Genomic DNA, 54,644 nt, shown 5'->3' with positions numbered 1-54,644 from the left:
CACGGCGGGAAGTCCGATCAGCGACAACGCTTCGGTGGCGGCGCGCAGCCGTTCTAGCCGCCAACGCGCCGCCAGAAGTCCAGCGCGGGCGAGATGCGGGCGAAAGGAGTCGAGGCGCGCGATGGCGTCCGGCTCGAAGCGCGGCCGGCCGGCGTGGCGCGCCAGATGGACCACCACGAAATCGTCGGTCGGCATGGGCATGGCCATCGCCGCGGCATGGTGCAGGCCATTGGGAGCTCCCCAATGCGTCATCACCGGATCGGCGAGCCATTCCTCCGCCGTGAAGACTTCGGCGGCGTCGACGAAGCCGGCCCGATTCGCCGCGAGCAGCCGCGCGGGCGCCTCGCTGCGCGCGACCTCCGGCGATCGGAGATATTCGTCGACCCCGACCATTCCGGCGGAAAAGCGCCAGCCGGCCCAGGCGTCGCTGCGTCGCGTGAGGATGACGCCGCCCGCGGCGTCGGCCGAGGCGGCGAGATCATGCATCACCTGCGGCCACAGATCGGGATCGGTGGCGGCGCGATAGATGTCTGCGATGAGGCGGTCGGAAGCGGTCATGGCGGAACTCGACAGCGAATATAACGTTTCGAGGCGAGAAACTACACTCTTGGTAAACTGTTGGACCAGCTTCCGAGCCGATCTCGGTCGGGGCTCGGCCGAGTTCGATCTGGTTTTCGTCGATCGGCTCGTCGTCTTGCGGGGAACGGCGCGCTCGACTAGTTTGCGCGCCGCGTTCGGCGAAAGGCGCCGGCCGCACGACGCGGGTCTTTTTCCTTGGCGTTCTTTTCATTTCCGGAACTCGGCGCGCTGGCGGTCGGCTATCTGCTCGGCTCGATCCCGTTCGGCCTGCTGCTGACGCGGCTCGCCGGGACGACGGATATTCGCTCCATCGGCTCGGGCAATATCGGCGCGACCAATGTGCTGCGCACAGGGCGCAAGGATCTCGCCGCCGCGACCTTGCTGCTCGACGCATTGAAAGGCGCGGCCGCCGCGCTGGTCGGCGGGATGATCGCGCCCGACGGCGCCGTAATCGCCGCCGCGGCGGCCTTCGTCGGCCATATCGCTCCCGTCTGGCTGCGCTTTCGCGGCGGCAAGGGCGTTGCGACATTTCTCGGCGCGCTGTTCGGCCTCTCCTGGCCGGCGGGCCTCGCCTTCGCCGGCGTGTGGCTGTCGATGGCGGCGCTGTTCCGTTACTCGTCGCTCTCGGCGCTCGCGGCGAGCCTGGCTTCGCCGCTCGTTCTCGCAGCCGGCGGCCGTCACCGCGAGGCGATCGTCTTCGCCGCAATGGCGGCGATGCTGTGGTGGAAGCATCGCGACAATATCCGCCGCCTGCTCGCCGGCAGCGAGAGCCGCATCGGGCAGAAGGCATGAGCGAGCCGTCCTCCGCTTCGCGATTGACGGAGGAGCAGCTCTTTCATTGGCTGCGGCTGATACGTTCCGAGAACGTCGGGCCGCGCACATTTCGTCAGCTCGTCAATAAATTCGGCGGCGCGCAGGCGGCGCTGGAGGCGCTTCCCGCTCTTCTCGCGCGCTCCGCCCATGGACGAATGATCCGCATCGCCGAGCCGGACGACGTGCGCGCGGAGATGGAGCGCGCGAAGCAGCTCGGCGTTCGTTTCGTGTCGCTCGGCGACGCCGATTATCCCGCGCCGTTGCGCGCGATCGAGGCGGCGCCGCCGCTGCTCGCGCTGCGTGGCTCGGCGGAGATTTTGTCGCGTCCCTGCGTCGCCATCGTCGGCTCGCGCAACGCCTCGGCCGCGGGACTGACTTTTGCCGAACGTCTCGCGCAGGGCCTCGCGCGCGAAAATTATGTCATCGTCTCCGGCCTCGCGCGCGGCGTCGATCTCTCCGCCCATCGCGCGAGCCTCGCCGCGGGAACCATCGCCGTGCTCGCGGGCGGCCATTCGCGGCCATACCCTTCCGAGCATCGGCCGCTGATCGAGGAGATCATCGCGCGTGGCGGCGCCGTGGTGACGGAAATGCCGCTCGAATGGGAGCCGCGCGGCCGCGATTTTCCGCGTCGCAACCGCATCGTCTCGGGCCTGTCGCGCGGCGTCGTCGTGGTGGAGGCGGCGCGTCGCTCCGGCTCGCTCATCACCGCGCGCTTCGCCATGGAGCAGGGCCGCGAAATCTTCGCCGTTCCCGGCTCGCCGCTCGATCCGCGCGCCGAGGGGACCAATGATCTCCTGCGCCAGGGCGCCACTCTCTGCATCGGGCCGGACGATGTCACGCGCGCGCTCGCCGCCGGCGCCGGGCGCCAGGGCGATCTCTTCGGCGAAGGGGACGCGCCCGCCGAGGAGCCGTTCTGGGAAGAGATGGACGATCTCTTCTCGCTGCAGGAGCGAACGAGCGCCTTCGCGCATGATCGCGCTGCGCCCGTGGCTCTCGTGTCCGTGGCTCCAGAGCCCGCCGAGAGCGCATCGCGAAACGGAGAGCCGGCCACGGACGACGAGACGACAGACACAGTCGATCCGGTGACGCGCGTCACGGCGTTGCTCGGCCCGGCGCCTGTCGCGATCGACGATCTCGTGCACGCGGCGGGGCTTCCCGCGCGCGAGGTCAACGCCGCGTTGCTGGAGCTCGATCTCGCGGGACGTCTCGTGCGACACGGCTCCAATCTCGTCTCGTTGGCGTGAGCGCGCGTCGCGCCGATCGCGTCAGCGCCCGTCGCCGACGGCGGCCGCCTCGCGCGATTTCGTCTCCGCCTCGACACGCGCCAGATTGAGGAAATAGGCGAGCATCGTCAGCTCGGACCGATTCGCCATCGTCGCCAGCTCGCCCGCCATTTCGGCAATGTAATTGGCGAGAGACGCGATCGTCGCTTCCGACTGTGTGGGGATGACGTCTCGACTGTCGGACATATTTTCCTCGCCTCGGCGCGAGGCGCGCGCCGGCAATTCGAATTTTCAACCTATAGTCGTAAAATGCCTCGCTGACGATGCATTGTCAACGAGGCCCGAGCCGCGTTTCGTCGCGCCGTCGGGCTCGCTGTCAAGCCTTCGTGGAGGGTCGTCGCCGTGGCGGCGGCCGAAGAAATTCGGCGAGATACAACTCAAAGTTTTCATATTTCGGGCGCGCTCAGGCGACACCAGCGTTAACGGGGCGTTTTTTTTGACGCTCGACGGTCTGGACGGAAAGTAAGCGCGCCTTAGTTCCCCTTCACCTGGACCGCTGTTCTTCCATCGGAACGGCGGCGTAATTGGAATTTTTCTCGAGGCGCGACTTGAGCGACCGATGCGTTGGGGGACTGATATGTGCGTTGGCTTGTCTTCACCGACCGCGCTCCTCCCGGCGCATCCGGTCGTCCGCGCCATCGTGACCGCCGTTACATGATGAAACGTCTGCGCCGGTGCTCGCGCGCCGCGACGAAAGGTTCCGGCCGCCTGGTTCGGGCGGCGGGAAAGGGGGGCGAGAGCCACGAGGAGGCTTGGGTCATGAGCAAGGTTGTGAAGTTGTCTCTGCTCGGCGCTGCTGGCGCCGTGATCGGCTTCGCCGCGCCCGGCGCGGCGGTGGCCGGACCGGTCGGCATGGCGAATGTCGCGTCCGTGTCGCTTCCGGCGTCGACGGACGAGGTTCATTACCGTCGTCATCGCGAGGGCCGTTCCGCCCATTACTGCCCACCGCGTCGCATCGAGCATCGCACGGTCTATGTGCGCCGCATCATCGAGCGCCGCACCGCCTACTATCCGTTGTATGAGCGCCGCACGGCCTATGTCGCGGCTCCGGTGGCGACTGCGGTCGCCGTGCCGGTCGTTGCGGCGACCTACGCGTATCCGTCCTATGGGTATGGGTATGGCTATGGCGCCGGACCCGGCATCATCGGCGCCGGCGCCGGTCTTCTCGGCGGCGCGCTGAACATCGGCTTCGGCGGCGGCGGCTGGGGCGGCGGCTGGGGTGGCGGCTGGGGTGGCTGGGGGCGTCGCGGCTGGTGGTGAGCCAGTCGTCCTAGCCTCCCGTAGCGAGGCGCCCCAGCCTGTCTAGGGCGCCTTGCAGAATATAGGCCGCGGCCATGCGATCCACGACCTCGGCCCTTTTGGCGCGCGACACGTCCTGCGCCAGCAGCTCTCTGGTGACGGCGGCGGTGGAAAGCCGTTCGTCCCAGAAGGCGTAGGGCGTTCGGCGCATCGCGTCGAAATTGCGCATGAAGGCCCGCGTCGCTTGCGCGCGCGGGCCTTCAGAGCCGTCCATGTTGAGCGGCAGGCCGACGATCAGCGCGGCGATCTCATGCTGCGCGATCAAGGCGACGAGCCGCTCGGCGTCCTTGGTGAATTTCACGCGGCGGATCGTCTCGAGCGGCGTCGCGAGGCGGCGCTCGACGTCCGACAGCGCGAGCCCTACGGTCTTCGTGCCGACATCGAGCCCGATCAGCCTGCTTTTTTGTGGCAGCAGAGCGGCGAGCTCCTCGAGCGTCTTTTGTCCGGCGGTCATGCCTATTCGCCTAGCACGTCGCGCGGTTTTCTGGAAATCCGGCGCGCTCGTTGCATCACGGGCGGACGCGCGCATTGCGCCCTCGAAGCCGCGAGTGGTATAGCGCGCGGGACGAAGTCGGAACGGAGCTCCATAAAATGTCCGTCGATCAGGCGACTGTCCGCCGCATCGCCCATCTCGCGCGCATCGCCGTCGAGGACCAAGAGGTCGAGCGCCTCGGCGCGGAGCTCAACGCCATATTGGATTTCGTCGCCGAGCTGTCGAGCGTCGATGTCGCGGGCGTCGAGGCTTTGACCTCCGTTCTGCCCATGCAAATGAAGAAACGGCAGGACGTCGTCACCGACGGCGGCTTCGCCGACGCCATTCTGGCCAATGCGCCGGAAAAGGACGACCATTATTTCGTCGTGCCCAAGGTCGTGGAATAAACGCCTTCCGCAAAGACGAGCGACGCCCGCCAGACGCGGGCCTTTGAATAAGACACGAACGAGCGAAACGCATTCATGTCCGATCCTACGCATTTGTCCCTCGCCGAGGCGCGCGACGCGCTCGTTGCGAAGAAGCTGTCGGCGACGGAGCTGACCAAGGCCCATATAGAGGCGATAGAGAAAGCGCGCGCGCTCAATGCTTTTCTCACCGAGACGCCAGAGCTCGCGCTCGAAGCCGCGCGCGACAGCGACGCGCGCATCGCGCGCGGCGAGGCGCGCCCGCTCGAGGGCCTGCCGCTCGGCATTAAGGACCTCTATTGCACCAAAGGCGTGCGCACCACGGCGGCGAGCCGCATCCTCGACGATTTCACGCCCACTTATGAATCGACCGTCTCCGCCAATCTGTGGCGCGACGGCGCGCTGATGCTGGGCAAGCTCAATCTCGACGAATTCGCCATGGGCTCCTCCAATGAGACCAGCGCCTTCGGCCCCGTCGTCTCGCCCTGGCGGCGCAAGAAGGGCGATGGCTTCGACGACGCCAAGATCGTTCCCGGCGGCTCCTCGGGCGGCTCCTCCGCCGCGGTCGCCGCGCGACTGGCGCTCGGCGCCACGGCGACGGACACCGGCGGCTCCATTCGCCAGCCGGCGGCTTTCACCGGCACTGTCGGCATAAAGCCGACCTATGGCCGCTGCTCGCGTTGGGGCATTGTCGCTTTCGCCTCCTCGCTCGATCAGGCGGGGCCGATCACGCGCACTGTGCGCGACGCGGCGATCATGCTGCGCTCCATGGCGGGCCATGATCCCAAGGACACGACCAGCGTCGATGCGCCGGTTCCCGATTATGAGGCGGCGATCGGCGCCTCGGTGAAGGGCCGCCGCATCGGCATCCCGAAGGAATATCGTATCGGCGGCGGCGCCGAGATCAATGCGCTCTGGGACCAGGGCGTCGCCTGGCTGCGCGACGCGGGCGCCGAGATCGTCGAGATTTCCCTGCCGCATACGCGTTTCGCGCTGCCGGCCTATTACATCATCGCGCCGGCGGAGGCCTCCTCCAATCTCGCGCGCTATGACGGCGTGCGCTATGGCCTGCGCGAGAAGGGCCGCGACATCGCCGACATGTATGAGAAGACGCGCGCCAAAGGCTTCGGGGCCGAGGTGCGCCGTCGCGTGATGATCGGCGCCTATGTGCTCTCGCACGGCTATTACGACGCCTATTATGTGCGGGCGCAGAAGATCCGCAGCCTCATCAAGCGCGACTTCGACGAGGCTTTCGCGGCCGGCGTCGACGCCGTGCTGACGCCGGCGACGCCCTCGACCGCTTTCGCGCAAGGCGAGAAGGGCGCGGCCGATCCGGTTGAAATGTATTTGAACGACATTTTCACCGTGACGGTGAACATGGCCGGCCTGCCGGGCATTGCGGTGCCGGGCGGTCTCGGCGCCGACGGATTGCCGCTCGGCCTGCAGCTCATCGGCCGCCCCTTCGACGAGGCGACCTTGTTCTCGCTCGCCGCGGCGCTGGAGAGCGCGGCGCCGAAGATCGATTTCCCGCAGCCCTGGTGGACGAAGGCGATATGACGCGCAGAGCAGAGGCCGCAAAGCTCGAACCGCGCGACGAAATGTCGGACGTGCGCGCCACCATAGACGCGCTCGACGACGAGCTCGTCGCTCTACTGGCGCGCCGCCAGCGCCACATCGAGCGCGCCGCGGCGGTGAAACCCTCGCTCGGCATTCCCGCGCGCGTGCCGGAGCGGGTGGATGAAGTGCTGGCGCGCGTCGCCGCGGCGTCGCAGCGCGAGGGGCTCGATGTCGAACTGGGGCAAGCGCTTTGGCGCGCGCTGATCGAATGGTCGATCGGCTATGAAGAGCGGCTGATGGGCGATCGCGAGCAGGGAACAACCGGACGGAATGCCGAGTAGCGCCGGCGCAGGAGTCCGATACTATCGGCGACATTCGTCCCGTTGGCCGGCGCTGAGGATCAAGCAATGTCGCAGCCGATGCAGATCGAGTCGCTGGAGATAAAAAACTATCGTCTTTTCAAAGATGTGAAGTTCTCCGATCTTGCTCGTTTGACCGTCGTCGTCGGCGCGAACGGATCCGGCAAGTCGACCCTGTTCGATGTATTCAGCTTCTTGAAGGAGGCGCTCACTCAGAACGTCGCGACCGCCGTCACGCGACGAGGCGGCTTCAACGAGTTGGTGAGCAGAGGAGAGAAGGGTCCTATCGCGATTACCGTGAAGTTTCGGGAAAGCGGTGGACGGCTCGCCACCTATGATTTGCATATTGCAGTCGACGGCGGTCGCGCAGTCGTCGAACGCGAAATTTTGAAGTTTCGCCGCGGCCAATATGGGCAACCGTGGCATTTTGTCGATTTTTCCCGAGGGCGCGGAGCTGCGATCACAAATGAGTCGGCATATGGCGAGGCTGGCGCACAGGAAGTCCGTAAATATTACGAGTTGGATGATCCGAGCGTCCTCGCCATCAAAGGGCTGGGCCAGTTTCGTGAGTTTCGGGTCGTCTCAGAATTCCGCAGCCTGATCGAGAGCTGGTATGTTTCCGACTTCCACATCGCGGACGCGCGACCGAGCATGGAGGCCGGCGAGGCGGAGCATTTGTCCACGCGCGGCGAGAATGTCGCTCAGGTGGCCCAATATCTCTACGAGCATCATCGTGACCGTTTCGACAAGGTGCTCGACGCAATGAAGCGGCGCGTGCCGGGCGTCGCCGGCGTCGAGGCGCGTCCGACCGAGGACGGTCGTCTCGTCCTGCGTTTCAAGGACGGCAGCTTCAAGGACCCTTTCATCGCCAGATATGTGTCGGACGGCACGATCAAAATGTTCGCCTATCTGGTGCTGCTCTACGACCCGAAGCCATTTCCGCTGCTCGCGGTCGAGGAGCCGGAGAACCAGCTCTACCCGGAGCTGATGATCGAGTTGATCGAAGAATTCAGGGTCTATGCCGAACGAGGCGGACAGGTTTTCGTCTCCACGCACTCGCCGGACTTCCTGAACGGCGCTCGTCTCGAGGAGATATTTTGGCTCGTGAAGAACGATGGCTTCACGAACGTCCGGAGGGCGTCCGACGACTCGCAGCTCGTCAGGCTCGTCGAGGAGGGGGATCTGCCGGGAGCGCTGTGGAAGCAAGGGCTTTTCGAGGGGGCTCACCCTCGATGAGCCGACTTGTTTTCCTTTTGGAGGAGCCTTCGATCAAAGTTCTGCTCGAAGGTCTTCTTCCGAGACTGTTTCCCACGCTCGACATTCTCTGTATCAAGCATGAAGGAAAGAGCGATCTGGAAAAAAGCCTGCCGAGAAAGCTGCGAGCATGGAACCGTCCAGACGACCATTTCGTCGTCCTCCGCGACGGCGATGGCAAGGACTGCAAAGCCTTGAAGGCGTCGCTCTCGAAGATGTGCGCGGAGGCTGGACGCGAAGACACCTTGGTTCGTATCGTGTGCCAGGAGTTGGAAGCTTGGTATTTCGGCGATCTGGAAGCCTTCGCGGATGTCTTCAGCGCGCCGGCTCTGCGTCGGCAGGCGGCGCGAGTAGGCTACCGTGATCCAGACGCGATTGCGAAACCGTCGAAAGAACTCATCCGGCTCTATCCCGCTTTCCAGAAGACTGACGGAGCGCGCAGGATGGCGGAGCGGCTTTCCTATGGGAGCAATCGGTCCCCCAGCTTTCGAGCTCTGGTAGAAGGGATCGCGCGAATCTCGTCTCTACCGCTGCCAGGTTGAACGAGCATGGCGGCCCGGTAGCCTATGCTTAACCGTGTCTCGGCCGACGCATCTGTCGAGACGCCTTATCGCGGCGCACGGCTTTTGCTTATATAACACGCAGGAGCCGGGGAGCTGGCGCAGGCCAGCGCAGTTCGATTTCGAGGAAGTAGGATGACGACTACAAACGCCACTCCGTCCAAACTCATCAAAGGCGCGACCGGCGACTGGGAAGTCGTCGTCGGCATGGAGATTCACGCCCAGGTGACGAGCAAGGCCAAGCTCTTCTCCGGCGCTTCCGCGGAATATGGCGGCGAGCCCAACGACCATGTCTCGCTCGTCGACGCCGCCATGCCGGGAATGCTGCCGGTCATCAATGAGGAATGCGTCAAGCAGGCCATTCGCACCGGCCTCGGCCTTCAGGCGCAGATCAATCTGCGTTCCGTGTTCGATCGGAAAAATTATTTCTATCCCGACTTGCCGCAGGGCTATCAGATTTCCCAGTACAAGCATCCGATCGTCGGCGAGGGCGAGGTCATCGTCGATGTGACGCCCAGCGAGCGCATCACCGTCGGCATAGAGCGTCTGCATCTCGAGCAGGACGCCGGCAAGTCCATCCACGACCTTTCCGCCACCGAGAGCCATGTCGACCTCAACCGCTCCGGCGTCGCGCTGATGGAGATCGTCTCCAAGCCGGACATTCGCTCGGCGGAGGAGGCGCGCGCCTATGTCTCCAAGCTGCGCACCATTCTGCGCTATATCGGCTCCTGCGACGGCAATATGGAGCAGGGCTCGCTGCGCGCCGACGTGAACGTCTCCGTGCGCAAGCCCGGCGCGCCCTTCGGCACGCGCTGCGAGATCAAGAACGTCAACTCCATCCGCTTCATCGGCCAGGCGGTGGAGGTGGAGGCGCGCCGCCAGATCGGCATTCTCGAGGACGGCGGCGTCATCGCTCAGGAGACGCGCCTCTTCGATCCCGGCAAGGGCGAGACGCGCTCCATGCGCTCCAAGGAGGAGGCGCACGACTATCGCTATTTCCCGGACCCCGATCTGCTGCCGCTGGAATTCGATCAGGCCTATGTCGACGCGCTGAAGGTCGAACTGCCGGAGCTGCCGGACGAGAAGCGCGCGCGCTTCGTCGCCGATTACGGCCTGCCGCCCTATGACGCCGGCGTGCTCGTCGCCGAGCGCGCGAGCGCGGACTTCTTCGAGGAGGCGGCGAAAGGCCGCGACGCCAAGCTCGTCGCCAATTGGGTGATCAACGAGCTGTTCGGCCGCCTCAACAAGGAGGGGCTCGACATTACGCGTTCGCCCGTGTCCGCGCAGGCGATCGGCGCGATCGTCGATCTCATCTCCACCAGCGTCATCTCGGGCAAGATCGGCAAGGATCTGTTCGAGATCGTCTGGCAGGAAGGCGGCGATCCGCGCGAGATCGTCGAGACGCGCGGCTTGAAGCAGGTGACGGACACCGGCGCGATCGAGAAGGCGATCGACGAGATCATCGCCGCCAATCCGGACAAGGTCGCGCAAGCCAAGGCGAAGCCGACCATGCTCGGCTGGTTCGTCGGCCAGGTGATGAAAGCGACGGGCGGCAAAGCCAATCCGCAAGCCGTCAATGATCTGCTGAAGAGCCGTCTCGGCGTCTGAGACGCTTCCGATATAGCCGAAACTCGAATCACGACGGAGTCGATTCGATCGAATCGACTCCGCGCGAAGGCCGCAGCGAGGCTTTCGCGAAGGCCATCGCGCGCGCTGCGCACAATTTTTTTTCATGCGTTCCGCGACGCCGCCGGAGCGTGCGCGACGGCTGCGCGAAGCGCGGCGCCGAGGTCCTCGCACATGCGTCGAGACTCGCGATCGGATCGACGAGAGAGCGTCGGCGACAGCATGAAACGAATGCGCGAAATCTCCTTCGGTCACGCGGGCGTTGTCGCGCGCATGTCGGTATCGAGATCGCACGCGTCCTAGTTTTTGAAGAAAAACAATAGATTGAATGGTTTCCTCATGGGCCGCGCGCGGCGTGTCGCGGCGACGAAGATGCAGCTTCGCCATTGCACGACGCGCTTTTCGGATATGGCCGGGATCATTGTCTTCACGCCGCGAATGCGCGGCGTCGCGCGCTTCGTCGATGCGCGCTTCGACGTCGCGCGCATGGCGCATTCGCGCTTGTTTCGCGATTTGCGACATCGTTTTCGCGAGCAATTCGTGAAAGCGCCACTTGAACGACTATTTAACCACGTTACGCTATTGCCGCCTATTGTCGGTCATAGCGACATTCCGACGATATGGATCAAGGGGACTGAAGATGGCGAAACCAACGACGAAGCGTAAGCCTGCGAAAAAGGCGGCCGCGAAGAAGGGTGCTCGTAAGACTGCGACCAAGAAAGCGGCGACCAAGAAAGCCGCGACCAAGAAGGCCGCCGCCAAGAAGGCCACGCGGAAGGTCGCGCGCAAGGCCGCTTCGAAGAAGGTCGCTCGCAAGACCACGCGCAAGACGGCGACGAAGAAGCGCGTTGCGACGAAGAAGCGCGTCGCCACGAAGAAGCGCACCGCTACGAAGAAGACCGCGACGAAGAAGGCTGTGCGCAAGGCGCCAGTCAAGCGTCGCGCTCCGCGCAAGCCCAAGGAGACTCCTCCGGCGCCGGAAAGCTCGGAAGCGGTCTGACGAAAGACCCGCGGACGAAACGCGTTCGCCATGCGCAGTCGAACTCTCGCATCGTGAACGCGTTTCGCAGCCATTCTGTCGCCCGGGCCGGCTCGGCCCGCGCTTCTCTCGACCCTCGGCGCGCGATCTCTCTCCGGCGCGCTCTGCTAGTCGGCGCCCACTGTTTCCGGCGCGCTGTTTCGGCGGGAGATGCGGCTTCAGGCCGTCAACGGGTCAGGCAACGCGTCGCGAATTCGCGCCAGCTCGTTCCCGCCGTTCGACCTTCCTGCCTGATCTTCATCCATTGCGTCGCGCATTGGCGCATACGCTCGCGCGAGGCGCGCGGCAGCGATGGCGGCGGCGTCGATGTGTCGAGTGGCGGCAATTCCTGCGGCATGGCCGGCGGCGCCTCCATCGCCGGCGGCTGCGGCGCGCGCTGCTCGGGCGGACGCTTCGGGGGCGTGGGCGCGCGCGGCGCGCGGCGCGCCGCCTGTTGCGGACGATCGGCGGATGGCATCGGCCGAGGCGCGGCCACGGCCAGGGTCGCGAATGCGCATAGCGAGGCGAGGATCGCCGCATAGGCGCTCCGCCGCCGAGAGGAAGCGCCGGGCTCTCTTGCGATCACTCGTTCAGCCATCGGCTCCCATCGATGCGTCGCGTGTGACGACGGCTCTGGGAGTCTTTCCGTGTTTCATTGAAACGCGGAAAGACTCTAGGCCTTTTGTTTTGACGCGTTTCCAACGCCGAACCGGTGTCCACTTCGGCTGGAAACGCTCTAGACCGGAACGCTGCGGGGCGTCAATGTTGGGCGATTTCGCGGCTTGTTTCGCGGTCTTCCCATTGTTGCGAGCAGCGTGTTACAGCGTTGTTCGATCCAATTGGATCGAACAACGCTCTCGTTTCCGTTCGGTGCAGAGCGCTCTCGCCGCGGTTTCGGCTCCCACGGGCCGCGCTGGAGGTCGATATGGATTCTCCTGAAAACAAGCTCGCCGCCTCTTCCGCTCGGCTCGCGCTCGCCGCGCGCCCGCGCCGCAATCGCAAGAGCGAATGGGCGCGCCGTCTCGTGCGCGAGACGCGACTCTCCGCCGACGATCTCATCTGGCCGCTGTTTCTGCTCGATGGGGCAGGGCGCTGCGAGCCGATCGCATCCATGCCCGGCGTCTATCGCTATTCGATCGACACGGCGCTGGAGGCGATCGAGGAGGCGGCCTCGCTCGGCGTGCCGGCGGTGGCGCTCTTTCCCAACACCGATCCGGCGTTGCGCGATCCGCATGGCTCGGCCGCGCTCGATCCGGAAAATCTCGTCTGCCTCGCCTGCTGCGCGATCAAACGAGCGGTTCCGGGCATAGGCGTCATCACCGATGTCGCGCTCGACCCCTATACGAGCCACGGTCATGACGGGCTGCTGGTCGGCGATGAGATCGTCAATGACGAGACCGTCGCCGTGCTGGCGGCGCAGGCGGTCAATCAGGCGCGCGCCGGCGCCGATATCATCGCGCCCTCGGACATGATGGACGGCCGCATCGGCGCGATCCGCGCCGCTCTCGACGCCGAAGGCTTCGAGAGCGTCCAGATCATGAGCTACGCCGCCAAATACGCCTCCGCCTTCTATGGGCCGTTCCGCGACGCCATCGGCACCAATAAGACTCTGCGCGGCGACAAGCGGACCTATCAGATGGACCCCGCCAACAGCGACGAGGCGCTGCGCGAAGTGGCGCTCGATCTCGAGCAGGGCGCCGATATGGTGATGGTCAAGCCGGGAATGCCTTATCTCGACATTGTGCGCCGCGTCGTCGACGCCTTTCATGCGCCGACCTTCGCCTATCAGGTGTCGGGCGAATATTCGATGATCGAGGCCGCCGTCGCCAATGGCTGGCTCGACGGCGAGCGCGCGATGATGGAGAGCCTCACCGCCTTCAAGCGCGCGGGCGCGGCCGGCGTTCTCACTTATTACGCGCCGCGCGCCGCCGCTCTGCTGCGCCGCGGCTGACGCCGCGGCCGCCCGTCACCACTCGGCCTTCACCATTCGGCCTTCACCAGCGGCAGCTTCTGCTTCAGCCGCGTGATGAGATCCTTCAGGCTCTGACGATTGGTCTTGTCGCAGAGCTGCGCGTCGAGATCGGCCTGCACCGATTGCGACAGCCACCAGCTCATCGAGACCTTGGACATGGACAAGGTCTGGCCCTTGAAGCGCGCGCATGTCTTGTCGAGCAGCGGATCGTCGCCGCCGTCGGCGACCAGCACGGGCTGCACGCGTACGCCGATCTGGAAGAAGCTCGCGGTCATGTCGCCGGCGTAGCGGTCGGTGTCGGCGTTCATCTCGACGAGGCTGCGCTGCGCCAGCGCGGCCTGTTCCGCTGCATGGCCGGCGCGCGTCGCCAGCAGAGCGTCGACCGGCGCGGCGACGAGGCCGAAGAGATCCGAAACGAAGCCGACTCCCGTCGCGCCGAGCCGCGGCGTCCCCGCCGCGCGGGGCGGCAGCGTGTTGTCGGTCAGCGCGCCCACAGGATCGTTCTGCACCCAGAGGATCAGCGGTGTGATCCCCTCATTCTTGAGCGCGCGCGCCACATCGAGCGCCGAGGCGAGGCCGGCGTTGTCGAAATAGCCGCCGTCGACGATGCGGTCGCCATGCGTCGCATCATTCTTGGCGCGCAGCGTTCCCGCCGGCGAGATGACGGGGAAGCGCGCGCTGAGCAGCGCCGCGGTGGAGAGAAGAATGTCGGGGCCGTCGCGCAGCGCCGCGACGTCCTTGTCGCCCTGCGCGGCCGCGGGGCACATATCGCCCCGCGGCGATTTGCAGGGCGTCGAGATCATCTCGAAGAAATCATAGGCGGCGGGATAGAGCGGCGCGCGCGAATTGGTCGCCGGGGCGGGGCGCGTCGAAACGAGATCGGTTCCGATGATGCGCGCTCCGCTGTCCACCGACGTGCCGTTGAGCAGCAGCAGCGGCGCCCATTTGCCGGCCGGCGTCGCCCGCGCATAGCCCAATTTGCGGCACATGCCAGTCGCGGCGCCATTGGCGCAGGGCTCGCCGGTCTGGATCAGTTCGCCGGTCCAATAGTCGTTTTTATAGGCGGGGTTGGTCACGAAATCATAGTGACGCTCCCAGGATTTCTCGAGCAGAGCGGCGCGATCCTCCATCCAGCTCTCCTCGCCCACGAAAAATTTGCGCGGCGAGAAATTGTCGCGAAAGCCGAGGCCGACGAAAGCCGGCGAGAGATAATCGCCGGCGACCAGCAATTGCAGACAATTGCGCCAGCTCACCGTCGGATCGCGGCCCTCATGGGCGCCGACCCAGACGCGCGCCGTATTGACGCAGGGCGGCGTCGCCACGCCTTTTTCCGCGACGTCGGCGAGAGCGGCGCGGAAAATCGCCGAGCCGAAGGCGCCGCCGGAGACGCCGGAGAAAGCGAAGACGCGACGTCCGGGCGAGGTCAGCGTTGGCGCGTCGTGGAGATCGCCGTCGCGATCGATCAAATGGCCGATGACTGTCGCCGCCATATAGGCGGCGCGGCTCGCGCCGCCTTCCGCCGCGACGATGAGCGCTGGCGGGCATTCCGTCTCGGTGCAGCCATTGGCGGCTTTCCAATTTTTCACCGCCGCGGCGATGTCGATCTGCCGCTCCTCCTTGGCCGGCGCGCCGGCTGTCACGGGCAGGGGCTCGGGCAGGGTGCGCACATCGTCGAGACGTGTGTTCGCGGCCGTGATCGCGGCGGCGAACAGGACCGCGATCAGCAGCAGTGGGCGGCCTGTCTCATAGCCCTTGCGCACCAGCCAGCTCGCGCCCAGCACCAGGCTGCCGAGCAGAAAGGGAACCAGCAGCGCGCGCGGCGCATGATCGGACAAGAAGAACGGCCAGATCAGCGCCGAGACGAAAACCGCCATGGTGGCGTGCAGAGAGACGGAGGTCAGCAGGCGCAAATCCATGTTGGCGCCGATGAATTTGGCGATATGCCGGCGTTTGACGACAAAAAGGACGAAAGCGGCGGCGGCAGCCGCGTCGAGCGCCAGCAGCGCATTGATCTGATCGCGCGTCGCCGTCGCCTCTTGCAGAATGGCGGCGTTCTCGATCGAGGCCTGCGCGCCCATGAGGCCGAGCGCCACGGCGATGAACGGTATGAGCCCGAGAAGTCGCGGCGTCCAGGAAATGACGCGGCCGAAGCGTCGATGAACATGGTCGCGCACCGAACGAATGTCGTTGTCGCGCATCTCGACGCGCAGCAGATAGGGGATCATCCATGCCGAATCGGCGTCGTCGAGCACGCGGCGCGCGCCGTAATGGACCGGAAAAGCCCAGACCAGGAATATCGCGGCGAAGACCGAGAGCCAATAATGCGCGCCGTAGAACAAGGCGTCGAAGGAGCGGTCGGCGAAGAGATTTTGCGCCTGATCGACGAGGCCGAAGAGCAGCAGGCCGGCCAGCGCGCTGGCGACGCTCACCCGGCAGGCCCAGAGAATGCGCATTATCCAGTAGAAGTCCGTCTTCCATTGCGGGGCCGGCGGCGCGACCTCCTGGTGAAGCTCTGTTTTCGTCTCGAGCAATTGCGACATGATGCGCTCCATCGAAAAAATCTTGTCGGAACCACGACGGTTCCGCAGGAAATCCTGTCTCGAAGTTTACGCTAGGCCGCGACGGTGACAAGACGGTCACGCCCGCGGCGCGCGGCGCGGCGGGGCTCGGTCCGCCGGTTCGGCTCGGCTCGGGCGGTTCGTCGGGCGGTTCGGTCGGGCGGCTAGGTCGGGGTAGACAAAGCGGCCGTCCCGTGGTTTGGCTGTGTGAGCGCCGGGCCGCCGGCCCGCGTCGCCGCTCTTCGATCTCTCTCGCGACTGTCTTTTCCTATGTCCGGCCGCACGACTCGCCTTGTGATCATTTCGTGTTGTCTTTGCGCTATATCCGCGGCGAGGGCGGATTTTCGCCTGTGCAACAACACGACCAGCAGGGTGAGCGTGGCCTTGGCCTATACGGATGGACGCAATTGGCTGTCGGAAGGGTGGTGGAATTTGCACGCCTCCGCCTGCGAGACTTTGTTGCGCGGACCACTCGCGGCGCAGTACTACTACGTATATGCGATGGACGAGCGCGGCGGAGAGTGGAAGGGCAAGGCGTTCATGTGCACGCGCGATCACGAGTTTCGCATCGATGGGCGGGACGATTGTTTCGCGCGCGGCTTCGACCGCACGGGATTCTTCGAGATAGACACAGGGCGCGACGCCAAGAACTGGACGGTGCAGCTCACCGATCCGACGCCGTCCTCGACGCAATGACGAGGATGGCCGCGCGGCTCTGACAAAAGAGGATTGGGCGAGAAAATGAGAAGGTTGCGGCGCGTGAAGATCATCGCGACGCTCGGTCCGGCGAGCGTCGAGAAGACCGTCGTGGCTGGCCTGTCGACGGCCGGCGCCGATGTGTTTCGGATCAATATGAGCCACACCGATCATGCCGGGCTCGCCGCCTATGTGCGCATGATCCGCGAGATCGAGGCCGAGACCGGCCGCGCCATCGGCATATTGGTCGATTTGCAGGGACCCAAGCTGCGCATCGGCGCCTTCGCAGACGGGCCGGTGCATTTGCGCAAGGGCGATCATTTCCTGCTCGACGCCGATCCGACGCCGGGCGACGCGACCCGCGTGCAGCTTCCGCATCCCGAGATTCTGCAGGCGCTGAAGGTCGGCGACGCCATTCTGATCGACGACGGCAAGGTGCGGCTGCATGTGGTCGAGACGTCGGACGTCATGGCCCGCGCCGTCGTCGACATCGGCGGCCGCGTCTCCAATCGCAAGGGCGTGAGCCTGCCGGACACGGATATTCCGATCACCTCGATGACGCCCAAGGACCGCGCCGATCTTGACGCGGCGCTGATCGAGGGCGTCGATTGGGTGGCGATCTCCTTCGTGCAGCGCGCCGAGGATGTGCTCGAGGTCAAGCGCGTCGTCGGCTCGCGCGCGCTGGTCATGGCCAAGATCGAGAAGCCGCAGGCCATCGCGCGGCTCGACGAAATCATCGAGCACGCCGATGCGCTGATGGTGGCGCGCGGCGATCTCGGCGTCGAAGTGCCGCTCGAGAAAGTGCCGAGCCTGCAGAAGCGAATCACTCGCGCGGCGCGCCGTCTCGGCAAGCCCGTCGTGGTGGCGACTCAGATGCTGGAATCGATGATTTTGGCTCCGCTGCCGACCCGCGCCGAGGTCTCCGACGTCGCCACCGCCGTCTATGAGGGCGCCGACGCCGTCATGCTCTCGGCCGAGAGCGCCGCCGGCCAATATCCGATCGAGGCCGTGGCCACGATGAGCCGCATCGCGGAAGAGGTCGAGACCGACGGGGTCTATCGCTCCATCCTCAACGCCCAGCGCAATGCGCCGCCCAATCCGACCGCCGCCGACGCAATCGCCGTCGCCGCCCGCGATGTGGCCGAGACGCTCGACTCCATGGCTATTTGCGCCTGGACCGCCTCCGGCGCGACGGCGCTGCGCATCGCCCGCGAGCGGCCGCGGCCGCCGATTCTGGCGCTGACGCCCAATCGTGACACCGCGCGCCGGCTGGCGCTGGTGTGGGGCGTCCATGCGCTCGAGACTCAGGACGCCCGCGACGTCGAGGATATGGTCGACCGCGCCTGCGTCAATTCCCTCCGCGAGGGCTTCGCCTCGCCGGGCGATCGCGTCATCATTGTCGCGGGAATGCCCTTCGGCTCGCCGGGCGCCACCAATATGGTGCGGCTCGCGCTGGTCGGCGAGGAGGGCGGGGTCTGAGCCCGCTCAGGACTTCGGCGCGCCGTCCGTTGTCCATTCCATGATCGAGGTGGGCCGGCCCGAGAGGCTCGGCCCGCCTTCGGCGATGCGCATGAAGCCCTCGCGCTCGTAGAAGGCGACGGCGCGTCTATTGTCCTGATTGACGTCGAGCCGCAGCCGCGCGGGCGAGAGGCTGCGCGCCGCCTCGATCAGCGCCTCCGCGGCGCCGGAGCCGAAACGGTCCGGGCGCACGCAGAGCTGGTCGAGCCAATGCGTTCGCGGATCGACAGTGACGAAGCCGATGAGCGCGCGCCCGGCGCCTTCGAGCAGCAGCAGCGTTTGCGCGCCGCCGCGCTCGAGCTGGACGAGGCGATCCCGCAGCCAGTCGCGGCGCGCCTCGAAATCAATGTCCGCATAGGTCGTCCGCCAGGCGGCGACCCAGAGATCGAGAAGCGCCGGCCAGTCCGAATCCCGACGCGCGACGATGCGCGGGGCGATGATCGGTCCGCCGCCGCTCATGCTCAGGCCTTGCGCACAGTGTCGAGCAAGAGGCGGTGGATCGCCTCATTGCCGGCGCAGATCGCGCCCTTGGGCAGCATGTCGGAGCCGCCGTCGAGATCGCTGACGAAGCCGCCGGCCTCGCGCACCAGCACGATTCCCGCGGCTATGTCCCAGGGCTTGATGCCGCGCTCCCAATAGCCGTCGCAGCGGCCGGCGGCGACCGAGGCGAGATCGAGCGCGGCCGCGCCCATGCGGCGAATATTTCCGGTCTTGGCCATGACGGCGGCGAGCTCCGTCTGGAAACGGGCGTGGCGGGCGACCGCGGCGAGGGGTGGGATGCCGCAGGCGACGAGCGAGTCGCTCAGCCCCTTGCGCGAGGCGACCCTCATGCGCCGATTGTTGAAATAGGCGCCCTGACCCTTCTCTGCGACGAACATGTCGTCGGTCGCCGGATTATAGACGACGCCGGCGACGAGCTGGCCCTCCCGCTCGAGCCCGATCGACACTGCGAAAACGGGAATGCCGTGGAGGAAGTTGGAGGTGCCGTCCAGAGGATCGATATGCCAGGTGTGGGTCTTGTCGCTGCCCTCGACGGCGCCGCTCTCCTCCATGAGAAAGCTGTAGCCCGGACGGGCGCGCGACAATTCCTCGAAGACGATCTTCTCGGCGCGGCGGTCGGCGGCCGAGACGAAATCGCCGGGGCCCTTCACGGACACCTGCAGATTCTCGACCTCGCCGAAGTCGCGCTTCAGGCTGCGCCCCGCCTTTATGGCTGCGGCAGTCATGACGTTCATCAAAGCGGAGCGGATCATGGAGTCCTGAGGAAAATCGCGTGGGGGGAGGAGGGGCGAGGCCTCAAATGACAGGCCGGCGGCGGGCGCGTCAAGCATCATGCGCATTCGTCGTCCCGGCTTTAACCAGCGATAAACCCTGCCGGCGACGCCTGTCGTGGCCTTCACCGTTTCGAAAGCGCTGTTTTGCCAGAGTGAGGCCTTCGGCCGCGTCGATGGAGATTATGCCCATGCCGTTCGAAACTGTGGACATCGTCGAGACGAAAGGCGGCGCGCGGAGCGGCCGACCGACTCCCTCGAAAGGCCAATTGCTGCGCGTCGGTCTGATGTTGGCGATCGCCGCGCTCTGCGTCGCCTCCCTCGAGGCCGGCCTCGGACGAAGGGTCGCCGGGGCCGAGCGCGCAGCCGCGCCACAGACCTCCGGCAAAACTGTGAGAACTTGAGCTGAGCGACGAACATATGACGGCTTTTCAACTGTGCTTCGCCTCGGAACGGCGGAGTGTTCGAGCGACGGTTAAAGCAGGTCGATAAAGCTGGATATTTCATTTATTTAAACAGCTGATCTAATATTCTGCATCAGCATTGGCGGCCTTGCAGCGAGCGGGCCGCGGCGGCCGCGCGAGCGCGCCGCTCACCGTGAACCGAGGTATATTACGTACGGACTCGAAGATTAAGGTTAAGCAAAACCTAATAAGGCGCGCCCCGCATTTTTGCGTTACATAGGGATCCATTGGAGCGGCGCGTATCGATCGCCGCCGTTCGAGCGTTCGAGAGCGTCGTATGATGGGGCAAGCGTCGGATTCGGTGGGAAGCGTTCAGACGACGGTCTCCTTCGTGGAGAAGCTGGCCGGGTCTGAGGCCTTTGGGGCCATGTTTCGCGAGGGCATGGCGCTGGTCGAGGAGGCGGCCGGCTATCTCGACGGCGCCGGCCGGGACGACGCCAAATCGCTGCCGCGCCCGGAGGCGCTCGCTTATGCGGCCGAAAGCATGAGGCTGACGACGCGGCTGATGCAGATCGCCTCCTGGCTGCTGCTGCAGCGGGCGGTCAATCAGGGCGAAATCACGAGAGCCCAGGCCGCGAGCGACAAGCACAAGGTGCGGCTGTCGCAGCAGGAGCTGGCGTCGAACCCGGACGTCTTCGCCCATCTGCCGCAGAAGTTGCGCGACCTCGCCATTCACTCGCTGCGCCTGCAGGCGCGCGTGATCCATCTCGATCAGCTGATCTACGGGTCCGAGGCGGGCTATCAGCCAAATCGCGCGGAGAGTCCGGTCGAGGCGCAGCTCCGGCGCCTGCGCAACGCCTTCGCTCCAGGCCTTTGAGGGCTCGGAATCGTCCAACCGGCGTCCGCTTCGGCTGGAGACGCTTTCAAACGAAAAAAGCCGCGCTCGAAGCGCGGCTTTTTTTATGGCGCCGGCGTCGGCCGGGCGCTCACTTCTTGCCGAAAGACATATTGCCGAAGCGCGAGTTGAAGCGCGACAGGCGGCCGCCGCGGTCGAGCAACTGCGCGGAGCCGCCGGTCCAGGCCGGATGCGTCTTGGGGTCGATGTCGAGATTGAGCGTGTCGCCCTCGGAGCCCCAGGTCGAGCGGGTGAAATATTCCGACCCGTCGGTCATCACGACCCTGATCGTGTGATAGTCGGGATGGATTTCCTTTTTCATCGTCATTCCTCGAAATGAGAGCCGCGCCGACGCCGGCGTTTGGCGGCGCTCATAGCGCATGGCGCGCAAAGGAGCAAGCGCGCGGCGCGTGGATCTGTCAGGCGGCGAGCAGGCGCTGCACCTCGTTGACGAGGTCCTTGAGGTGGAAAGGCTTGGAGAGGATTTTCGCCTGGCGCGGGGCCTGATTGTCGGGATTGAGAGCGACGGCCGCAAAGCCCGTGATGAACATCACCTTTATGTCGGGGTCGAGCTCGGTGGCGCGGCGCGCGAGCTCTATGCCGTCCATCTCCGGCATGACGATATCGGTGAGCAGCAGCTCGAACGGCTCCACGCGGAGCTGGTCATAGGCGGAGAGCCCATTGTCGAAGGACGTCACCGAGAAGCCGGCCGTCTGCAGCGCGCGCACAAGAAAGCGGCGCATATCGGTGTCATCCTCCGCCAGCAGGATTTTTGCGGCAATCTTGTCGGTCATATCGCTCCTCGCATGTTCTATGACATAAGGGCGCATCTGGGTAAAAATCGGGTGAAAATAAGGACCCGCTCACGCCCTGCCGGGAAATTCTGGCCCTTGTTTCGCATGAACCGAAATTTTCGGGAATATGCGCGCCGAAAAGTCTATGCTGCTCGACCTCGATAGGTGCGTGGGCGGAGGGCGACGAGAGTGAGAGCGATGAGGCGCCGACGATGAGCAATGACGAGCGGGCCGCGAGCCCCACGCCCGCCGATCCCGAGTTCCATGTTCCGTTCGAGCTGGTCGAGCCCGCCGAGCTCTCCTCGCCGCTGGTGTTCTCCTCGCCGCATTCCGGCGACATCTATCCGGCGAGCTTCCTCGCCAGCTCGCGGCTCGACATTTCGAGCCTGCGCCGCTCGGAAGACGCGCATGTGCACGAGCTCTTCGCCCTCGCGCCGACGCTCGGGGCGCCGCTGCTCAAAGCCAATTTCCCGCGCGCCTTTCTCGATCTGAACCGCGAGCCCTATGAGCTCGACCCGCGCATGTTCGAGGATGCGCTGCCCGAATTCGCCAATACGCGGTCGCTGCGCGTGGCGGCGGGCCTCGGCGCCATTCCTCGCGTCGTCGCCGACGCCCGCGAGATCTATTCCGGCCGCCTGCGCGTGGCCGAGGCGCTGCATCGCATCGAGAGCCTGCACAAGCCCTACCACGCGGCTCTGCGCTCGCTGATGGAGCGCGCCCGCGACAAATTCGGCGCGGCGCTGCTCGTCGACTGCCACTCCATGCCCTCCAGCGTCGCCAAGGAGAGCGCCGCCGGCCGCGGCGAGAAGCGCAAGCCGGATTTCGTGCTCGGCGATCGTTTCGGCGCGAGCTGCTCGGGGGACATCGTCGAAGCCCTGGAGGCGCGTTTGCGGCAATGGGGCTATCATGTGCAGCGCAATCGGCCCTATGCCGGCGGCTATATCACCGAGCATTACGGCAAGCCGGGCGCCGGCTGGCACGCGGTGCAGATCGAAATTTCGCGCAATCTCTACATGAACGAGGCCGATCTGCGCCGCAATCTCGATTTCGATCTGCTGGCCTCCCGGCTCGGCGAGATCGTCCGGCTGCTGACGCAGACCTTCGGCCCGCGCGAGCAGCGCGCCGCCGCCGAATAATCTCACCGCCCGGAGAGGCAATGACCGCCGTCGATTTCGAGAAATTCGTCGAACGCCTCGCCGACGCCTCCGGCGAGGCGATCCTGCCCTTTTTTCGCACCAGCCTCGCGGCGGAGGACAAAGCCCCCGGCGGCGCCTTCGATCCGGTGACGGAGGCCGATCGCGCCGCCGAGATCGCCATGCGACGGCTCATCGAGTCGACCTTTCCGAGCCATGGAATCATCGGCGAGGAATTCGGCGATCTCCGCGCCGACGCCGAATATGTCTGGGTGCTCGATCCCATAGACGGCACCAAGAGCTTCATCTGCGGCCTGCCGCTGTGGGGCACGCTCATCGGCCTCCAGCATCGCGGCCGGCCCTGCTACGGGCTTATGCACCAGCCCTTCACGCGCGAACGCTTCTCCGGCGATGGCGAGGCCGCCTATTGGCGCGGGCCGGCGCGACATCACCATGTCGAGCCCAGCTGGAAGGCGCAGCCGCCCGCGCCGACCGAGGAGCGTCGCAAGCTGCAGACGCGCCCCTGCGCCACGCTCGCCGAGGCGACATTGATGACCACCTCGCCGAGGCTCATCGACGAGCGCCTCCGCGATGATTTTTTCCGAGTGGAGGCGCAAACTCGGCTCTCGCGCTATGGCGGCGATTGCTACGCCTATTGCGCGCTGGCCGCCGGACATGTGGATTTGGTCATCGAGACCAATCTCAACCCTTACGACATTGTCGCGCTGATCCCGATCGTCGAAGGCGCGGGTGGCGTCGTCACCACTTGGGACGGCGGCCCGGCCGCGCAGGGCGGCGCGATCATCGCCGCGGGCGACAGACGCGTGCATGAGGCCGCGATGCGGGCGCTCTCTGCGGGATGACCGCAGCCGCCGCCTCTCGACCGCGCCTCGACGAGACGCTACCCTCTCGGCGTCCTTATTCGAGGTATCGTCATGCGGAATATTTTGCGCCTTTGCCTTCTCGTCCTCCTCTCGACCTTCGCCGCCGCCGCGCTGGCGCAGGCGCCTGCGACCTCTATCGCCAAAGCGGGCAAGAGCGCGCCCGCCAAGCAGCAGCCCGCGACGCCGGCCCCCGAGCCCGCCAAAGAGCCGCCGGCCAAAGAAGCCGCTCCCAAGCCGGCGGAGCTTCTCGACATCAACTCCGCGACGAAAGAGGAGCTGGATGCGCTGCCGGGCATAGGCGAGGCGCGCTCCGTGGCGATCATCAAGGGGAGGCCCTATAAGGGCAAGGACGAGCTCTATCAGAAGAACATCCTCCCCAAAGGCGTCTATGAGAAGATCAAGGACAAGATCATCGCCAAGCAGAAGTGAGCGCGCCCCGCGCGGTTGCGGTTTGCAGCGAATTCTGATCGCTCGAATGGTCCGTTCGAGCGGCAAGCGCTGTGACGCGCGGACGCTTCCTTGATCGCCTTTACCGACAAGCTGCCGATCGACGAGGTTCTGCCGCGCGTGACGGCGGCGCTCGCTCAAGGGCGCAATCTCGTCGTTGTCGCGCCGCCCGGCGCCGGCAAGACGACGCGCATTCCGCTCGCTCTGCTGGACGCCGATTGGGCGAAAGGCGGCAAGATCATTCTGCTGGAGCCGCGCCGTCTCGCCGCGCGCGCCGCCGCCGCGCGCATGGCCGCGAGCCTGCGCGAATCCGTCGGCGAGACCATCGGCCTGCGGATGCGGCTCGAGTCGAAAATCTCCGTGAAGACGCGCGTGGAGGTCGTCACCGAAGGCGTTTTCGCGCGCATGATCCTCGATGATCCCATGCTCGAGGGCGTCGTCGCCGTGCTCTTCGACGAGTTTCACGAGCGCTCGCTCGACGCCGATGTCGGCCTCGCTCTGGCGCTCGACGCGCAAGCGGGGCTGCGCGACGATCTGCGCATCATCGCAATGTCGGCGACGCTCGACGGCGCGCGCGTCGCGGGGTTGATGGGCGGCGCGGAAATCGTCGAGAGCGAGGGCCGCGCCTTTCCGGTGGAGACGCGCTATCTCGGCCGCGACTCCCATGAGCGCCTGGAAGAGGCTGTGATCCGCGCCGTGACGCGCGCGCTGGCGGAGGAGAAGGGCTCGATCCTGGTTTTCCTGCCGGGGCAGGGCGAGATTCAGCGCGTCGCCAATTTTCTCGGCGAGCGGCGCCTTCCTGCAGATGTCGATATAGCGCCGCTGTTCGGCGCGATGGATCGCAAGGAGCAGGACCTCGCCGTCGCGCCCGCCGCGCCGGGGCGCCGCAAGGTGACGCTCGCCACCTCCATCGCCGAGACCTCGCTGACCATAGAAGGCGTCCGCGTCGTCATCGACAGCGGGCTCTCGCGCGTCGCCGTCTTCGAGCCCGATCTCGGCCTCACGCGGCTCGAGACGGTGCGCGCCGCGCGCGCCAGCGTCGATCAGCGGCGGGGCAGGGCGGGGCGCACGGAAGCGGGCGTCTGCTATCGCCTGTGGGACGAGGCGGCGACCGTTTCGCTGCCCGCTTTCGCCGCGCCGGAAATCCTCGCCGCCGATCTCTCCGGCCTCGCCCTCGATCTGCGCTCCTGGGGCCTCGACGATCCGAATAAGCTCGCCTGGCTCGATCCGCCGCCGGCGCCGGCCTGGAAGGAGGCTGTCGCTCTGCTGCGCGCGCTCGGCGCTCTCGATGAAGCAGGCGCGCTCACCGCGACCGGCCGCGCGATCCGCTCGCTGCCGCTGGCGCCGCGCCTCGCGCGCATGATCTTGGAGGCGGCGCGCCATGGCGAGGCCGAACGCGCCGCCGATCTCGCTCTGCTGCTGTCCGAGCGCGGGCTCGGTGGGACATCCAGCGATCTCTCGGACCGGCTCGATCGTTTCCGCTCCGACGGCTCTCGCCGCGCTCGCGACGCGCAGCGGCTTTCGGCGAGCTGGGCCAAGCAGGCGAAAGCCGCCGTCCGGCGTGAGGCGGAAGCCGATCTCTCCGATGGCGCGCTCATTTCCATGGCCTATCCCGATCGCATCGCCAAAGCGCGTGGCGCGGCCGGCGAGTTTTTGATGGCCAATGGCCGCGCCGCCGCCACGCCGCCGCATGACGTTCTCGCCAAGGCGCCTTTTCTCGCGATCGCCGAGATCACCGGCCGCGCCGCGCAGGCGCGCATTCTCGCCGCTTGCGCGCTCTCGGCCGAAGAGGTGGAGCGCATCGCCGCCGATCGCATCGAGACGCGCGACGAAACGATTTTCGACGCCCAGAGCGCGAGCCTGCGGCGACGGCGTTTCCGCAGGCTCGGGGCGATCCGCCTCGCCGAGCAGAATCTCTCCGTCGAGGCCAGCGAGGAGAATGCGCGCATTCTCGCGTGCGGCGTCGCCGGCCTCGGCGTAGCGCGTCTGCCTTGGAGCAAGGCGCAGGAGCAATTGCGCGACCGCATCGCCTTTCTGCGCCGCGCCGAAGGCGACGATTGGCCGGACGTCAGCGACGAGGGCCTCGCGCAGAGTGTCGAAGATTGGCTCGCGCCTTTCATTCTCGGCCGCGCCAGCGTCGCCGCCATAACGGCCGACGATCTCGGCGCCGCGCTTTCGGCGCTGCTTCCCTATGAGCTGACGCGGCGGCTCGACCTCGAGGCGCCCGCCTTTTTCGAGACGCCGGCCGGCTCGCGCCATGCGCTCGATTATTCGGCAGCCAATGGGCCGCTCTTATCGGTGCGCGTGCAGGAGCTGTTCGGCCTCTCTGCGCATCCGACGCTCGCCAAGGGCCGCGTTCCCTTGACGCTGGAACTCTTGTCGCCGGCGTATCGGCCCATTCAGACGACGCGCGATCTGCCGGGATTCTGGGCCGGCTCCTGGGGCGAGGTGAAGCGCGAGATGAAGGGCCGCTATCCGCGCCATCCTTGGCCCGACGATCCCGCCGGCGCAGCGCCGACGACGCGGGCGAAGCCGCGAGGGACGTGAGCGAAGACGGCTTGATACTGCCGGCGGGCGCGACAGATACGACGGCCTGCAAGGAATCTCGCCAATGACCGAGGTTCAGACGCTCGCGGAATTCGTCGATCGGGCGCAGCTCGAGGAGATGAGCGAGGCCGCGCTGCGGCAATTGAAAATCCGCGTTCTCGACACGATCGGCGTCGCCTTGGGCGCGCTCGACGCGGCGCCGATAAAGGCGATCCGCGAGATGACGCTGGCGCTCGGCGGCGCGCCGATTTCGACGCTCATCGGCGGCGGCAAGACCGCGCCCGATCGCGCCGCCTTCTACAATGGCGCGCTGTCGCGCTATCTCGATTTCATGGACAGCTATCTCGCGCCGGGCGAGACCTGTCACCCTTCCGATAATCTCGGCGCCGTTCTCGCGGCGGCGGAAATGCGCGACGCCAGCGGCGCGGAATTTTTAGCGGCGCTCGCCGTCGCCTATCAGGTGCATACGCGCTTGAGCGATGTCGCGCCGGTGCGGGCGCGCGGCTTCGACCATACGACACAAGGCGCTTATGCCGCCGCCGCGGGCGTCGCTAAGGCGCTGCGTCTCTCGCCCGAAAAAATCGCCAATGCCATCGCCATCAGCGGCACGGCGAACAACGCCTTGCGCGTGACGCGCACCGGCGCGCTCTCGCATTGGAAGGGCCTCGCCTATCCCAATACGGCGATGGCGGCGACCCATGCGGCGCTGCTCGCCGCGCATGGGATCACCGGGCCGGCGGAAGTTTTCGAAGGCAATAAGGGCTTTGAGGAAACGATCGCCGGGCCTTTCGAAATCGACTGGCTGCGCGAGGATTTGGAGAGCGTGACGCGCACGATTCTCAAGAAGCACAATGCCGAGATTCACTCGCAATCGGCGATCGACGCGGCGCTCGACATTCGCGCGCGGCCGGGGTTTTCGGCGGCTTCTGTGCGTGAGGCGCGGCTCGAGACTTTCGCGGTGGCCTTTCAGATCATCGGCGGCGGCGAAGAAGGCGACAAGCGCCTGGTGCGCAATAAGGAGGAGGCCGATCACAGCCTTCCCTATATGCTCGCCGTCGCGCTCATCGACGGCGAGGTGCAGCCGGAACAATATGCGCCGCAGCGCATTCTCGCCGAGGATGCGCAGACGCTGCTGCGCAAGGTGAAGATCGCCCCTTCGCCGGAGCTTACCGCTCTGTTTCCGAAATTTCTGCCGGCGCGGCTCGCGATCGAGCTCGAGGATGGGCGCCTGCTCGCCTGCGCACGCGACGATTATCACGGCTTCTATACCGACCCCTTCGATTGGGAGACGGCGCGGCGCAAATTCGATCGCGTCACGCGCGAGAAGACCAGCGAGATCGAGCGCGACGCCATCGCCAATGTGATCGAGACGCTCGAGCGGCGGCGCGTCGCGGAGCTGACGGGACTGCTCGGACGCATCGGCGGATCGGCGCAGGGAGAGCGACGAATGCGAGCCTGAAGGCTCGCGCTCCAGCACGCGAGGTGAACGCCATGGCCGAGACCACATTCTCCTTCATTCCCCGCGCCGCGCGCACGGGCAAGCCACGCCAGCGCGGGCTCACCGAAATTCGCGGACCTTATTACAGCGCCTATGGAAAACGCCATCTCGCCGATCTCTTCGAGACCATGGGCGCCTGGATCGACGGCGTGAAATATGCCGGCGGCTCCTTCGCGCTGATGCCGCCAGAGGCGGTGAGGAGCTTCAACAAGACCGCGCATGACCATGGCGCCTATATCTCGACCGGCGGCTGGCTCGAGAATGTGATGCGCTTCGGCCCTGAGGCGATCGGCCGGTATATCGAGGAAGCGAAATCGCTCGGCTTCGATGTGGTGGAAATTTCGGCGGGCTTCGTCAGCCTGCCGGTCGACAGCCTGCTGCGGCTGGTGCGCATGGTGAAGAAGGCGGGGCTGAAGGCCAAGCCCGAGGTCGGCATTCAATTCGGCGCCGGCGGCGATACTTCGGCGGCGGAATTGGAGGCGGAGGGAACGCGCGACGTCTCCTGGCTCATCGCGCAGGCCGAGCGCGCGCTCGACGCCGGCGCCGACATCATCATGATCGAGAGCGAAGGGATCACCGAAAATGTGAAGCGCTGGCGCACCGATGTGGCGGCGCGCGTGATCGACAGTCTCGGGCTCGAGAAAGTGATGTTCGAGGCCGCCGATCCGCCGGTCTTCGAATGGTACGTCAAGAATTACGGCAATGAGGTCAATCTCTTCGTCGACCACTCGCAAATCGTGCAATTGGAGGCGCTGCGCCAGGGCATTTGGGGCACGAAGAGCACTTGGGGACGCATTCAGAACGTCGGCGGGTGAGGAGGCCGCGACGCGACGTACGAGTTGCAACGGATTGATAGATTGCAACTTGTGGTTTATAAATAGACTCAAATCAAGCTTTATTTCTATTATCGGATTTAATTCGAGGTTTCGGTCGAGATAAACGTCTCCCATTCTTCTGGATTTTAGTCTTCTCTATAGTGTTGGTATGGTGATCAAGATGGGCACTTCTACAGTAAATTATACGATTCCCGCCAATGTGGCGGAGGGAACTCCCGGCATCGACGTCACGCTCAATCTGACTTACGCCGATGCGGTCAATTCCGACGGCTCGCACACCGTGACGAGCGCGACCGGGACCTACACCGTCAACGGAACGGTCTATAATGTCGTCGGCGTCGTCGACCCGAGCGGATCGCCCGAGGGCGCCGACAATCATTTCTGGCCGGGCGGCGACGGGCCGAATGGCGCCTATGTCGATTACAGCGGCGTCAATTTCATTACCGACTATCCCGCCGCCAATGGCAATCAGACCGGCGGAAACGGCAGCTATGTCGGGCCCAATGTCGATCTCTACTATGATCCGCGTCAGCAAGCCTATCTTCAGGACACGGGCGTTCAGAAGAGTCCGCTCGCCGCGACCAATTTCAGCGCGACCGTGACCTGCTTCGTCACCGGCACACGCATTCGAACAACGCGCGGCGAAATCGCCGTCGAGAATCTTCGCGTCGGCGATCTCGTCGTGACGACGGAAGGACGCGAACGCCCGATCGTTTGGATCGGCCATCGCAAGATCGATTGCACGGGGCGCGCGCAGCCGCGCGACGCCTGGCCGGTGCGCATCGCGGCGGGCGCTTTCGGCGAAAATCGCCCGGCGCGCGATCTCTATGTGTCGCCCGGCCATGGGCTCTGCGTCGAATGCGTCGGCGAGGCGCTGATTCACGCGCAAAGCCTCGTCAATGGCGCGACGATCACCCGCGTCCCGGTCGAGACGGTCGATTATTGGCATGTCGAACTGGAGAGCCATGATATTCTGATCGCCGAAAATCTGCCCTCCGAGAGTTATAGCGCCACCGGCGAGCGTGGATTCTTTCTCCATATCCAAGGCTCGCCGGCGTCGGAGCGGCGCCTCGACTCCGACTTCTGCCGTCCCTTCGCTTCACCGGCGATGATCGCGGCCGTGCGCGAGCGGCTCGTGGCTCGCGCCGAGCGCTCGGGCTATTCGCGCGAATTCGATCCCGACGTGCGGCTTCTGGTCGATGGCGCGGAGATCGCTCCGATCCGCGCCAATGGCTCTGCGATCTTCTCGTTTCCGCGTGCGGCGCAGGACATTCGGCTCGTCTCGACGAGCTTCGTTCCGGCCGATGATTCAGGGCTCGGAGGCGACACGCGCCGGCTCGGCGTCTCGCTGAGCGGCCTCGTGGCGACCGACGGTCGCGAGATCGCGCGCATTCCGTTCGATGATCCGCAGCTCGCCGCTTTCTTCCATCCCGAGGAGGCGAGCGAGCAACGCCCCTGGCGCTGGACTCGCGAAGAGGGGCTCGCGCTGCCGCCGTCGCTCTTCGCGCAATTGAGCGGCGCGCAGATCGCGCTGATCGTCGCTTATAATTGCGATGAGATGCGCGGCTGGGCGCCGCCTCTGTCGCGAAGCGAGGCGGAGGAGCGCGCGCTTCGCGGCGTCGACGTCTTGATCGCCGAGGGCCGTGAGGCGGCCTGACGATCATGGCGCAGGATCGGCCGCTCAGGCCGGCCCTGCGCGGAAGGTCCACAGGCGGTTGCCGAGATAGGACCAGAAGAAGACGATCCCCGTGGTGACGATCTGCGCCGGAAGATAGGGAGCGCCCATGCGTTCGATGAAGAGATTCATGAATCCATAGGTGAGGCAGAAGCCGACGAAGGCGACGAGGGCGAAACGCCATGTCGTTTCTTCATGCGGGCGGTCGCTCTCGAATGTGTGACGGCGATTGAGGATGTAGGAGACGATTCCGCCGGAGAGATAGCCGGCGAGCGCGCCCGGAACCGGCGGCCAGGCCAAAAGCTCGACGAGCCCGACGAGCACGCCATAATGGAGCGCGGTCGCGACGACGCCCACCAGAGCGAAGACGGAGAGCTGGCGGGGGAGCGACATGCGCGGACAATCGCATGTTTTCCGCTCCCGCGCGAGAGGCCGGGTCCGCCGATGAGACCGGGGGCGCTCCGCGCCTACTGACGCAGAACCAGCTTTCCGTTTCCCGCCTCGATACGGGACAGGCGCGACAGAAAGGTCATGCCGAGCAGGCTGGCACCGAGGGCGCCGCGCTCGGCCACATAGGCGTCGACGTCGCGCAGCGCGACCTGACCGAGACGGGCCTCGCGCAGCTTCACCCGCGCCATATGGGCGACGCCATTTGCGGTCTGGGCGGGATATTTGAAATCTGCGGGCGCCGGCAGACAGCCGATCGCGGCGGCGTCCTCATAGGACAGCACGACCGTGCTCGCGCCCGTGTCCACCAGCATTCGGACGCGCTGGCCTTCGATTTCGACATTGGCGGAATATTGGCCGAGACGATCGGCGGGAATGATCGCCTCGCCGATCGCGGCGTTCGGCGCCGCCGTCGCGACGGGCGCATAGGCGCGCATCGGGGCGGCATATTCCGCCTGAGGGCGGTAGGGCGCCGTTTTGGCCTGCACCTGGGTGAGAATGTGAACGAGCGATTGAGAGGCGACGAGCGTGAAAAACGCCCCGCCGATGGCGGTGCGGAGGATAGAGCTGGACATCGGCATGGTCCCTGAACGCCGGCGACACACCGCCGGCCACGGAGGGCAAACTAGCCGAGGGACCCTGATCAATACTTAAGGCGTTTTCTCAAACTCGGGCGTGTCGGAGGATTTTGGTCAGCGCTTTTTGGAGATGGCGCGCTGCTCCTGGGCGACCTCCTGATCGGGCGCCGGCTCGCGGAACATCGGCGCGGAGCCGAAGCCTGCGCTCACCACATGCACCAGCGCGGTCCGCACGTCCCAGCCATGATCGGTCAGCGTGATGTCGTAGCAGGCGCGCGGCTCGCCTATGCCGGGTTTCCTGCCCGCCTTCGCCAGTTCGGCGATCACTCTCGCCTTGATCTGCGGGTTGTCGACGAGAGAGGCGAGGCCGCGATCCTGCAGATGATGATCGGTGCTGAAATCGTCGATCATAGAGGTCGTCGGCCTCTCGAACTCGCAGAGATTGGCCAGCAGGCCGACCTGCAGCAGCCGCAGCGCCATGCGCGGCTCGAGCGTGTTCAAATCGCGGGCGACGCGCCGGCGGTCCTTGGCGTCGAGCCGCTCGAACAGCGTGGGCGGCACGCGCTGCTCGATCGTCGCCTCGCCGAAATCCAGCTTGACGCCGGCGATCTCGGCTCCGCGCAGCCCGCCGAAGCGATCGGCGAGAGCCGCGAGTCCGTCGCCGATCGCATTGGCGTTGACGATGGCGAAGCCGATCGCCAGAACGAGGCCCAAAGTCGCGATCAGGCTCTTCAGAGCCGCGAGCGCCTCCTGCATTCCCTTGATATCCATTTCGCCTCCGAAACAGCACGCAATATGTCGCGATGATAGCGGAGGAGGACGCGCTTCGCCATTCGGGGCCGGCGTGAATTCGCCCGCCGCAGCCGAATGGCGATCGTCGTGCTCGAGCAAATCATCGGGATCGAGGTTTCTGCAACGGCTCTCAACGCATGTAGAGGCGCGGCGCTCCACGAGAAGCTCATGTCGCGGATTATTGACACTGCCTCGCCGGCTATTTATTAATTACTCGTTTCATGGAAATAGGAATGAGGCGCCGCCTCATAGATTGATGAATTCGGAGGCTATTCATGGGAACGGCGACGATTTCCTACACTATTCCGCCAGCGTCCGACGGTGTGCCGCCGAACACGAGAGTCGATGTGACGCTCAATCTGACGTACAGCGACACGCTCAACGCGGATGGATCATATACCGTCACCAATGCGACCGGGACCTATAAGGTCGGCAGCACGACCTACAATATCATCGGCGTCGTCGACCCGGCCAGCGCGGCCGGCTTGGCGGAAGGCTCCGACAATCATTTCTGGCCCGCGGGAAACGGGCCGAGCGGCGCTTATGTCAATTTCAACGGGATCAATTTCGTCACCGACAATCCGACAGCGAACGGCAATCAAGCCGTCAGCGGCTACTCGGGCCCGAATGTCGATTTCTATTACGACGCAGGCCGCAGCAGCTATTTTCAGGACACCAGAACCGGGGGCAACTTCAACGCGGCGCAGAGCGTCTCGATCACCATCACCTGCTTTGCCGCCGGGACGCTGATCCGCACGCCGCGCGGCGATGTCGCCATAGAGACGCTGCGCGCCGGCGACGTCGTGCTGACGGCGGAGGGCGAGGAGCGTCCGATCGCCTGGATCGGTCACCGGATCGTCGATTGCGCTCCGCGCGCGCGCCCGCGCGACGCCTGGCCGGTGCGCATCGCGGCGGGCGCCTTTGCGGAGAACCGCCCCGAGCGCGATCTCTATGTCTCGCCCGCCCACGCCCTCTGTGTCGATTTTCTCGGCGAGGTGCTGGTCTATGCCGATGAGCTGGTCAATGGCGCGACGATCGCCCGCGTTCCGACCGACGTCGTCGATTATTGGCATATCGAGCTCGAGAGCCATGACATTCTGATCGCCAATGGAATGCCGGCCGAAAGCTACAGCGCGACCGGCGAGCGCGGCTCATTTTCGGAGAGCTTCGGCGCGGTGCGCGTCGAACGCCTCGCGGCGTCGGATTTCTGCCGGCCTTTTGCGTCGAATGTCGTCGTCGCGGCGATGCGTTTGCAGCTCGAGCGGCGCGCCGAGCAGCTCGGCTACGCCCGCGACTTCGACGCCGATCTGCGGCTCGTCGCCGATGGCGTCGAATATCTGCCGCTGTTGGCCGGCGATTCGGCAGTGTTTCTGTTTCCTAAGGCCGCGCAGGACATTCGCCTGCGATGCGCGAGCTTCACGCCCGCGGATATTCGCTTCGATCGTGACGCTCGGCCGCTCGGCCTGTCGATCCTCGGCCTCTCCGTTTCGGACGGACGCAGCGCCTTTCCGATCGCTCTCGACGATGCGCGTCTGGCTCCCTGCCTCCATCCCGTGGAAGCGAGCGACGCCGCGGACCGGCGCTGGACCATCGGCGAGGAAACGGGGTTGCCGTCGTCGCTCTTCGATACGCTCGCCGGCGCCCATGTCGCGCTCACCATCTCCTTCGACGCCTCGGCGCAGCGTGGATGGAAAGCTCCGGCGGAAACGAACGCTCCGGCGCGGCCTCGGCTCTATGCGGTGCGTTCCGAGGCTCTGGATTCGCGCGCGGCCTGAGCGCGCTCCCTCTCGTCCCGCGCGCTCGTCTCACGGACGCGCGGGCGCGCGGCCTTCGGGGGGAGAGAGCGGCTCGTCGCCGCTGCGCGATTCCCACACGATCTGCAGCTCCGTGCGGGCGACCGGGATGAAGCCGAGGCGCTGAAAGAGCCGGTTTCCATCCTCATTGAGCAGGAAGGAGCGGAAGCGAGCCGGCATATGCGCGATGCGCGCCTCGTCGGCGAGCTCTCGAAGCAGGCGCGCGCCGATTCCGCGGCTGCGCCATTGCGGCATGATCGCCAGATCGACGATATGCAGAGCCTCTACGCCGCGCTCGACGACGAGGCGGCCGACCGGCTCTTCGCCTATTTCCAATATCTCATGGCGAGCCTGTGGAAACTGCGCGTGATAGCCGGCGATCTGCGCCAGGAATTGCTGGCGCAGCAGCATGTCCCGAAGCGACGGGTCGAGAGCTCCGAACTCCTCGCCCGGCGGACGCGACCGACAGAAGAGCTCGAAACGAAACGCCGCATCCGCGGGCGTCTCGTTTCGGCGGCCGAGGCGCATTTCCGCAGTGGGGTCGCTCTCGTCCATCGGCGCGCACGCCGTCTCTCAGGCGGGAGACGGGAAAACGCCTTCCAGAGCGATGATATAATTGATTACCGTGAAGGGGCTCAGCACGGAGACGGGCTGATTGCCGCCGGTCGGTGAGATCATCGACGGCGCCATGGCAACGGCTGTCGCCGGGGTCGGCGGGCCGTAGAGGTTGGTGGCGTTCTTTCCGGCTCCCAGCTCGGCGGGGACGGCGCCCGCGGGGCTGGGCGTGCTCGCGGCGGTCGCTTGCGCGCTGACCAGATGCGTATGCGCCGGCATCTGGCTGGTCGTCAGCGTCGTGCTTTCGACGCCGGCGATCTCGCCGAGCGCATAGAAGCCCAGCCCGGGACCTTGGCCCTGGCCGACAATGGCGCGGCCGCGCAAATCGGGCAGCGCGAAGTTGGTCTGACCATTGCCGCCATAGGTGGTGCCGAGTATGGAGAAGAGCGCGGTGTGCTGCGCAATGCTGAGAAGCTGCCCTTGGCAGAGCGCCCATCCTCTCGGCGCGAAGTTTCCGGCGAATGCGACGATCATTCCGATAAATGGCTCGGACATATTTTGCTCCCGAACTGAAAAACTCCGATAAAGCTCGTCTTGCTACCTCGAGGCGAGAAGCGAGTCCACTGCAACGGTAGCGTCGAATGCGTCGCGCCCGAGACGCCGCTCGAAGCCATGGCGCCCGGCGCACATGCGCTTGCGCCGCGCCGTCGGTTCGGCTAAGGGGCTGTGCTTCATGCACTCGAGCCCGCCGGAAGAGCCGTGGCGCAGTCCAAGAAGCCTGTCGCGATCATCATGGGGTCCCAATCCGATTGGGCCACCATGCGGCATGGCGCCGAGACGCTCGATGCGCTCGGCGTCGGCTATGAGGCGCGCATCATATCCGCCCACCGCACGCCGGACCGGCTCAGCGCCTTCGCCAAAGGCGCCGAGGCGGAGGGGTTCGAGGTGATCGTCGCCGGGGCCGGCGGCGCGGCGCATCTGCCCGGCATGACGGCGGCGCATACGACGCTTCCCGTGCTCGGCGTGCCGATCGAGAGCGCCGCGCTCTCCGGCATGGATTCGCTGCTCTCCATCGTGCAGATGCCGGGCGGGGTGCCGGTCGGCACTCTGGCCATCGGCAAGGCCGGCGCGATCAACGCCGCTCTGCTCGCCGCCGCCATTCTCGCGCGCGGCGACGCGGGGCTCGACGCGCGGCTGAAGGATTGGCGTCGCCGCCAGACCGAGCAGGTCGCCGAGACGCCGAGCGACGATGCGGGAACGAAATGACCAGCCTGCGCCCCGGCGCCACCATCGGAATATTGGGCGGCGGCCAGCTCGCCCGCATGTTGGCCAAGGCCGGCGCGCGGCTCGGCCTGCGCGCTCATGTCTATTCGCCCGTGGCCGATGATCCGGCTTTCGATGTCTGCGCCGCGCGCGCCATCGCCGCTTTCGAGGACGAGACGGCGCTCGCCGAATTCGCCGCGGCCGTCGATGTCGTGACTTATGAATTCGAGAATGTGCCGTCGCAGACGGCGGCTTTTCTCGAGGCGCATTCGCTCGTGCGGCCCAATCCGCGCGTGCTGGCGCTGACGCAAGACCGGCTCACCGAGAAGAATTTCGTCCGCGGCCTGGGCATAGAGACGGCGCCTTTCGAGAATGTCGAAAGCGTCGACATGCTGGCCGCCGCCGTGTCGCGTCTCGGCCTACCCGCCATATTGAAGACGCGGCGCTTCGGCTATGACGGCAAGGGCCAGATCATGCTGCGCGAGGGCGGCGATCTTTCCGCCGCGTTCGAGCAGCTCGGCCGCGCGCCTTGCGTCCTCGAGGGCTTCGTGCCCTTCGCGCGCGAGGTCTCTGTGGTGGCGGCGCGCGGCGCGGACGGCGCCTTTCGCGCCTATGACGTCTGCGAGAATGTCCATGAGCACCATATTCTCGCGCTGACCGTCGCGCCGGCGCGGATTTCGCCGCAGACGGCGGCGGCCGCCGTCGAAATGGCCCGCAAAATCGCCGAGGCGGCCGATTATGTCGGCGTGATCGCAGTGGAGATGTTCGTGGTCGAGACGGCGGGCGGCGAGCTTCTCGTCGTCAATGAGATCGCGCCGCGCGTGCATAATTCCGGTCATTGGACGCTGGACGGCGCCGTGACCTCGCAATTCGAGCAGCATATGCGCGCCGTCGCCGGCTGGCCGCTCGGTTCGACGCGCCGCCATGGCGCGCGCGTGGAGATGCGCAATCTGATCGGCGAGCAAGTCGACGAATGGCCGGATCTTCTGGCGGAGGAGGGGGCCTGCCTCCACCTCTACGGCAAGAAGGAGACGCGCCCCGGCCGCAAGATGGGGCATGTGACGCGGGTGTTCGCGGATCGAGACTGATTTTCGTTTTGTCTCGATTCTCTTCTGCGAAGGATGACGAGACGTGCCCACGATTTTGCATATTGGGTCTTTTCGATTCTTCTTTTACAGTTCCGAAAGGGGTGAGCCGCCCCATATCCATGTCGAGAGCAATGGCGGCTCCGCCAAATTCTGGCTCGATCCGGTCGAGTTGGCGCGCTCTCAGGGATTTCGATCGCAGGAGCTTCAACGACTGCGGCTGACAGTGATCGAGTATAGAAAGACATTCGATGAGGCGTGGAATGCCCGGCACGGCCGCCAGACTTGATCCCGCTGCAGTCGACCTCGAGATCGACGACGCTACGCTGCGCGTTTTTCTCGCGGACGGGCGGGAAATTGCTGCGCCTCTCGAATGGTTTCCTCTCCTGCGTGACGCGGAGCCCGAGCAGCGACGCAATTGGCGGCTCGTCGGTCGAGGCGAAGGCATTCATTGGCCAGATATAGACGAGGATATCTCCGTCTATAATCTTCTCGGCTTGCCGAGTTGACGCTCCGCCTCACGGCGCCTCCGCCACTCTGCGCCGGCCCGCCGCCGCGTCGAGATTGCGCTCCACCAGCGGCGCTATGCCGGCGACGATGCGAGCGACGCCCGCCGCATTGGGATGGATGTGGTCGTCCTGCATCAGCGCCGGATGGCCGAAGACGCCCGCGAGAAAGAAGGGATAGAGCGAGGCGCCCCAGCGCGCGGCGAGCTTCGGATAGATCTGATCGAAGGTCACATTATAGACGAAGCCGAGCTCGGGCTTGGACAGCATCCCGCCGATGACGATTCGAGTTCCGCGCTTCTTATAGCCGTCGAGAATCCAATCGAGATTGCGTGCGACGACGGCCGGCTCGGTCTGCGTGAGCATATCATTGCCGCCGAGCTCGACGATGACGACGTCGGCGTCATATTGCTGCGGCGTCGAGGCGAGGCGCGTGGCCGCGTCAGCAGTGGTGTCGCCGGCCATGGAGCCATTGACCACCTCGACATTGCGATAGCCGTCGGCGCGCAGACGCGCGGCCAGCGCCGGGCCGAAACCATAGCCTTCCGGCACGCCGAGGCTGGTGCTGAGACTATCGCCCAATATCAGCAGCTTCAGCGGGGCGGAGGGCTGGCTCCGCGCGGGCGAGCCATGGGTCGACGCGGAGAGCGCAATGGCGGCGCCGAGAGCGGCGCCGAAGCGGAAAATTTGACGGGCCATTTGGTCACCTCGAACGCCTGAAATGAAATCGAGCGGACGGTAGCGGCGGCGCGTTGACCGACCATGAAAAAAGCCCGGCGCATTCGCCGGGCTCTCGAATCTTTTCAATGCTTTGGCTCGGCCGTTACTCGGCGAACTCCATGATGACCGCATCGACGGCGAGGCTGTCGCCCGGCTTGGCGACGATCTTCTTGATCGTCACGTCGCGCTCGGCGCGCAGCACATTCTCCATCTTCATGGCTTCCACCATGCAGAGCGGCTCGCCGGCCTTCACCTCCTGGCCCTCGACGACATCGACCGTCTTGACGAGGCCGGGCATGGGGCAGAGCAGATGCTTGGAGACGCCGGCGCTCTTCTTCTTCGGCATCAGCGCATTGAGCTCGGCCTCGCGCTGGGTGAAGACGCGGGCGTCCACGGCGACGCCCTGGTGCGAGAGCTGGAAGCCGTTGAGGATCGGCCGCACCTGCACATAGATGGAGGCGCCGTCTATGGCTCCCTCGAAGACGGGATCGCCCGGCCGCCAGGAGGAGGAGATGCGCCGCGTGCGGCCGTCCTCCTCCTCGAAATGGACAATCAGCGCCTCGCCCTGCGTGTCCAGAGTCACATGGAACAGCTGCTCGCCGAGCGCGCAGACGCGCTTGCGCTCGAATTCGAGCGGCCGGCCATGGGCGAGCTGGCCGCTGATCAATCGCTTGCGTTCATTGCCGATGTGGTCGACCAGGGCGGCGACGGTCGCCAGCACGTGGGCGACCTCGCCATCCGGCTGCGGGGCGGCGAAGCCGCCTGCATATTCCTCCGCGATGAAGCCGGTGGAGAGCTGGCCCGAGCGCCAGCGCTCATGCTGCATCAGCGAGGCGAGGAAGGGGATGTTGTGGCGAATGCCGTCGATCACGAAGCGATCCAGCGCATTGCCCTGGGCGTCGATCGCCGCGAGGCGGTCGGGGCCATGGGTGACGAGCTTGGCGATCATCGGATCGTAATGGATAGAGATCTCGCGGCCTTCCGCGACGCCCGTGTCGTTGCGGACGGTGATCGCGCCCTCGCGTTTCTCCGCCGGCGGGCGGTATTTCACCAGACGGCCGATGGAGGGCAGGAAGTTGCGGGTCGGATCCTCGGCGTAGATGCGGCTTTCCACCGCCCAGCCGTTGATCGTCACCTTCTCCTGGCGCAGCGACAGCGGCTCGCCGGCGGCGACGCGAATCATCTGCTCGACGAGATCGACGCCGGTGATGAGCTCGGTGACCGGATGCTCCACCTGTAGGCGGGTGTTCATCTCGAGGAAGTAGAAGCTCTTGTCCTGGCCGGCGACGAATTCCACCGTGCCGGCGGAATCGTAATCCACCGCCTTGGCGAGGGCGACGGCCTGCGCGCCCATGGCGGCGCGGGTCTCCTCATCGAGGAGCGGCGAAGGGGCTTCCTCTATCACCTTCTGGTTGCGTCGCTGGATGGAGCACTCGCGCTCATTGAGGTGGATCACATTGCCGTGCTTGTCGCCCAGCACCTGAATTTCGATGTGGCGCGGATTGACGATGAATTTCTCGATGAAGACGCGGTCGTCGCCGAAGGAGGAGGCGGCTTCGGAACGGGCGCGGTTGAAGCCCTCGACCACTTCCTCTGCCTTGAAGGCGACGCGCATTCCTTTGCCGCCGCCGCCGGCCGAGGCCTTCAGCATGACCGGATAGCCGATCTCATTGGCGATGCGGACCGCTTCCTCGCCGTCCTGGATAACGCCGAGATAGCCGGGAACGACATTCACCTTGGCGGCGGAGGCGAATTTCTTCGACTCGATCTTATCGCCCATCGCCTCGATCGCGCGTGGATTGGGGCCGATGAAGACGATGCCCGCCTCTGCCAGCGCCGTGGCGAAGGCGGCGCGCTCGGAGAGAAAGCCGTACCCCGGATGCACGGCCTCGGCGCCGGTCTCCTTGCAGGCCGCGACGATCTTGTCGATGAGCAGATAGGATTGCGCAGCAGGGGGCGGGCCGAGATGAATGGCCTCGTCGGCCATTTCGACATGAAGCGCGTCGGCGTCGGCGTCGGAATAGACTGCGACCGTCTTTATGCCCATGCGGCGGGCGGTCTTGATGATGCGGCAAGCGATCTCGCCACGATTGGCGATCAGGATTTTACGAAACATGCGCGCCCCGATACATGCGGAACGGCGCGCCTGCCTTTCTCGACCAGCGAGAAAAGTGGGCGCGCCGGGATTTGGTCTTCCTCAGGCCTTGGTCTCGGTCGGATCGTCCGGATGGTTGATCTCCACCCGGTCGACGATGCCGAATTCCTTGGCCTCTTCGGCGGACATGAAGTGATCGCGATCGAGCGTCTGCTCGATCGTGTCATAGTCCCGGCCGGTGTGCTTGACGTAGATTTCGTTGAGACGCCGCTTGATCTTCATAATATCCTCCGCATGGCGGAGGATATCCGAGGCCTGGCCCTGGAAGCCGCCCGAAGGCTGATGGACCATGATGCGGGCGTTGGGCAGAGCGATGCGGTTGCCGGCCTCGCCGGCGCAGAGCAGCAGCGAGCCCATGGAGGCCGCTTGGCCAATGCAGAGCGTCGCCACTTTGGGCTTGATGTATTGCATCGTGTCGTAGATGGCGAGACCGGAGGTCACCACGCCGCCCGGCGAGTTGATGTAGAGAAAAATCTCGCGCTTGGGATTTTCCGCCTCGAGGAAGAGGAGCTGGGCGATGATGACCGAGGCCATATGGTCCTCGACCTGGCCGGTCAAAAAGATGATTCGCTCGCGCAGCAGGCGCGAATAGATATCGAAGCCGCGTTCGCCGCGGCTCGTGTTCTCGATCACCTGGGGGATCAGATATTGGTTGTAGACGTCGATCGGATCACGCATCTGTTTGCGCCTTTTTTAGATTTGACTGGCCTGCGAACCGGGCCCCGCGCGGCGGGGGCATGGCGCTCCCGGCCTCGCGGCGGCCTCTTCGACCCGCCGTCTTTCTCCCGATTTGGAGCGAAAGCCACGAGCCAGCTTTTGACTCGTTGGTAGCATATTGCGGCAGGCCGTCCAGACACAAACCGCAAAAGGGGCGGGCGGAAACCCCGGGGCCACCCTTAAGGGCCCCGGGTCGGCGGGCCGGATCAGACGGCGGGCTGGGCCAGATCGTCGTCTTCTTCGGCGGCCAGCAGCTCTTCCTTGGTCACGGTCTTGTCGGTGACGCTGATCTTGGCGACCAGATGGTCGACGACGCGCTCCTCATAGAGGGGGGCGCGAATCTGGGCGAGCGCCTGCGGGTTGTTGCGGTAATAGTCCCACACCTGCTTCTCGCGGCCGGGGAAGGCGCGCACGCGCTCGACCAGCGCATCGGTGACGTCCTTGTCCTCGACGGTGACGCCGGCGCCCTGGCCGATCTCGGCCAGCACCAGGCCGAGACGCACGCGGCGCTCGGCGATCTTGCGATATTCCTCGCGCGCCGCCTCTTCCGTCGTGTTCTCGTCCTCGAAGCTCTTGCCGGAGCGCTTGCGCTCTGCCTCGAGCTGGTTCCAGATCGTGTCGAACTCCTGGGCGACGAGGCCATCGGGCAGCTCGAAGCTGTATTTCTTGTCGAGAGCGTCGAGCAGCGAGCGCTTCAGCTTGGCGCGCGAGGCCTTGGCGTAATCCGCCTCGAGATTGCCGCGCACGGCGAAGGTCAGCTCGGCGAGCGATTCGAAGCCGTATTTGCTGGCGAAAGCGTCGTCGATCGGCAGCTCCTTCGGGCCGGCGACGGCCTTGACGGTCACGTCGAACTCGGCGTCGCGGCCGGCGAGCGTCGATACGCCGTAATCCTCCGGGAACTTCACCTTGACGACGCGCTGCTCGTCCTTGGCCGCGCCCTCGAGCTGCTCCTCGAAGCCGGGGATGAAGGAGCCCGAGCCGAGCACCAAATTCACATCGCCGCCCGTGCCGCCCTCGAAGGGCTCGCCGTCGAGCTTGCCGGTGAAGTCTATGGTGACGCGGTCGCCCTTGGCGGCGGCGCCTTCCTTATCCTCATATTCGCGGATGCGGTCGGCGAGATCGGAGATCGCCTTCTGGACCTCCTCCTCCGAGACCTCGGCGATGGGACGCTCGATGGCGATGTCGTCGAAGCCGCCGAGCTCGATCGCCGGCAGCACCTCGAAGGCGACGGAATAGGAGAAATCGCCCTCGGCCTCGAGCGCCTTCTCGACCTCGGCCTGATCGGTGGGGAAATCGAGCCGCGGCTCCATGGCGACGCGCAGGCTATTGTCCTCGACGATCTTGCGATTGGCCTCGTTGACGGCCTCCTGCAGGACCTCGCTCATTATGCCTTTGCCGTAGATCTTCTTGAGATAGGAGATCGGCGCCTTGCCGGGGCGGAAGCCCTTGATCTGCGCCTTGCCGCGCAGCTCGACAAGCTGCGACTCGAGCTTGGCGGCGAGGTCGCCGGCCGGAAGCACCACTTTGAACTCGTGTTTCAAGCCCTGCGACAGGGTCTGCGTCACCTGCATGTCGTTTTCGCCTTCTCGAATCTCGACCAGTCCGGCGTGCGCCGGGAAAATATCTCTGCCGCCGGCGCGCGTCGGATGGTGCGGGCGGAGGGAGTCGAACCCCCACGACTTGCATCACCGGAACCTAAATCCGGCGCGTCTACCAGTTCCGCCACGCCCGCGCCCCGACGCGCAAACGCCCGACGAGCCGCCGGCTCGCGGGCGCAACGCCAAAGGACCGAAGCCACGAGCCAAACGGCGTCGAAACGTCGCGGCGACAATCGAACGCCGGCTTCGAAACGTCGGCGTCGACGCGCGAACGCCGCCACGCGCCGGCTCAGGCGGTGGGCTCTATAGCACGACGCGCCGCCGGCGCTAAAGAAAATGTCATCGGATGGATGCTAACCGCTTCTCGGTTGAAAGCCGCGCGCCGGTCTGGCCATATGCGGCGGCGAGAATCGGAGCCCCCATGCCGTTCAATTGTTCACGCCGCGCATTTTTGGGCTCGGTCGCCGCGACCCTCGTCTCGCTCGACGCCCGCGCCGAGCCGCCCGTCGCCGGGACCAAGATGGCCGGGCTCACGACGCTGGAGGCGCGCAAGGGGACGGCGCGCCTGCTGCCGGACCACGCCCATGCGACGGAAATATGGGGTTTCGAGGGGAAGACGCCCGGCCCTGTGCTGCGCCTTTCGCAGGGAGAGGAGCTCGCGGTCGGCCTCGTCAACCGCCTCGACGCGCCGCTCTCCATTCATTGGCACGGGATGCGCGGCGACAACGCCATGGACGGCGTCGCGCCGCTGACACAGGCCGAGGTCGCGCCCGGCGCGCGATTCGACTATCGCCGGCGGGCGCTCGACGCCGGGCTCTTTTGCTACCGCCCCTCGGTTTTCGGCGCGACGCCGGAACTCTGCGGCCGCGGACTGAAGGGGCTTCTCGTGGTCGATGAGCCCAAGTCATCGCTGAAGCCGCTCGAATCCGGCGCCGATCTGCTGCTCGCGCTCGACGATTGGCGACTCGACAAAAATGGCGTGATCGAGGGCGATTTCGGCGCGGCCGCCGCGGCGGGCGGGGCCGGGCGCATCGGAACTCTGGTCGCCGTAGACGGCGCTCCGGCGCCGGCGCGCCGCGATTTTTCGCCCGGCGCGCGCATCCGTCTGCGCTTGGCCAATCTCGCCAATGCGCGAATCATGTTCGTCGGCTTCGAGAATATTCAGCCTTTCGTCGTCGCCGTGGACAGCCAGCCCTGCGACGCTTTCGAGCCAGTGCGGCGCACGATCCCCGCCGCGCCGGGCGCGCGCTTCGAGCTGATGTTCGATCTACCGCGGGCCGAGAACGCAGTCGCCAAGCTCGTCTTGCGCGGGGTCGACGAGGCCGATCGCGATCTCGCGATCTTCACCACGCGCGGCGCCGCGGCGCCGGCTCGCCCGCCAATAGCGGCGGCGCCGCAAAATCCGCTGCTGCCCACAGAGATCAAGCTGCAAGCGGCCAAGAAGGTCGATCTGCTGATTGAGCCGCCGGCGTCGCCGGGGTCCGGCTGGCGCATCAATGGCGCGGCGAGCAAGGCCTATGGCGGGCCGCCCTTGTTCCAGGTGAAGCGCGGGAGCCCGGTGACGCTCGGCTTCGTCAATCGCGCCGCGGTCCCGGTCGTCATGCATGTGCACGGCCATTGCGTGCGCCTTCTGCATGACCTCGACGATGGATGGGAGCCTTATTGGCGCAATGGCGTCGTCGTGCCGCCGGGCAAGACCAAGCATGTCGCCTTCGTCGCCGACAGTCCCGGCAAATGGGCGGTCCATGACGATATTCTCGAGCATGAGGCGGCCGGGCTCGCCGCTTGGTTCGAGGTCAAGTGAGCGCGAGCCTTGTCGGTTGCGCGTCGCCGCGGCCCCATGCAATATCGCGGAATAATGTCGTCGCGCTCCGAAAAGCGAGCAGATCGAGGACTTTCGCGATGATCGGGGTAACTCTACGATAACCCGTCTCGATTAATAGCATATAATGGCAGTGAGATCGGGCTGGTCGAAAAGGATGAGCTCCCGGCGGGGCGCGATAGACGTCGACTTGCGAAATCAATCCCGGAAAAGGCCATGACGGCAGCCTTCGAGCATGAACGCCGAAATCCGCGCGAGTTCCCAGATTGGGAGTTCGAGACTCTCGACGTCGGCTACGAGGTCGAGAGCCGATCCGTTTGGATGAGCTATAAAGAAACTGCTCCGCATTGCTATACGCTGAAGATGCTTCTGGAAGCAGTCGCTCTGCGCGAATCGCTGAAGGAGCTCGTCAATGCGCCCTGCGGCGCGCAGTGGCCGATCCGCTATTTCGTGATGAGCTCGAACAAGCCGGCGGTTTTCAGCCTGGGCGGCGATCTCGCCACCTTTGCGGCCGCCGTCCGCAAGCGCGACAGAGATAGTCTGCGGACCTACGCCTATGTCTGCATCGACGTGATGTATGGGCTGACCTCCGCGCTCGGATTGCCGATCGTGACCCTCGCCGCCGTCCGCGGCCAATGCTTCGGAGGCGGATTCGAGGGCGCGATGGCGACCGACTTCCTGATCGCCGAGGAGAGCGCCAAGCTCGGCGTTCCGGAGGTCGCCTTCAATACTTTTCCCGGCATGGGGGCCGTGAGCTTCTTGAAGCGTCGGCTAGGGGTGGCGCTGGGCGAGCAGATCATCGCGACCGGCGCCGCTCACACTGCGGTAAAAATGCACGAGCTCGGCGTCGTCGACGTGCTGGCGCCGGACGGGGGCCTGCGGGAGACCACGCTCGCTTGGATGTGCGAGGGCGGCGAGGAGCGTTGGCTGCGGCGCCGGGCGCTCGCAGACCTGCGTCGTTCGTGTTTTCCGATCACGCGCGAAGAGCTTTTGCGCGTCGTCGACTTGTGGGTGGATTGCTCGTTTTCGATCGGAGAGCCGGATTTGCGTCATATGGAGAGATTGGTCGCCGCCCAGGGGCGCCTCTCTGGCCAGAAGACGAAATCGGCATAATTGCGCGCCGCCGTTCGGAGTCCGTCCGCGGCGCTCAACTCGAAAGACGGTTTCATGCGGGCGTCGAACGTAAATGCGAACGACACAGAGGCTTGCGAAGCGCGCGAGGAGATTTATCGCGACCTCGTGGACACGCTTTTCGGAACGCCCGGCTCATTCGCGGCTGGCCTGGTCGGGGGACTGATCGCGCCGGTGAGCGCCTGGCTGATGACCGGGCGCGAGGTCTATGTCGTTCTGACGATCGTCATGATGTGTTTTGCCGCATACCGGCTCTACGTCCTTTATTCCCACACGATGACGCCGCGCGATATCCGCCGTCGCGACGCGCAGCTCTGGGAGATCCGCTACGGGATCGGCGGCGTCGGCTTCATGACCGCCGTCGGCGTCAGCGTCGCGATTCTATTTTCGGAGCACCATGACGAGATCGGCGGCTATTACGGCATAGTGATCATGATGAGCGGCGTCGGAATGCTGGCTGGACGCAACGCCGGCAGTCCGAGGATCGTCTATGCGCAGATGATCGGTCTCTGCACGCCGCTGACGGTTGCGGCCCTCATGCACGACGATCTGCGTTATTGGGGGCTCGCCTCTATCTTCGTCCTCGTCATGGTCTCGCTGCGCTCGACGACGAAATTCCTTCACGGGAATCTCGAATCGGCTCTGCGCAACGGACGCGACGCCGATACGCAGCGGCGCCGCTTCAAATCCGCCTTGAACAGCATGACGCATGGTCTGTGCATGGGCCGCGCGGACAAGTCGCTCACTGTCGTCAATCGGCGCATGTACGATTTCTTCGGCCTCGACCCGCAGAATATGCCGAAGGACCTCGCAGCGCTGACGGACATGATCGGCGACAGCACGAAAATGTCGCGCGAGGATGCGCGAATTTTCCTGGAGCAATGGACGTCGCGCACGTCGCTTTCGCGCACCGACGTCTTCTCGCGCGAGATCGGCGCGCGAATCTTCGATTTCCGCTGCGAGCCGGCCGACAATGGGGCTTTCGTCACAGTGGTCGAGGATGTGACCGAGCAAAGACGCGCCGCGCGCGAGATCGAGCGGATCGCCCATTTCGACACGCTGACCGGATTGGCCAATCGCTTCCAGTTTCAGCAGCGGCTGGAGCGGGATCTTCGGCACATTCGCAAACGCGGATTGAGCCTCGCGCTCTTGTGCATCGACCTCGATCAGTTCAAGGAGGTCAATGACACGCTCGGCCACACGATCGGCGATCGGCTCTTGTGCGCGGTCGCCGAACGTCTGCGCGAATGCGTTCGGTCCGTCGATATGGTGGCGCGCTTCGGCGGCGACGAATTCTGCATTCTCATGCATCCCACCATAGAGACGCCGCCTGCGGACGCGTTGGCGCGCCGCGCCATAGAGGCGATCGGCCGCCCCTATGTCGTCGAAGGACATACGATCGTGATCGGCGCGAGCGTCGGCCTCTGCGTCGCGCCGCGGGACGCGAGCACGGCCGAGGGCCTTTTGAAATGCGGCGATCTCGCAATGTATAATTCCAAGGCGGCCGGACGACGGCAGGCGCTCTGGTTCGATACGGCGATGGAGGATGCGCTGGTTAGCAAGCGGCGCATCGAGCGCGAATTGCGCGAGGCGCTGCGGACCGAGGCGCTCGAGGTTCATTATCAGCCGATCTTCGACGCCCGCGATCAATCGGTGTCCACCTGCGAGGCCCTGACGCGCTGGCGCCATCCGCAATTGGGTTATGTGTCGCCCTCCGCCTTCATTCCGATCGCCGAGGAGACCGGCATGATCGTCGAGCTCGGCGAATGGGTGCTGCGCCGGGCCTGTCGGGACGCGCATCTGTGGCCGTCCGAGGCGCGCGTCGCGGTGAATTTCTCGTCGCGGCAGTTTCAGCAGCCCGATTTGATCGACAAGGTCCGCAACGCGCTCGACGTCGCTGGATTGGAGCCGAGCCGGCTCGAGATCGAAATCACCGAATCCACGCTCATGCAGGATACGGAGGACGCCGCCGACAAGATCGCGGGTCTGCGCGCGCTCGGCGTCCGCTTGTCGCTCGACGATTTTGGAACGGGTTTCAGCAGCCTCGGCTATCTAAATCGTTTTCCGGTCGACAAGGTGAAGCTCGACCGCAGCTTCGTCTCGGATCTGAGCGCTTCGAGCAAGACGCAGGCGATCATCGGCGCGGTCTCGCTGCTGACCGCCGAGCTCGGGATCGACCTCGTGGCGGAGGGAGTCGAGACGAATGAGCAGAGGGCGCTCCTTCTCGCGAAGAACGTCCATCTGATGCAGGGGTTTTTGTTCAGTATGGCGAAGCCGCAGGCGGAGCTGGCTCTGCTCTTCGCCGGCGTTTCGCGCGGCGGCAAATTGAAGGTCGTCGCCTGACCGAGGTTAGGCCGCAGGCGCCCCACGAAATGCGGGCGCCTGCCGTTTGTCTGGTCGTCGTCTCAGACGCGCCGGCTCGCCGCCGTCGTCGTCTGCCGACGCACTGGCGGCGCGCTGATGCGCTGCGCGCGAAACATGCTGTAGGAGGAATTGTAGCGGCGCCCGCATTGCCGCACATAGCTCTCCGCTCCCATGAGGCCCTCGCCATTTTCGACGATGTGCTTGACGAGGCAGAGCTCCTGCATCTGCTCGGCGGTCAGTATCTCGCTATTTTCCATGAGCCGCTCCGCTTTCACGAAGCCGAGCTTCTGCGCCAGCGCGCCATAGACGCCGACCGCCGAGGCGAGATCGGCCTCGAAGCAGAAGCGCGCGTAGCGATCGGCCACCAGCATCGAGCAGGAGAGGGCAAAGTCGAGATCCGCTCCGTTCAGATAGGTTCTTGCCCATGCGATTGAGATCACCGGAGCGTCGAGGATGAGGCGCGCCGTCGCCGACGCCAGCTCGTCGAAGCCGTCCGCCGCGACAGCGCGAGCGTCGTCGCAATGCGCAAAGTCGAAAACCAGATATTTCAGGCCCGGCAGATGGCCCTCCGAAATTCTCCGGAGCAACAAGGCCAGCCCGTCGATGCTGTCGCGATCGAAACCGCAAGCGAGTTTGCTCACGAGGATCGTATCGAGCTCATCCATGCGATGGATTTCCAGCGACGAGCGCTGGCGGATGAAATCCAGCGGATCCGAAAAGTCGGAAGGTGAAACATAAGTCTCGGCAGCGACAGCGGAGGTGATGTCGTTCTTCGAAACAACCGCATTCATGTTTCGTCTCCTATCTCGAAAGGTTTCATAATTCTTACCGGATTACTTAAATTTTTAAAGAAATTTCGGCTGCGTCTTCGGTTATGGTTAACGCTTCGGTCCGAAATTTACGTACGTACTCCAAGGATTCGCGCCGACTGAGCAGGCTGCGACTTTTTGCCGCTAGACGGGTGCTCGACCGTTGGAAGTCCCGCCCGAAAGAGCGGATTACGCGCGAACGGCGACGAAAAAGGGCGAAGCCGGACGCCTCATCGGCGTCGGCTGTCGCGGCGTGGCCGCGGCATTTTCCCGCGCTCGGGTTCGCAGACGAAAACTTCGTCCCTATCTCGATGACAGTGTGTGCTAAAAGCCGGGAGCGACATTCGGCCGCCCGGGCCGAGTCGCAGCGCGGTCATCGACGCCACTCTCGGCGAGAGTGCTGCAGCCGCTCGCAGAAGCGGCGAAAACGAAGGAGAGGGAGAGAAAAGATGAATCTTCGACTTCTGGTCGCTCTTGCCCTGGCGACGGCCGGACTGGTCGGCGAGGCCCATGCGCATGGCGGCGTGAGCTCCGACACTGGCCAATGCATCATGAAGATCGGCCCCGATACGATGAACTTCACCGGCTATCAGCCGCTGAAGTCACGCGAGGTGTTTTGCGACGACATTCCCGATGTCGGCCCGACCATCATCGTGCTGGACGCCGTGCAGGACGAGCTGCGCGACATGGAGCTGGAAATCCGCATTCTTCGCAATGTCGGCCAGAGCGACGACAACGAGAATTTGGAGCAGAACACGGAAGTCTACGTGCCGCCGAAGAAATACCGCACGGGCACGCTGAATTTCGAATACAATTTCACTCAGAAGGGCAATTTCATCGGCCTGGTGAAAGCCAAGGCCGACGACGGGCGTGAATATGTCTCGCGCTTCCCCTTCGCGGTCGGCACGACCGAGGACAAGAACATCATTATCGCCGTGTTCTTCGCCGCGCTCGGCCTCGTCGGCTTCGGGCTCTGGTACAAGAGCAGCTTCATCGACAAGAAAAAGAAGTCCGCCTGACTTCGATCGGCGCGAAAGCTCCGGTCGGGCGAGCGCCCGGCCGGAACGCTTCAGGCGAGTTCCACCAAACGGCCGTCGCTGAGCGTGATCCGGCGATCCATCTGATCGGCGAGATCGAGGTTATGCGTCGCCACCAGCGCGGCGAGGCCGGTGTTGCGCGCCAGCGTCATCAATGTCGCGAAGACATGCTCCGCGGTGCGCGGATCGAGATTGCCGGTCGGCTCGTCTGCGAGCAGCAATTGGGGCGCATTGGCGACCGCGCGGGCGATGGCGACGCGCTGCTGCTCGCCGCCCGACAGCTGCGAGGGCGAGTGCTTCGCCCGGGCTCCGAGCCGTAGATAATCGAGCAATTCCGTGGCGCGCCGCTCCGCTTCGCGACGATCCAGCCCGTTGATCGCCTGCGGCAGCGCGACATTCTCGAGCGCGGTGAATTCCGGCAGAAGATGGTGGAACTGATAGACGAAGCCGATCGTCGAGCGGCGCAGGCTGGTGCGCTCATTATCGCTCATGTCGGAGGTCGCCAGCCCGGTGATGAGCACCTCGCCATCGTCGGCGCGCTCCAGCAGGCCGGCGATATGCAGCAGAGTGGATTTGCCGGCGCCCGAAGGCGCGATCAGCGCCACCGTCTCGCCGGCCGCGAGCGTGAGATCGGCGCCGATGAGAATGTCCAGACGCCCGTCGCCTTCGCGATAATGGCGGGCGACGCCGGAAAGCTCGAGAACTGTCATGGGCCTCACTCGTGGCGCAGGGCGTCGATCGGATCGAGGCTCGCCGCTTTCCAGGCAGGATAGATGGAGGCGAGAATGGCGAGCACGAGCGTCATGACGACGACGAGCGCCACCTCGCGCGGCTCGACGATCGAGGGCAGGCGCGACAGAAAATAGAGCTCCGCGGGAAACAGATTGGCGTGCATCAGCTTGTTGAGCAGCAGCCGGATCGTGTCGAGATTTTTGGCGAGCGTCAATCCCAGCAGAAAGCCGGCGATGTCGCCGACGACGCCGATGGACGCGCCGATGATGAGGAAGATGCGCAGCACTGCGCCGCGCGTCGCGCCCATTGTGCGCAGAATGGCGATGTCCGAGGATTTGTCCTTCACCAGCATGGTGAGGCCGGAGATGATGTTGAGCGCCGCCACCAGCACGATCAGCGTCAATATGATGAACATCACATTGCTCTCGACCTGCAGCGTGTCGAAGAAAGTTTTGTTGCGCTGCCGCCAGTCGGTGAGCATCATCGGCCGATCGATATTGGCGTCTATGTCGGCGCGGAACTTGTCCACGGCGTCCGGCGCGTCGAGAAAGGCCTCGATCACCGTCGCCTCATTCTCGTGATTGAAGAAGAGCTGCGACTCGGCGAAGGGCATGTAGACGAAGACGCGGTCATATTCCGACATGCCGATCTGGAAGATCGCCGTCACCGGATAGGCTTTTATGCGCGGCGCGACGCCGAAAGGCGTCGATGCGCCCTTGGCGATGAGAATGCTGATATTGTCGCCGACGCGCACGCCGAGTGTCTCGGCGAGGCGCTGGCCGATGGCGACGCCGCCGGCGCTGTCGAAGCCCTGGAACGTCCCGTCCTTCACATTGCCGGCGAGGCCCGGCAGACGCAGAATGTCCTGCTCGCGTATGCCGCGCACCAGCGCGCCCGACTGCCCATAGGGGGAGGAGACGCCGGCCGCGCCTTCGACCATGGGCGCGACGAGCTTGACGCCGGGCAGGCGCTGCATCCGCGCCGTGACCTCGGCCCAATCGGTCAGCGGCCGCTCGGCCGCCTGCACGAAGGCGTGGCCGTCTATGCCGACGATCTTGTCCATCAGCTCGCGGTGAAAGCCGTTCATCACCGACATGACGACGATGAGCGTCGCCACGCCCAGCATGATGCCGAGAAAGGAGAAGCCGGCGATCACCGAGACGAAGCCATTGGCGCGCCGCGCCCGCACATAGCGGAAGGCGACCATCCATTCGAAGGGCGCGAAGGCGCGCAAGCGCGGCGGCGGCTGGGTCTCGACCACGGAGGACAAAGTAGATTCGCTCATTTCGGCATTGTGCCCATCCGCTCGAGCCTTTCAAGCGCGCCACAGAAATGGGCGTTTCTCATGTGAGAGAGGCGAATCGAAGGCGAAGGCGCGGGTCGTCGCCGGCATGACGGAAAACCGACAGCGGGCCTAGAGCCGAGCCTGCCGAGGCCAGAAAAATTAACGTCTGGCCCTTAATTTGCTGCACTGCATTCACCACCTCGGCATCGGCGGTGGGCAATCGAGGAGACGAGAAATGGGTTCGATCGCCCAGGCGAAGAGCAGCGCTCATAAGGCGCACGGCGCTGTCCACGACAATGTCGAGCTCGATCGTTTCGAGCTCGATCTCGAAGACGGAACGGCCGTCGCCTATTACCGCATGGCGCCCGGCGCCATCGTCTTCACCCATACCGAGACGCCGGCGGCGCTGCGCGGCAAAGGCGCCGCCTCGGAGCTGATCCGCGGCGCGCTGCAATGGGCGCGGGCGCGCGGGCTGAAGGTCGTTCCCGAATGCTCCTTCGTGGCCGATTATATCGCGCGCCACCCGGAGTTCGCCGAACTGGTCCTGCGCAAATCGGCCTGACGCGGGCGCTCTAGCCTTCGTCCGAGAGCGAGAGCCACTGATCCTCCGCCTCGGCCAGCGCCGAGGCGAGATCGGCCCGCTGCTGGGCGAGGCGATTGGCCTCCTGCGGATTGCGTGAAAACGCGCTCGGATCGGCCAGCGCGGCGTCGACGCGCGCCAATAGCTCTGCGAGCTTTTTCATGCGCTCTTCCGTCGCCGCCAGCTTGCGGCGCATCTGGCCGGCGTCACGCTTGCCATCGACCCGGCGCGGCTTTTCGCGCGGCTCCTCCTCCTTGCGCTGCTCGCGGGCGTCGCCATTGGCGCGCGCCAGAACGTATCGCGCATATTCGTCGACATCGCCGTCGAAGGCCTTCACCGTGCCGCCTTCGACGAGCCATAGGCGATCGGCGCAGGCCTCCAGCAAATAGCGATCATGCGAGACCAGCACGATCGCGCCCTCATGGGCGTTGATCGCCTCGACCAGCGCGGCGCGGCTGTCGATGTCGAGATGGTTGGTCGGCTCGTCGAGAATGAGCAGATGCGGCCCGTAGAATGAGGCGACGCCGAGCAGCAGCCGCGCCTTCTCGCCGCCGGAGAGGCGCTCCACCTTCGTGTCCGCCCGCGCGCCGGAAAAGCCGGTCTGCGCCGCCCGCGCGCGAATGCGCGCCTCGGGCGCGCCGGGCATGAGCGCGGCGAAGACGGAGTAGGGCGAGTCCTTCTCGTTGAGATCGTCGACCTGATGCTGAGCAAAAAATCCCGCCTCCAGCTTGGCGGCGCGCACCATATTGCCGCTCTTGGGCTCGAGCCGCCCTGCCAGCAGCTTGGCGAAGGTCGATTTGCCGTTTCCGTTGGAGCCCAGCAATCCGATGCGATCGTCATTGGAGAGGCTGAGCGACAGGCGCGACAGCACGGTGCGCTCGCCATAGCCGACGCTCACATTCTCGAATGCGATAATCGGAGGCGACAGCGGCTTTTCCGGCGACGGCAGATAGATCGGCAGCACCTCGTCGTCGACGACCGCCGTGGCCGGTCCCAGCTTCGCCAGCATTTTGAGACGTGACTGCGCCTGACGCGCCTTGGTCGCCTTGGCGCGGAAGCGATCGACGAAGGCTTGCAGCTCGCGGCGGCGCTCCTCCTGCTTTTTGCCGGCCTTGGCGGCGAGCGCGCGCGCCTCGAGCCGCTGCGCCTCGAAGGAGCTGTAATTGCCCTTGTAGATCGTCAGCTTGCCGCGCTCGAGATGCAGAATATGCGTCGCCACCGCGTCCAGCAGATCGCGATCATGGCTGATGACGACGACATTGGCCGGATAATGCGCGAGATAATCGACGAGCCAGAGCGTGCCTTCGAGATCGAGATAATTGGTCGGCTCGTCGAGCAGCAGCAGCTCCGGCTGCGAGAACAGCACCGCGGCGAGGGCGACGCGCATCCGCCAGCCGCCCGAAAATTCCGAGAGCGGGCGCCGCTGCGCCTCGGCGTCGAAGCCGAGGCCGGAGAGAATCGCCGCCGCCCGCGCCGGCGCCGCATGGGCGTCTATATCGACGAGGCGCGTCTGGATTTCGGCGATCTCATGCGGGTCGGTCTCGGTCTCGGCGCGCTCCAGCAGATCGGCGCGCTCCACGTCGGCGGCGAGCACGAAATCGACCAGCGCCGTCGGCCCGCCCGGGGCCTCCTGCTCGACGCGCCCGATCTTCAGTCTGGCGGGCAGGGAGATGGTTCCGGTCTCGCCGGCGATCTCGCCGCAGATGATTCGGAACAGCGTGGTCTTGCCGGCACCGTTGCGGCCGACGAAGCCCGCGCGCGTCCGCGGCGGCACGAAGACCGAGGCCTTGTCGAAGAGCAGCCTCTCGCCGAGCCTGTAAGTGAGATCGTCAATGGAGAGCATGGCCTCGCCTCTAGGGCCTTTGCCGGCGATGTGCAACGTCGGCGCCGCCGAAGCCTCGCGCTCGGCTTGTGAGAAGGCCGTCTTGACGCTTGTCAGCCCGAGCGCAGCCCTCTATATCTGCGCCCGCTTCGCGCCGCCCGCTGGACGGCGCAGCCCGCGCCCATCGTCTAGAGGCCTAGGACGTCGCCCTTTCACGGCGAAAACACGGGTTCGATTCCCGTTGGGCGCGCCAATGAAAATCGAGCATTACAGCCGCCATCGGATTTTGCCGTCCGAATCGGCCGGAGTAGGCGGGTGAATCTCGGCGTGGCGGCCGGCGTCCCAAATCGGGGTTTGCGCCGGGTCGATGGTCGTGCCCCCACCGGTGGTGTAGCAGCTCGGGAGCAAGCCGCTTGCGACGCGCGCTTTTCATAGCGCCGTAGCGAGCGAGCGGCTTGCGGCGGCCACCGGCGATTCTCC

Annotated in this window: 55 protein-coding genes and 2 tRNA genes (1 of these 57 running past the window's edge); 34 read left to right on the top strand and 23 right to left on the bottom strand. The window is 65.3% G+C overall.

Annotation, left to right across the window (positions count from 1 at the left end; translation table 11 throughout):
• On the bottom strand, window positions 1-558 hold the 5' portion of the coding sequence (locus FMZ75_RS14825; protein ID WP_166143861.1) for a helix-turn-helix transcriptional regulator. 540 nt of this gene lie to the left of the window's left edge; 558 of the gene's 1,098 nt are visible here — the first part of the coding sequence; its start codon is at window positions 556-558; its stop codon lies off the left edge, out of view.
• A 216-nt stretch (window positions 559-774) separates the two neighbouring features.
• Here FMZ75_RS14825 and plsY point away from each other — a divergent pair, with 216 nt between their 5' ends.
• Window positions 775-1,371 (top strand): glycerol-3-phosphate 1-O-acyltransferase PlsY, encoded by a 597-nt coding sequence (gene plsY, locus FMZ75_RS14820; protein ID WP_142864420.1) that lies wholly within the window; start codon window positions 775-777, stop codon window positions 1,369-1,371.
• Window positions 1,368-2,636, top strand: a complete 1,269-nt coding sequence (gene dprA, locus FMZ75_RS14815) for a DNA-processing protein DprA (RefSeq protein WP_166143858.1) — start codon at window positions 1,368-1,370, stop codon at window positions 2,634-2,636. The genes plsY and dprA overlap by 4 nt, the downstream gene beginning before the upstream one ends.
• Window positions 2,637-2,657: 21 nt before the next feature.
• Here dprA and FMZ75_RS14810 read toward each other — a convergent pair whose 3' ends face one another.
• Window positions 2,658-2,861 (bottom strand): hypothetical protein, encoded by a 204-nt coding sequence (locus FMZ75_RS14810; protein WP_142864422.1) that lies wholly within the window; start codon window positions 2,859-2,861, stop codon window positions 2,658-2,660.
• 573 nt (window positions 2,862-3,434) lie between these two features.
• On the opposite strand from FMZ75_RS14810, the gene FMZ75_RS14805 reads away from it, so the two are divergent.
• On the top strand, window positions 3,435-3,935 hold the full coding sequence (locus FMZ75_RS14805; protein ID WP_166143855.1) for a hypothetical protein: 501 nt from the start codon (window positions 3,435-3,437) through the stop codon (window positions 3,933-3,935).
• Between the two features lie 10 nt (window positions 3,936-3,945).
• Here the strand turns inward: FMZ75_RS14805 and ruvX are convergent, their stop codons facing one another.
• Window positions 3,946-4,428: a Holliday junction resolvase RuvX gene (gene ruvX / locus FMZ75_RS14800; protein ID WP_024880149.1), complete on the bottom strand. Its 483-nt coding sequence runs from the start codon at window positions 4,426-4,428 to the stop codon at window positions 3,946-3,948.
• A gap of 137 nt (window positions 4,429-4,565) precedes the next feature.
• On the opposite strand from ruvX, the gene gatC reads away from it, so the two are divergent.
• The 8 genes from gatC to FMZ75_RS14760 all read left to right on the top strand — a co-directional run bounded on the left by gatC (window position 4,566) and on the right by FMZ75_RS14760 (window position 11,227).
• Window positions 4,566-4,853 (top strand): Asp-tRNA(Asn)/Glu-tRNA(Gln) amidotransferase subunit GatC, encoded by a 288-nt coding sequence (gene gatC / locus FMZ75_RS14795; protein ID WP_166143853.1) that lies wholly within the window; start codon window positions 4,566-4,568, stop codon window positions 4,851-4,853.
• A 75-nt stretch (window positions 4,854-4,928) separates the two neighbouring features.
• On the top strand, window positions 4,929-6,428 hold the full coding sequence (gene gatA / locus FMZ75_RS14790; RefSeq protein ID WP_166143851.1) for an Asp-tRNA(Asn)/Glu-tRNA(Gln) amidotransferase subunit GatA: 1,500 nt from the start codon (window positions 4,929-4,931) through the stop codon (window positions 6,426-6,428).
• Window positions 6,425-6,769, top strand: coding sequence for a chorismate mutase (locus FMZ75_RS14785; RefSeq protein WP_166143848.1), 345 nt, complete (start codon window positions 6,425-6,427; stop codon window positions 6,767-6,769). The genes gatA and FMZ75_RS14785 overlap by 4 nt, the downstream gene beginning before the upstream one ends.
• Window positions 6,770-6,835: 66 nt before the next feature.
• Window positions 6,836-8,023 (top strand): AAA family ATPase, encoded by a 1,188-nt coding sequence (locus FMZ75_RS14780; RefSeq protein ID WP_207783450.1) that lies wholly within the window; start codon window positions 6,836-6,838, stop codon window positions 8,021-8,023.
• Window positions 8,020-8,583 carry a DUF4276 family protein gene (locus FMZ75_RS14775; protein ID WP_166143846.1) on the top strand — a complete coding sequence of 188 codons (564 nt, stop codon included), beginning with the start codon at window positions 8,020-8,022 and terminating at the stop codon, window positions 8,581-8,583. Before FMZ75_RS14780 ends, FMZ75_RS14775 begins: the two co-directional genes overlap by 4 nt.
• A gap of 153 nt (window positions 8,584-8,736) precedes the next feature.
• Window positions 8,737-10,209 (top strand): Asp-tRNA(Asn)/Glu-tRNA(Gln) amidotransferase subunit GatB, encoded by a 1,473-nt coding sequence (gatB, locus tag FMZ75_RS14770; RefSeq protein WP_166143844.1) that lies wholly within the window; start codon window positions 8,737-8,739, stop codon window positions 10,207-10,209.
• A 357-nt stretch (window positions 10,210-10,566) separates the two neighbouring features.
• Entirely contained in the window at window positions 10,567-10,893 is a 327-nt protein-coding gene (locus FMZ75_RS14765) for a hypothetical protein (RefSeq protein ID WP_166143842.1), read from the top strand.
• Entirely contained in the window at window positions 10,868-11,227 is a 360-nt protein-coding gene (locus FMZ75_RS14760) for a histone (protein ID WP_108918499.1), read from the top strand. The genes FMZ75_RS14765 and FMZ75_RS14760 overlap by 26 nt, the downstream gene beginning before the upstream one ends.
• A gap of 205 nt (window positions 11,228-11,432) precedes the next feature.
• Here the strand turns inward: FMZ75_RS14760 and FMZ75_RS14755 are convergent, their stop codons facing one another.
• Window positions 11,433-11,843 (bottom strand): hypothetical protein, encoded by a 411-nt coding sequence (locus FMZ75_RS14755; RefSeq protein WP_166143840.1) that lies wholly within the window; start codon window positions 11,841-11,843, stop codon window positions 11,433-11,435.
• Between the two features lie 327 nt (window positions 11,844-12,170).
• Between FMZ75_RS14755 and hemB the strand changes: the two genes are divergently transcribed.
• Window positions 12,171-13,196 (top strand): porphobilinogen synthase, encoded by a 1,026-nt coding sequence (gene hemB, locus FMZ75_RS14750; protein WP_166143837.1) that lies wholly within the window; start codon window positions 12,171-12,173, stop codon window positions 13,194-13,196.
• A gap of 29 nt (window positions 13,197-13,225) precedes the next feature.
• Here hemB and FMZ75_RS14745 read toward each other — a convergent pair whose 3' ends face one another.
• Window positions 13,226-15,757 (bottom strand): hypothetical protein, encoded by a 2,532-nt coding sequence (locus FMZ75_RS14745; protein WP_166143835.1) that lies wholly within the window; start codon window positions 15,755-15,757, stop codon window positions 13,226-13,228.
• Window positions 15,758-16,045: 288 nt separating this feature from the next.
• Between FMZ75_RS14745 and FMZ75_RS14740 the strand changes: the two genes are divergently transcribed.
• A complete protein-coding gene (locus FMZ75_RS14740) occupies window positions 16,046-16,471 on the top strand; it encodes a DUF1036 domain-containing protein (protein WP_108918503.1) in 426 nt (141 codons plus the stop codon).
• Window positions 16,472-16,516: 45 nt separating this feature from the next.
• On the top strand, window positions 16,517-17,950 hold the full coding sequence (gene pyk, locus FMZ75_RS14735) for a pyruvate kinase (protein ID WP_108918515.1): 1,434 nt from the start codon (window positions 16,517-16,519) through the stop codon (window positions 17,948-17,950).
• A 6-nt stretch (window positions 17,951-17,956) separates the two neighbouring features.
• On the opposite strand, the gene FMZ75_RS14730 is transcribed toward pyk, so the two are convergent.
• Window positions 17,957-18,448 carry a GNAT family N-acetyltransferase gene (locus tag FMZ75_RS14730; protein WP_142864429.1) on the bottom strand — a complete coding sequence of 164 codons (492 nt, stop codon included), beginning with the start codon at window positions 18,446-18,448 and terminating at the stop codon, window positions 17,957-17,959.
• Between the two features lie 2 nt (window positions 18,449-18,450).
• Window positions 18,451-19,242 (bottom strand): inositol monophosphatase family protein, encoded by a 792-nt coding sequence (locus tag FMZ75_RS14725; RefSeq protein ID WP_108918505.1) that lies wholly within the window; start codon window positions 19,240-19,242, stop codon window positions 18,451-18,453.
• A 209-nt stretch (window positions 19,243-19,451) separates the two neighbouring features.
• Between FMZ75_RS14725 and FMZ75_RS14720 the strand changes: the two genes are divergently transcribed.
• Both FMZ75_RS14720 and FMZ75_RS14715 read left to right on the top strand, forming a co-directional pair.
• Window positions 19,452-19,664 carry a hypothetical protein gene (locus FMZ75_RS14720; protein WP_166143832.1) on the top strand — a complete coding sequence of 71 codons (213 nt, stop codon included), beginning with the start codon at window positions 19,452-19,454 and terminating at the stop codon, window positions 19,662-19,664.
• Window positions 19,665-20,004: 340 nt separating this feature from the next.
• Window positions 20,005-20,541 (top strand): DUF1465 family protein, encoded by a 537-nt coding sequence (locus FMZ75_RS14715; protein ID WP_246728988.1) that lies wholly within the window; start codon window positions 20,005-20,007, stop codon window positions 20,539-20,541.
• 109 nt (window positions 20,542-20,650) lie between these two features.
• On the opposite strand, the gene rpmE is transcribed toward FMZ75_RS14715, so the two are convergent.
• On the bottom strand, window positions 20,651-20,881 hold the full coding sequence (gene rpmE, locus FMZ75_RS14710; protein ID WP_108918516.1) for a 50S ribosomal protein L31: 231 nt from the start codon (window positions 20,879-20,881) through the stop codon (window positions 20,651-20,653).
• Window positions 20,882-20,978: 97 nt separating this feature from the next.
• On the bottom strand, window positions 20,979-21,353 hold the full coding sequence (gene cpdR, locus FMZ75_RS14705) for a cell cycle two-component system response regulator CpdR (RefSeq protein ID WP_108918517.1): 375 nt from the start codon (window positions 21,351-21,353) through the stop codon (window positions 20,979-20,981).
• A 212-nt stretch (window positions 21,354-21,565) separates the two neighbouring features.
• Between cpdR and FMZ75_RS14700 the strand changes: the two genes are divergently transcribed.
• The 7 genes from FMZ75_RS14700 (at window position 21,566) to FMZ75_RS14670 (ending at window position 30,355) form a co-directional block, all read left to right on the top strand.
• Window positions 21,566-22,489: an N-formylglutamate amidohydrolase gene (locus tag FMZ75_RS14700; RefSeq protein WP_166143827.1), complete on the top strand. Its 924-nt coding sequence runs from the start codon at window positions 21,566-21,568 to the stop codon at window positions 22,487-22,489.
• A 20-nt stretch (window positions 22,490-22,509) separates the two neighbouring features.
• On the top strand, window positions 22,510-23,349 hold the full coding sequence (gene hisN / locus FMZ75_RS14695; protein ID WP_108918508.1) for a histidinol-phosphatase: 840 nt from the start codon (window positions 22,510-22,512) through the stop codon (window positions 23,347-23,349).
• Window positions 23,350-23,421: 72 nt separating this feature from the next.
• The gene (locus FMZ75_RS14690) at window positions 23,422-23,799 is read left to right on the top strand and encodes a helix-hairpin-helix domain-containing protein (protein ID WP_142864433.1); all 378 of its coding nucleotides are present in this window, start codon (window positions 23,422-23,424) and stop codon (window positions 23,797-23,799) included.
• A gap of 90 nt (window positions 23,800-23,889) precedes the next feature.
• A complete protein-coding gene (gene hrpB, locus FMZ75_RS14685; RefSeq protein ID WP_207783449.1) occupies window positions 23,890-26,364 on the top strand; it encodes an ATP-dependent helicase HrpB in 2,475 nt (824 codons plus the stop codon).
• 64 nt (window positions 26,365-26,428) lie between these two features.
• Entirely contained in the window at window positions 26,429-27,823 is a 1,395-nt protein-coding gene (locus FMZ75_RS14680; protein WP_166143825.1) for an MmgE/PrpD family protein, read from the top strand.
• 32 nt (window positions 27,824-27,855) lie between these two features.
• Window positions 27,856-28,677 (top strand): phosphosulfolactate synthase, encoded by an 822-nt coding sequence (locus FMZ75_RS14675; protein WP_166143822.1) that lies wholly within the window; start codon window positions 27,856-27,858, stop codon window positions 28,675-28,677.
• Between the two features lie 169 nt (window positions 28,678-28,846).
• Window positions 28,847-30,355 carry a Hint domain-containing protein gene (locus FMZ75_RS14670; protein ID WP_166143820.1) on the top strand — a complete coding sequence of 503 codons (1,509 nt, stop codon included), beginning with the start codon at window positions 28,847-28,849 and terminating at the stop codon, window positions 30,353-30,355.
• 24 nt (window positions 30,356-30,379) lie between these two features.
• Here the strand turns inward: FMZ75_RS14670 and FMZ75_RS14665 are convergent, their stop codons facing one another.
• From FMZ75_RS14665 to FMZ75_RS14655, 3 genes are all read right to left on the bottom strand, one after another.
• A complete protein-coding gene (locus FMZ75_RS14665) occupies window positions 30,380-30,766 on the bottom strand; it encodes a GtrA family protein (RefSeq protein WP_108918513.1) in 387 nt (128 codons plus the stop codon).
• A 74-nt stretch (window positions 30,767-30,840) separates the two neighbouring features.
• A complete protein-coding gene (locus FMZ75_RS14660; protein WP_246728986.1) occupies window positions 30,841-31,395 on the bottom strand; it encodes a TIGR02281 family clan AA aspartic protease in 555 nt (184 codons plus the stop codon).
• 117 nt (window positions 31,396-31,512) lie between these two features.
• The gene (locus FMZ75_RS14655) at window positions 31,513-32,169 is read right to left on the bottom strand and encodes a hypothetical protein (RefSeq protein ID WP_166143816.1); all 657 of its coding nucleotides are present in this window, start codon (window positions 32,167-32,169) and stop codon (window positions 31,513-31,515) included.
• A gap of 296 nt (window positions 32,170-32,465) precedes the next feature.
• On the opposite strand from FMZ75_RS14655, the gene FMZ75_RS14650 reads away from it, so the two are divergent.
• Window positions 32,466-33,965: a Hint domain-containing protein gene (locus tag FMZ75_RS14650; RefSeq protein WP_108918560.1), complete on the top strand. Its 1,500-nt coding sequence runs from the start codon at window positions 32,466-32,468 to the stop codon at window positions 33,963-33,965.
• Between the two features lie 30 nt (window positions 33,966-33,995).
• On the opposite strand, the gene FMZ75_RS14645 is transcribed toward FMZ75_RS14650, so the two are convergent.
• Complete coding sequence (locus FMZ75_RS14645; RefSeq protein WP_142862550.1) at window positions 33,996-34,538, bottom strand: GNAT family N-acetyltransferase; 543 nt, start codon at window positions 34,536-34,538, stop codon at window positions 33,996-33,998.
• Window positions 34,539-34,556: 18 nt separating this feature from the next.
• Window positions 34,557-35,093, bottom strand: a complete 537-nt coding sequence (locus FMZ75_RS14640; protein ID WP_142862551.1) for a phage tail protein — start codon at window positions 35,091-35,093, stop codon at window positions 34,557-34,559.
• 237 nt (window positions 35,094-35,330) lie between these two features.
• On the opposite strand from FMZ75_RS14640, the gene purE reads away from it, so the two are divergent.
• Genes purE through FMZ75_RS14620 form a run of 4 tightly spaced genes read left to right on the top strand, consistent with a single transcriptional unit; the run spans window position 35,331 to window position 37,395 of the window.
• Window positions 35,331-35,804, top strand: coding sequence for a 5-(carboxyamino)imidazole ribonucleotide mutase (purE, locus tag FMZ75_RS14635; protein ID WP_166143874.1), 474 nt, complete (start codon window positions 35,331-35,333; stop codon window positions 35,802-35,804).
• Window positions 35,801-36,889, top strand: a complete 1,089-nt coding sequence (locus FMZ75_RS14630; RefSeq protein ID WP_166143814.1) for a 5-(carboxyamino)imidazole ribonucleotide synthase — start codon at window positions 35,801-35,803, stop codon at window positions 36,887-36,889. Before purE ends, FMZ75_RS14630 begins: the two co-directional genes overlap by 4 nt.
• 43 nt (window positions 36,890-36,932) lie before the next feature.
• Window positions 36,933-37,175, top strand: coding sequence for a DUF4160 domain-containing protein (locus FMZ75_RS22180; protein ID WP_166143813.1), 243 nt, complete (start codon window positions 36,933-36,935; stop codon window positions 37,173-37,175).
• Window positions 37,150-37,395 (top strand): DUF2442 domain-containing protein, encoded by a 246-nt coding sequence (locus FMZ75_RS14620; protein ID WP_142862554.1) that lies wholly within the window; start codon window positions 37,150-37,152, stop codon window positions 37,393-37,395. The genes FMZ75_RS22180 and FMZ75_RS14620 overlap by 26 nt, the downstream gene beginning before the upstream one ends.
• A 9-nt stretch (window positions 37,396-37,404) precedes the next feature.
• Here the strand turns inward: FMZ75_RS14620 and FMZ75_RS14615 are convergent, their stop codons facing one another.
• The 5 genes from FMZ75_RS14615 to FMZ75_RS14595 all read right to left on the bottom strand — a co-directional run bounded on the left by FMZ75_RS14615 (window position 37,405) and on the right by FMZ75_RS14595 (window position 42,716).
• Complete coding sequence (locus FMZ75_RS14615) at window positions 37,405-38,091, bottom strand: arylesterase (RefSeq protein ID WP_142862555.1); 687 nt, start codon at window positions 38,089-38,091, stop codon at window positions 37,405-37,407.
• Between the two features lie 124 nt (window positions 38,092-38,215).
• Window positions 38,216-40,228: an acetyl/propionyl/methylcrotonyl-CoA carboxylase subunit alpha gene (locus FMZ75_RS14610; protein ID WP_166143811.1), complete on the bottom strand. Its 2,013-nt coding sequence runs from the start codon at window positions 40,226-40,228 to the stop codon at window positions 38,216-38,218.
• Window positions 40,229-40,309: 81 nt separating this feature from the next.
• Window positions 40,310-40,945: an ATP-dependent Clp protease proteolytic subunit gene (locus FMZ75_RS14605; protein WP_142862557.1), complete on the bottom strand. Its 636-nt coding sequence runs from the start codon at window positions 40,943-40,945 to the stop codon at window positions 40,310-40,312.
• A gap of 245 nt (window positions 40,946-41,190) precedes the next feature.
• A complete protein-coding gene (tig, locus tag FMZ75_RS14600; protein ID WP_166143809.1) occupies window positions 41,191-42,555 on the bottom strand; it encodes a trigger factor in 1,365 nt (454 codons plus the stop codon).
• A gap of 76 nt (window positions 42,556-42,631) precedes the next feature.
• A tRNA-Leu gene (locus FMZ75_RS14595) sits at window positions 42,632-42,716 on the bottom strand.
• 287 nt (window positions 42,717-43,003) lie between these two features.
• Here FMZ75_RS14595 and FMZ75_RS14590 point away from each other — a divergent pair.
• From FMZ75_RS14590 to FMZ75_RS14580, 3 genes are all read left to right on the top strand, one after another.
• Window positions 43,004-44,386, top strand: a complete 1,383-nt coding sequence (locus FMZ75_RS14590; protein WP_166143807.1) for a multicopper oxidase family protein — start codon at window positions 43,004-43,006, stop codon at window positions 44,384-44,386.
• 234 nt (window positions 44,387-44,620) lie between these two features.
• A complete protein-coding gene (locus FMZ75_RS14585; RefSeq protein ID WP_166143805.1) occupies window positions 44,621-45,517 on the top strand; it encodes a crotonase/enoyl-CoA hydratase family protein in 897 nt (298 codons plus the stop codon).
• 54 nt (window positions 45,518-45,571) lie between these two features.
• Window positions 45,572-47,878: a bifunctional diguanylate cyclase/phosphodiesterase gene (locus tag FMZ75_RS14580; protein ID WP_166143803.1), complete on the top strand. Its 2,307-nt coding sequence runs from the start codon at window positions 45,572-45,574 to the stop codon at window positions 47,876-47,878.
• 62 nt (window positions 47,879-47,940) lie between these two features.
• On the opposite strand, the gene FMZ75_RS14575 is transcribed toward FMZ75_RS14580, so the two are convergent.
• On the bottom strand, window positions 47,941-48,690 hold the full coding sequence (locus FMZ75_RS14575) for an enoyl-CoA hydratase (RefSeq protein WP_166143801.1): 750 nt from the start codon (window positions 48,688-48,690) through the stop codon (window positions 47,941-47,943).
• Between the two features lie 467 nt (window positions 48,691-49,157).
• Here FMZ75_RS14575 and FMZ75_RS14570 point away from each other — a divergent pair, with 467 nt between their 5' ends.
• Window positions 49,158-49,727, top strand: coding sequence for a hypothetical protein (locus tag FMZ75_RS14570; protein WP_142862563.1), 570 nt, complete (start codon window positions 49,158-49,160; stop codon window positions 49,725-49,727).
• Between the two features lie 50 nt (window positions 49,728-49,777).
• On the opposite strand, the gene FMZ75_RS14565 is transcribed toward FMZ75_RS14570, so the two are convergent.
• Together FMZ75_RS14565 and FMZ75_RS14560 are read right to left on the bottom strand one after the other, a co-directional pair.
• A complete protein-coding gene (locus FMZ75_RS14565) occupies window positions 49,778-50,455 on the bottom strand; it encodes an ABC transporter ATP-binding protein (protein WP_142862564.1) in 678 nt (225 codons plus the stop codon).
• Window positions 50,456-50,460: 5 nt separating this feature from the next.
• A complete protein-coding gene (locus FMZ75_RS14560; protein WP_166143799.1) occupies window positions 50,461-51,762 on the bottom strand; it encodes a lipoprotein-releasing ABC transporter permease subunit in 1,302 nt (433 codons plus the stop codon).
• A 235-nt stretch (window positions 51,763-51,997) separates the two neighbouring features.
• Here FMZ75_RS14560 and FMZ75_RS14555 point away from each other — a divergent pair, with 235 nt between their 5' ends.
• Window positions 51,998-52,324 (top strand): GNAT family N-acetyltransferase, encoded by a 327-nt coding sequence (locus FMZ75_RS14555; RefSeq protein ID WP_166143797.1) that lies wholly within the window; start codon window positions 51,998-52,000, stop codon window positions 52,322-52,324.
• A gap of 10 nt (window positions 52,325-52,334) precedes the next feature.
• Here FMZ75_RS14555 and FMZ75_RS14550 read toward each other — a convergent pair whose 3' ends face one another.
• On the bottom strand, window positions 52,335-54,185 hold the full coding sequence (locus tag FMZ75_RS14550; RefSeq protein WP_166143794.1) for an ABC-F family ATP-binding cassette domain-containing protein: 1,851 nt from the start codon (window positions 54,183-54,185) through the stop codon (window positions 52,335-52,337).
• Between the two features lie 156 nt (window positions 54,186-54,341).
• Between FMZ75_RS14550 and FMZ75_RS14545 the strand changes: the two genes are divergently transcribed.
• Window positions 54,342-54,417: transfer RNA gene (locus FMZ75_RS14545), tRNA-Glu, on the top strand.
• The last annotated feature ends 227 nt before the right edge of the window (window positions 54,418-54,644 follow it).

The sequence above is a fragment of the Methylosinus sp. RM1 genome (genome assembly GCF_011378635.1).
In the GTDB taxonomy this organism is placed as follows: Bacteria; Pseudomonadota; Alphaproteobacteria; order Rhizobiales; family Beijerinckiaceae; genus Methylosinus; species Methylosinus sporium.
Note: the sequence above shows the minus strand (reverse complement) of the source record. Positions and strands in the feature narration are given on the sequence as shown.

Excerpts from the sequence above, each read along its gene's own strand:
- dprA (WP_166143858.1), top strand. The coding sequence starts at position 1,368 with ATGAGCGAGCCGTCCTCCGCTTCGCGATTGACGGAGGAGCAGCTCTTT.
- FMZ75_RS14810 (WP_142864422.1), bottom strand. The coding sequence starts at position 2,861 with ATGTCCGACAGTCGAGACGTCATCCCCACACAGTCGGAAGCGACGATC.
- FMZ75_RS14805 (WP_166143855.1), top strand. The coding sequence starts at position 3,435 with ATGAGCAAGGTTGTGAAGTTGTCTCTGCTCGGCGCTGCTGGCGCCGTG.
- ruvX (WP_024880149.1), bottom strand. The coding sequence starts at position 4,428 with ATGACCGCCGGACAAAAGACGCTCGAGGAGCTCGCCGCTCTGCTGCCA.
- gatC (WP_166143853.1), top strand. The coding sequence starts at position 4,566 with ATGTCCGTCGATCAGGCGACTGTCCGCCGCATCGCCCATCTCGCGCGC.
- gatA (WP_166143851.1), top strand. The coding sequence starts at position 4,929 with ATGTCCGATCCTACGCATTTGTCCCTCGCCGAGGCGCGCGACGCGCTC.
- FMZ75_RS14785 (WP_166143848.1), top strand. The coding sequence starts at position 6,425 with ATGACGCGCAGAGCAGAGGCCGCAAAGCTCGAACCGCGCGACGAAATG.
- FMZ75_RS14780 (WP_207783450.1), top strand. The coding sequence starts at position 6,836 with ATGTCGCAGCCGATGCAGATCGAGTCGCTGGAGATAAAAAACTATCGT.
- FMZ75_RS14775 (WP_166143846.1), top strand. The coding sequence starts at position 8,020 with ATGAGCCGACTTGTTTTCCTTTTGGAGGAGCCTTCGATCAAAGTTCTG.
- gatB (WP_166143844.1), top strand. The coding sequence starts at position 8,737 with ATGACGACTACAAACGCCACTCCGTCCAAACTCATCAAAGGCGCGACC.
- FMZ75_RS14765 (WP_166143842.1), top strand. The coding sequence starts at position 10,567 with ATGGGCCGCGCGCGGCGTGTCGCGGCGACGAAGATGCAGCTTCGCCAT.
- FMZ75_RS14760 (WP_108918499.1), top strand. The coding sequence starts at position 10,868 with ATGGCGAAACCAACGACGAAGCGTAAGCCTGCGAAAAAGGCGGCCGCG.
- FMZ75_RS14755 (WP_166143840.1), bottom strand. The coding sequence starts at position 11,843 with ATGGCTGAACGAGTGATCGCAAGAGAGCCCGGCGCTTCCTCTCGGCGG.
- hemB (WP_166143837.1), top strand. The coding sequence starts at position 12,171 with ATGGATTCTCCTGAAAACAAGCTCGCCGCCTCTTCCGCTCGGCTCGCG.
- FMZ75_RS14745 (WP_166143835.1), bottom strand. The coding sequence starts at position 15,757 with ATGTCGCAATTGCTCGAGACGAAAACAGAGCTTCACCAGGAGGTCGCG.
- FMZ75_RS14740 (WP_108918503.1), top strand. The coding sequence starts at position 16,046 with ATGTCCGGCCGCACGACTCGCCTTGTGATCATTTCGTGTTGTCTTTGC.
- pyk (WP_108918515.1), top strand. The coding sequence starts at position 16,517 with ATGAGAAGGTTGCGGCGCGTGAAGATCATCGCGACGCTCGGTCCGGCG.
- FMZ75_RS14730 (WP_142864429.1), bottom strand. The coding sequence starts at position 18,448 with ATGAGCGGCGGCGGACCGATCATCGCCCCGCGCATCGTCGCGCGTCGG.
- FMZ75_RS14725 (WP_108918505.1), bottom strand. The coding sequence starts at position 19,242 with ATGATCCGCTCCGCTTTGATGAACGTCATGACTGCCGCAGCCATAAAG.
- FMZ75_RS14720 (WP_166143832.1), top strand. The coding sequence starts at position 19,452 with ATGCCGTTCGAAACTGTGGACATCGTCGAGACGAAAGGCGGCGCGCGG.
- FMZ75_RS14715 (WP_246728988.1), top strand. The coding sequence starts at position 20,005 with ATGGGGCAAGCGTCGGATTCGGTGGGAAGCGTTCAGACGACGGTCTCC.
- rpmE (WP_108918516.1), bottom strand. The coding sequence starts at position 20,881 with ATGAAAAAGGAAATCCATCCCGACTATCACACGATCAGGGTCGTGATG.
- cpdR (WP_108918517.1), bottom strand. The coding sequence starts at position 21,353 with ATGACCGACAAGATTGCCGCAAAAATCCTGCTGGCGGAGGATGACACC.
- FMZ75_RS14700 (WP_166143827.1), top strand. The coding sequence starts at position 21,566 with ATGAGCAATGACGAGCGGGCCGCGAGCCCCACGCCCGCCGATCCCGAG.
- hisN (WP_108918508.1), top strand. The coding sequence starts at position 22,510 with ATGACCGCCGTCGATTTCGAGAAATTCGTCGAACGCCTCGCCGACGCC.
- FMZ75_RS14690 (WP_142864433.1), top strand. The coding sequence starts at position 23,422 with ATGCGGAATATTTTGCGCCTTTGCCTTCTCGTCCTCCTCTCGACCTTC.
- FMZ75_RS14680 (WP_166143825.1), top strand. The coding sequence starts at position 26,429 with ATGACCGAGGTTCAGACGCTCGCGGAATTCGTCGATCGGGCGCAGCTC.
- FMZ75_RS14675 (WP_166143822.1), top strand. The coding sequence starts at position 27,856 with ATGGCCGAGACCACATTCTCCTTCATTCCCCGCGCCGCGCGCACGGGC.
- FMZ75_RS14670 (WP_166143820.1), top strand. The coding sequence starts at position 28,847 with ATGGTGATCAAGATGGGCACTTCTACAGTAAATTATACGATTCCCGCC.
- FMZ75_RS14665 (WP_108918513.1), bottom strand. The coding sequence starts at position 30,766 with ATGTCGCTCCCCCGCCAGCTCTCCGTCTTCGCTCTGGTGGGCGTCGTC.
- FMZ75_RS14660 (WP_246728986.1), bottom strand. The coding sequence starts at position 31,395 with ATGTCCAGCTCTATCCTCCGCACCGCCATCGGCGGGGCGTTTTTCACG.
- FMZ75_RS14655 (WP_166143816.1), bottom strand. The coding sequence starts at position 32,169 with ATGGATATCAAGGGAATGCAGGAGGCGCTCGCGGCTCTGAAGAGCCTG.
- FMZ75_RS14650 (WP_108918560.1), top strand. The coding sequence starts at position 32,466 with ATGGGAACGGCGACGATTTCCTACACTATTCCGCCAGCGTCCGACGGT.
- FMZ75_RS14645 (WP_142862550.1), bottom strand. The coding sequence starts at position 34,538 with ATGGACGAGAGCGACCCCACTGCGGAAATGCGCCTCGGCCGCCGAAAC.
- FMZ75_RS14640 (WP_142862551.1), bottom strand. The coding sequence starts at position 35,093 with ATGTCCGAGCCATTTATCGGAATGATCGTCGCATTCGCCGGAAACTTC.
- purE (WP_166143874.1), top strand. The coding sequence starts at position 35,331 with ATGGGGTCCCAATCCGATTGGGCCACCATGCGGCATGGCGCCGAGACG.
- FMZ75_RS14630 (WP_166143814.1), top strand. The coding sequence starts at position 35,801 with ATGACCAGCCTGCGCCCCGGCGCCACCATCGGAATATTGGGCGGCGGC.
- FMZ75_RS14620 (WP_142862554.1), top strand. The coding sequence starts at position 37,150 with ATGCCCGGCACGGCCGCCAGACTTGATCCCGCTGCAGTCGACCTCGAG.
- FMZ75_RS14615 (WP_142862555.1), bottom strand. The coding sequence starts at position 38,091 with ATGGCCCGTCAAATTTTCCGCTTCGGCGCCGCTCTCGGCGCCGCCATT.
- FMZ75_RS14610 (WP_166143811.1), bottom strand. The coding sequence starts at position 40,228 with ATGTTTCGTAAAATCCTGATCGCCAATCGTGGCGAGATCGCTTGCCGC.
- FMZ75_RS14605 (WP_142862557.1), bottom strand. The coding sequence starts at position 40,945 with ATGCGTGATCCGATCGACGTCTACAACCAATATCTGATCCCCCAGGTG.
- tig (WP_166143809.1), bottom strand. The coding sequence starts at position 42,555 with ATGCAGGTGACGCAGACCCTGTCGCAGGGCTTGAAACACGAGTTCAAA.
- FMZ75_RS14590 (WP_166143807.1), top strand. The coding sequence starts at position 43,004 with ATGCCGTTCAATTGTTCACGCCGCGCATTTTTGGGCTCGGTCGCCGCG.
- FMZ75_RS14585 (WP_166143805.1), top strand. The coding sequence starts at position 44,621 with ATGACGGCAGCCTTCGAGCATGAACGCCGAAATCCGCGCGAGTTCCCA.
- FMZ75_RS14580 (WP_166143803.1), top strand. The coding sequence starts at position 45,572 with ATGCGGGCGTCGAACGTAAATGCGAACGACACAGAGGCTTGCGAAGCG.
- FMZ75_RS14575 (WP_166143801.1), bottom strand. The coding sequence starts at position 48,690 with ATGAATGCGGTTGTTTCGAAGAACGACATCACCTCCGCTGTCGCTGCC.
- FMZ75_RS14570 (WP_142862563.1), top strand. The coding sequence starts at position 49,158 with ATGAATCTTCGACTTCTGGTCGCTCTTGCCCTGGCGACGGCCGGACTG.
- FMZ75_RS14565 (WP_142862564.1), bottom strand. The coding sequence starts at position 50,455 with ATGACAGTTCTCGAGCTTTCCGGCGTCGCCCGCCATTATCGCGAAGGC.
- FMZ75_RS14560 (WP_166143799.1), bottom strand. The coding sequence starts at position 51,762 with ATGAGCGAATCTACTTTGTCCTCCGTGGTCGAGACCCAGCCGCCGCCG.
- FMZ75_RS14555 (WP_166143797.1), top strand. The coding sequence starts at position 51,998 with ATGGGTTCGATCGCCCAGGCGAAGAGCAGCGCTCATAAGGCGCACGGC.
- FMZ75_RS14550 (WP_166143794.1), bottom strand. The coding sequence starts at position 54,185 with ATGCTCTCCATTGACGATCTCACTTACAGGCTCGGCGAGAGGCTGCTC.